Below are 43,869 nucleotides of genomic sequence, written 5' to 3'. Positions count from 1 at the left end.
AAGAAATATTTTGTAAAAGTTAAATTAATGACTAAATTTGCCACCTGCCTTTGGTGGCTTTTTTGTTTATGGCCAATAGGTATTAAAATTAAATCAGTTAAATAAATGAAAAAAATAGTATCTGTACTTCTTGTTGTTTTCTTTTTTGGCTCTTGTGGAGAATATCAAGACGCTTTAAAGAAAGAAGATGTGGCATTAAAATATGATGTCGGGACAAAGTTATATGATGCAGGTAAGTATTCTAAAGCAATTCGACTTTTTGAACAATTGACTCCTTCGTATAGAGGAAAACCACAAGGAGAAAAATTGTTTTATATGTATGCACAGTCACTTTATAAAACTAAACAGTATTATTTAGCTGGATATCAATTCGATAGTTTTAATTCCGGTTATCCTAAAAGTGAAAAGGCGGAAGAATGTGCTTTTTTAGGAGCTCAAAGTTATGCAAAAACTTCTCCTGTTTACAGTCTTGATCAAACGGATACTTATAAAGCTATTGAAAAAGTACAAGAATTTATTGATCGTTACCCAAATTCACAATACATAACTCAGGCTAACGAAATATCAAAAATGCTTAATGATAAGATTGAGCGTAAAGTTTTTGAAAACGCAATAGAATACAATAAGATTTCAAATTATAAATCGGCAATAATAGCCTTAGATAACTTTATTACTGATTATCCAGGGACTCCATTTAAAGAAAAAGCATTGTATTATAAGTTAGATTCTGCCTATCTATTGGCGATTAACAGTATTTATGTCAAGATGCAAGAAAGATTAATTGCAGCAAAAACCTGTTATAATAATTTGATTAAATTCAAGCCAGATACAGAGTATAGAAGTAAAGCTGATCAAATGTTAGCGAATATCGATATTGAATTACAAAAATTTAATAAATAAAAAAAGTCATGGATTTAAAAAAGACAAATGCTCCAGTAAATACAATAACTTATAATAAAACAGTTATTGAAGAACCTACTGGAAATGTGTATGAGGCGATAACAATTATGGCTAAAAGAGCAAATCAAATCAATTCTGAAATCAAAAAAGAATTGACTGAGAAATTAGAAGAATTTGCTACTTACAATGATAGTTTAGAAGAAGTTTTTGAAAATAAAGAACAAATCGAAGTTTCTAAATTCTACGAAAAACTTCCAAAACCACATGCTCTAGCTGTTCAAGAATGGCTTGATGGTAAAATTTACCATAGAGAAGCAAATAAATAATATATAATAAATGTCAGTTTTAAGCGGAAAAAAGATTTTGCTGGGGATTTCTGGCGGAATTGCTGCATATAAAACGGCCTCATTAGTAAGACTCTTTATAAAAGCAGGTGCACATGTCCAAGTGATAATGACACCTGCTTCTAAGGATTTTATAACTCCACTTACTTTATCTACGCTATCTAAGAATCCTGTTTTTTCAGAGTTTTATAATAAAGATGAGAAAAATGAGGAATGGAATAGTCATGTAGAACTTGGTCTTTGGGCAGATTTGATTGTCATTGCTCCAGCAACGGCTAATACTTTGTCTAAAATGGCAAACGGATTATGTGATAATCTTTTAATTGCTTGTTATTTATCTGCCAAATGTCCAGTGTATTTTGCTCCGGCTATGGATTTGGATATGTACATTCACCCTTCTACAATTGAAAGTTTTGCCACATTAAAAGCATTTGGGAATATAATGATTCCCGCTGAAAATGGCGAATTAGCTAGTGGTTTATCTGGCGAAGGACGTATGGCAGAACCAGAAAATATTGTTGCTTTTTTGGAAGCAGATCTTGAGGGCAAATTACCTTTAAAGGGAAAAAAAATACTAATCACCGCTGGTCCTACATATGAAGCAATTGATCCTGTTCGTTTTATTGGGAATCATTCTTCTGGAAAAATGGGGTTTGATATTGCACAAAGTGCGGTCAATTTAGGAGCAAATGTAATTTTGATTTCTGGCCCAACAAATTGTAAGATTAATAATCCTTTGGTTCAGGTTGTTCCTGTTGTTACTGCTCAGGAGATGTATGAAGCTTGCCATCAATATTTTCAGGATGTAGATGTTGCCATAGCGGCTGCAGCGGTTGCTGATTATCGTCCTAAAAAAGTGGCAGATCAAAAAATTAAAAAAGCAGCTAATGAATTTACTATTGAATTAGAGAAAACAAAAGATATTTTAGCTTCGCTAGGCGAGTTAAAAGAAAAGCAATTTTTAATTGGTTTTGCTTTAGAAACTGAAAATGAAATTGAAAATGCTAAAGCGAAAATTCAGAAAAAAAACTTAGATTTGATAGTTCTAAATTCATTGCAAGATGAAGGAGCTGGTTTTGGAAAACCTACAAATAAAGTAACATTTATTGATAGAGAATTTCGTATTGAAGCTTTAGAGTTAAAATCAAAAGAAGCTGTCGCTAATGATATTTTGAATAAAGTAATTGCTCATTTTTATGGTTAGATTTGTCTTGTTTTTCTTTTTTGGGTGTGGCTTTTTACAAGCGCAACAGTTGAACTGTACCGTAACGCTAAATACTCAAAAAGTAAATAATTCCAATCAACAGGTTTTTAAAACATTGGAAACTGCTTTAAATGAATTTGTAAACAAAACGGATTGGACGGGACAAATGCTTTCGCAAAAAGAACGCATAAACTGTTCAATGTACATTACAATCTCTAATGTTAATTCGGATCAATTTGTTGCGAATATTCAAGTGCAATCTTCCAGAAACATTTATAATTCCACTTATTCTTCACCAGTTCTGAATATAAATGATAAAGATTTCACCTTTAATTACACAGAATTCGAAAATTTGAGTTATATACCAACTAGTTATGATTCTAACTTAGTTTCTGTTTTAGCATTTTACTCCTATGTAATATTAGGTATGGATGCTGATACTTTTGTTCCATTCTTTGGAGATCGTTATTTTAAAGAAGCTCAAAATATTGCAAATCTTGCCCAACAAGGTGGTTACAAAGGTTGGAACCAGTCAGACGGAACATTGAGTAGATATTATTTAATCAACGATTTATTATCTCCTACTTATGCTGATATAAGACAGTCAAGTCATCAATATTATGCAGGTTTAGATACAATGACACAGGATCTGAAAAAAGCTAAAGAAATTATAAAAGGTTCTTTAATGAATTTGGCCAAATTAAACGAAACCAAGCCTAATTCCTATTTATTGCGTGTTTTTATGGATTCAAAATCTGATGAAATTGTATCTATATTTAGCGGAGGGCCTAGTGTTCAGATAAGCGATTTGGTGGATAGTTTAAATAGAACTTCTTCGGCTAATTCTGGCAAATGGCAATTATTAAAATATTAGTTTATCTTAATTACTTTTCTTTTTAACCCAAACTATATTATACATTTAATAAATGATAACTTCACTAGCTATAAAAAACTATGCGTTAATTGAAAAATTAACAATCGATTTTTCGAAAGGTTTTTCGATAATTACTGGGGAAACTGGTGCTGGGAAATCTATTATATTAGGAGCTCTAGGTTTAGCTTTAGGAAAAAGAGCCGATTTGACTTCGCTTAAAAATAAAGAAGAAAAATGTGTCATTGAAGCTCATTTTGATATTTCTAAATACAATCTGCAATCTTTTTTTGAAGAAAATGATTTGGATTATGAACCAGAGACCATTATTCGTAGAGAAATTTTGCCTTCTGGAAAAACAAGAGCTTTTATTAATGATAGTCCGGTAAATTTACAGGAATTACAAGAACTAGGACTTTTTTTAATTGATATTCATTCGCAGCAACAAACTCAGGAATTGTCTGATGAATCTGTGCAGTTTAAAATCATAGATGCTATTGGTAACAATCAAAATATCATTAACGAATATCAAACTTTACTCAAAAAGTATAAGGCCGATAAAAGCAAACTAAATTCTTTAATCAAGAGAAAATCTGAAGCTTCTAAAGAACAAGAGTATAATACTTTTCTTTTGGAAGAACTTGTAAGTGCTAAATTGAAATCAGGTGAACAAGAGGTTCTTGAAGAAAATTTTGAGCAATTGAATAATGTTGAGATTATCAAAGAATCTCTGGATAAATCTTTAGCTATCGCTAATGAAGAACAAATAGGCGTATTGCATAACTTGAACGAAATAAAAAGTTCTATTCAAAAAATAGCCACTTTTTCTGCTGACTATGCTTTATTATTCGAAAGAATTACAAGTCTTAAAATTGAGTTTGAAGATATTGCTATTGAATTAAATCGTTGTTCTGAAAAATTAATTAATGATCCTGAACAATTAAATTTGATTAATCAAAAACTACAATTGATCTATACTTTGCAAAAGAAACATCAAGTGAGTACAGTTGATGAATTAATTGCGATTCAAAATACTTTAGAAAATTCAGCATTAGAATTAGGCAATATTGATGAAGAAATAGCAAAATTGGCTGCTTTGATGGATGCGAATACAAAAGAATTAGATACAATTTGCGATACAATTCATAATAATAGACAACAAGCGATTCCTTTGTTATCACAAAAATTGATTGCTATTTTAGAAACTTTGGGAATGCCAAATGTTCGATTTAAGATGGAATTAAAAGATACCTCGACTTATTTTGAAAACGGAAAAGACGAATTACAGTTTTTAATTTCTGCTAATAAAGGAACTGATTTTGGTTTGCTTAAAAAAGTAGCTTCAGGTGGAGAAATGTCTAGAATTATGCTGGCTGTAAAAGCGATTTTGGCACAATATTCCAAACTGCCAACGTTAATTTTTGATGAAATTGACACAGGAGTTTCTGGGGAAATTGCTAATAAAATAGGTGAGATTATGAAGGATATGAGTACACAGATGCAAATTTTTGCGATCACTCATTTACCACAGATTGCAGCCAAAGGCAATGAACACTTTAAAGTTTTTAAATCGACAGTTGGCGATGATACTCAATCAGAATTGAAATTGTTAACTGGCGAAGAACGAATTATAGAGATCGCTCAAATGTTGTCTGGAACGGTCATTTCAGATTCTGCCCTAAATCATGCAAAAGCCTTGTTGAACTAAATAATTGGGCTATATTTGCCCATTCAAAATTTTAAAACACACATTAATTAAAAATTATAAAATATATAAAAGCATAAACCATTATGATTATAGAACCAAGAATGAGAGGATTTATTTGTTTGACTGCCCAACCAAAAGGAAGCGAACAAAGTGTAAAAAATCAAATTGAATATGTAAAATCAAAAGGAACTATCGAAGGAGCTAAAAAAGTATTAGTTATTGGAGCTTCAACTGGATTTGGTTTGGCATCAAGAATTACAAGTGCTTTTGGTTCTAACGCTGCTACAATTGGTGTGTTCTTTGAAAAAGAGCCTGCCGAAGGAAAAACTGCTTCTCCAGGGTGGTATAATTCAGCTGCTTTTGAAAATGAAGCTCATAAAGCTGGTTTGTATGCAAAAAGTATTAATGGGGATGCTTTTTCAAATGAAATAAAAAGACAAACATTAGACTTGATTAAAGCTGATTTAGGTCAAGTTGATTTAGTTATATATAGTCTTGCTTCACCAGTAAGATTAAATCCAAATACAGGAGTGTTACACCGTTCTGTTTTAAAACCAATCGGACAAACTTTTACAAATAAAACAGTTGATTTTCATACCGGAAAAGTTTCAGAAGTTTCTATTGAGCCTTGTTCAGATGAAGATATCGAGAATACAGTTGCGGTAATGGGAGGTGAAGACTGGGCAATGTGGATTGATGCTTTAAAAGCTGAAAATCTATTGGCTACAGGAGCTACAACAGTTGCTTATTCTTATATTGGACCATCATTAACAGAGGCTGTTTATAGAAAAGGAACAATTGGCCGTGCCAAAGATCATTTGGAAGCTACTGCCTTTACTATTGCTGATAGTTTAGCTGATATTAATGGGAAAGCTTATGTTTCTGTAAATAAAGCATTGGTCACTCAGGCTAGTTCTGCTATTCCAGTAATTCCATTATATATTTCTTTGTTGTATAAAATAATGAAAGAAAAAGGAATCCACGAAGGATGTATCGAGCAAATTCAAAGGTTATATAGCGAAAGATTATATACTGGCGAACCTATAATCACAGATGAAAAAGGCAGAATACGTATTGATGATTGGGAAATGCGTGAAGACGTACAAGCTCAAGTTGCCAAACTTTGGGAAGAAGCTACAACTGAAAACTTAGCTGAAATTGGCGACTTAGAAGGTTACAGAAGTGATTTCTATAATTTGTTTGGTTTTGGATTTGATGGTGTAGATTACAAAGCGGATACTAATGAAATAGTGAAAATCCCAAGCATTTCATAATTTAGGATAAAATATTCATATTTATAAAAAGCACCTTATTGCTTGATGTTTAGTCAGGAAATAAGGTGTTTTTTTTATAACTTTATTTTTAAAAAGACATATGTACAATTTATTGAAAGGAAAAAGAGGAATTATATTTGGTGCTTTGGATGAAAATTCCATTGCTTGGAAAACTGCTGAACGAATTCATGAAGAGGGAGGGATTTTTGTACTGACTAATGCTCCTGCTGCAATGCGCTTAGGAACAATTGAGGCATTAGCAGAGAAAATAGGTTGTCAAATCATTCCCGCTGATGCTACTTCGGTTACTGATTTGGAAATTTTAGTTGACAAAGCTGTAGAAATTCTTGGCGGCAAAATAGATTTTGTTTTGCATTCTATTGGTATGTCTGTCAATGTTCGAAAAGGAAATCATTATACCAATCAAAATTACGATTATACTGAGAGAGGTTGGAATGTTTCGGCGGTTTCTTTTCATAAATTGATGCAGGTTTTATACAAAAAGGATGCAATGAATGAGTGGGGGAGTATAATTGCGCTTTCTTATATGGCTGCACAGCGTGTTTTTCCTGATTATAATGATATGGCAGATAATAAAGCTTTTTTAGAATCTGTTGCGCGCAGTTTTGGTTATTTCTTTGGCAGAGATAAAAAAGTAAGAGTCAATACAATTTCTCAATCGCCTACAGCTACACGGGCCGGACAAGGAGTTAAAGGTTTTGGTGGTTTTATTGCTTTCGCTGATAAAATGTCCCCTCTTGGAAATGCAACAGCAGCAGAATGCGCAGACTATATTGTAGTTATGTTTTCTGATTTAACTCGAAAAGTTACTTTGCAGAATTTATTACATGATGGCGGATTTTCTAATATGGGAGTTAGTCAAGAAGTAATGGAGATGTTTGAGTAAAATAAAAATACAGCAAAACTTCATTAAAGACCATCAAAACTTATATTTGATGGTTTTTTTGTTGATAAAGAGTACATTTGCAAAAAAAAAATAAATTTTACAAATAAAAAAATAATACTCAAATACTATTATGTTGTTTTCATTGATCATTCCTGTTTATAATCGTCCTGATGAAGTTGATGAATTATTAGAAAGTTTAGCAAAGTTAACTTATGAAGAGATTTTTGAAATCGTATTGATTGAGGATGGTTCTACAATTCGATGTCAGGATATTGCTGCAAAATATGGTGACCGATTAGATATTTCGTACTACTACAAAGAAAATTCAGGTCCGGGCGCTTCCAGAAATTATGGGATGGAGAAGGCTAGAGGTGATTATTTTATAATTTTTGACTCCGATTGTATTATTCCAGAAAATTATTTAAATGAAGTCGAAAAAGCTTTGCAGGAAGATTATGTAGATTGTTTTGGTGGACCTGATAAGGCATTGGATAGTTTTTCGGATATTCAGAAAGCTATAAATTTTACAATGACTTCCTTTTTGACTACAGGTGGAATAAGAGGGGGTTCTGAAAAAATTGGAAAGTTTCAGCCGCGAAGTTTCAATATGGGTCTTTCGAATAAAGCATTCAAAGCGTCAGGTGGTTTTGGTAATATTCATCCTGGTGAAGACCCTGATTTATCTATACGTTTATGGAATATGGGTTACGAAACAAGACTTATTAGTAATGCATTTGTTTACCACAAAAGAAGGATCGATTGGGATAAATTTACTATTCAAGTAAGTAAGTTTGGTAAAGCTAGACCAATATTAAATAGCTGGTACCCAGAGTATAATAAATTAACTTTTTTCTTTCCAACCTTTTTTATAACAGGTTTTTTTGTATCTTTATTATTATTGATTTTTAATCAAGATATTCTTCTTAAATTTTATTTTTGTTATTTTTTGGCATTGTTTTTGATATCTTCTATACAGAATAAGAGTATTAAAATTGGTTATTTGTCAATAATTGCAGTTTGGAAACAGTTTTATGGTTACGGAATGGGATTTTTAAAATCATATTTTAAAGTAATCATATTAAAACAAGATCCAAAAAAAGCATTCCCCGAATTGTTTTTTAAAGTATAGTATGGTAAAAATAATTGGTTTAACAGGAGGAATTGGAAGTGGCAAAACAACCGTTGCCAATGAATTTGCCTCACGTGGAATACCAGTTTACATAACAGATCTTGAAGCAAAAAAACTAATGCAATCAGATTATGTATTAAAAGAAATTCGAAATGAATTTGGCGATACGGTTTTTGATAATGATGTATTGGTAAAAGAAAAATTGTCTGAAATTGTTTTTAATGATCCTGAAAAATTAGCTAGGCTAAATAATATTGTGCATCCAGAAGTTAAACGCCATTTTAAACAATGGCTTTCAGAACACGAAAATGAACCATTTGTTATTTATGAAAGTGCAATTTTGTTTGAAAGCGGAAGCTACAAAGACTGCGATTTCATTATAAACGTAACTGCTCCGATTGAATTGAGGATTGAGAGAGTCATAACAAGAGATAAAACCACGCGGGAAAAGGTTTTGGATAGAATGAAAAACCAATGGAATGATGCAGAAAAATCAGCAAAAAGTGATTTTGTTATTGAAAATATAAGTAGGGAGGCAATAAATATAGGAATTGTTAAAATTCTTAATTTTTTAAGAATTAAACAAATCATCTCTTAAATGTTAATCTTTGGTTAATGCTTTTTTTACTATTATGTTAAAATATTAATTTTGCTTGAATGAATAAGTTATTTTTTAGATTACTTGTAATGTTAATGAGTTTATCTCTGATTGGGATAATTCTAGTACAAGTCTATTGGTTTAATTCATCATTTAAGAATAATGATGAGCAGTTTAAGCTTCATGTTAAGCAAGTTATAGGGAATGTTGCGCAGAAATTAGAACAACAAGAGGTTTATAATTTTTATAATAAAATTAATAAAGAAATAGATAGCACTAGAACAGCTCCAAAAGAGGAAGATTTAATGCAGTTTTATTATGTTCAAAAAAATCCAAAAACAAATAAAACGATTGTTTATTCTAATAGTGTAAAATCGAAGATTTACAATATTCCTTTGCCAACTTTTGATAAAAAATTTGAAAGCAACAAATTTAAAAGTTTTAATTCAAGAAGAATAACTGAGATTTACAATAATAATTCGATTGATAATTCTTCTGTTAACCAAAATTTAGTGCCAGATTTTAAGAGTGAGAAGGTAGGGAATTTAGGTATTTTGGATAAATTAATTTTTGATATTTCAAATAAGGATGTTCTGTCAGCGACGCCTATCGAAGAGAGGGTTTCTACAGAAATGCTTAGAAAATTAATTAAAAAAGAATTAGAAGAATATGGTGTTAAAACCAAGTTTGAATTTGGAATTTACAGTAATGGAATAGAAACCAAGGTTAAATCGGAGAATTTTGTATATGACAAAGACGAGACATCCTCTATTCCGGTTTTTACAGATAATGAAGGAAATGAAAAGTATAAATTATTAGTCACTTTTCCTCATAAAAGAAAGTTCTTATTATCACAATTAGTAAGTATTACAGTGTTATCAATCATATTTACATTGATTATTGTAATAGCATATACAAGCGCTTTAAATCAGTTGATACGTCAAAGACAAATTTCTGAGATCAAAAACGATTTCATTAATAATATGACTCATGAATTTAAAACACCAATTGCGACAATAAATTTAGCACTGGATGCTATTCGAAATCCGAAGATTATTGAGGATAAAGAAAAAGTGATGAAGTACCTTAATATGATTAGGGACGAAAATAAACGAATGCACGCTCAGGTCGAGAACGTATTAAGGATTTCTAAATTAGAAAAGAAAGAATTAAATATCATTAAAGAGTCAAGTAATATTGAAGAAGTTATTAATGATGCTATTGAACACGTAAGTCTGATTTTGGAAGATAGAGGAGGTAACATCACCACACATTTTGAAGCAGAGAGAAATGTAGTGTTATTGAATGATGTACACTTTACAAATGTAATAGTCAATATTTTGGAAAATGCGATAAAATATACTCCGGATATTCCTAAAATTGAAATTTATACAGAAAATATTAAGGACGTAGTTCTTATTAAAATAAAAGATAATGGTGTGGGTATGAGTAAGGTAGCTCAGAAAAGAATTTTTGAGAAATTTTACCGTGAGCACACTGGAGATATACATAATGTAAAAGGCCATGGATTAGGTCTGGCTTATGTAAAAAGAATTGTAGATGATCATAATGGTCAGATTTTTGTAGAGAGTGAAAAGGGAAAGGGAAGTACCTTCATTATAAAATTACCTTTAATAAATTAGAGTATGGAAAGCACAAATAAAAAAATACTATTAGTAGAAGACGACCTAAACTTTGGTGCAGTTCTAAAAGACTATTTAATGCTAAATGATTTTGATGTTGTTTTGGCTAAAAATGGTATGGAAGGATTCGAAAAATTCAAAAAAGATACATATGATTTATGTATTCTTGATGTAATGATGCCTTATAAGGACGGTTATACATTGGCAAAAGAAATTAGAGAAAAAAATAATGATGTGCCAATTATTTTCCTTACTGCAAAATCAATGAAAGAAGATGTTTTGAAAGGATATAAAGCTGGGGCCGATGATTACTTAAATAAACCGTTTGATTCAGAAGTTTTATTGATGAAAATTAAGGCAATCATTCAAAGAAAAGCATCTGATGTAAAAACTGAGGTTGTTCAATTTGAATTTAATGTTGGAAAATTTCATTTAAATTCTAAACTTCGTTTCTTAACTTTCAAAGACGAAGAGCCTATCAAATTGTCTCCAAAAGAGAATGAATTATTAAAGATGCTAATTTTACATGAAAATGATTTAATGCCAAGAGAATTAGCTTTGACTAAAATTTGGAGAGATGACAACTATTTTACGTCAAGAAGTATGGATGTTTATATCGCTAAATTAAGAAAGTATTTAAAACAAGATGAAGATGTTGAGATTTTAAACATCCATGGAGAAGGATTTAGATTAGTTGTAAAAGCAAAATAATCAAATAGATTTATCCTGAATATAAAAAAGACTTGTAGAACGAATCTACAAGTCTTTTTTTATTTATATGCCTATTTTAATCTCTTGTGAACGATAATTTTTGGTTGGAACTAATAGTCATTTCAAAAGCATTTTTTGCTTCATTGAATTGTAATGTAACTCCAGCCTCCTTAGATTCAAATTTGTCTTTATCAATTTGTGCTAATGAAAATTTTGGATAATTACTGATTTCAGCAAAAAGCACACTATTTTTTTCGGTAATTTCAATTTTCAAAGGAGCTTGTTTAGTTGAGAATTTGCCCAAATAACCGTCCAGAACAACATCTTTTTCAATTACTCCATTATCAGATTTCCAAGTGTTATTACTTTCGTTGATGTCAGGAAATACATGACCCGGATCAATAACAACGCTTGCTATTTCTTCGGTAGTATCTACTTTAAAAGACCAATTGGTATTACGTTGCCAAATTTCAACAGGTAAGTTAACACGAGTCACTTTGCCGCTTTTAGTTTTTATATCTAAAATTACAGGCATAGCCATTTTTTCAAAATTTTCGATAGAAATTACGGCTCCTTTTTTTGGATCATTTTTTACATATTTAACTGAATTTATTCCTTGATCCAAGCGCCAGTTATTTACAAACCAACCTCTCCAAAACCAACTCAAATCTTCACCAGCTACATTTTCCATTGTTCTGAAAAAATCATCAGGAGCTGGATGTTTAAAAGCCCAACGCTCTGTATAAGTTCTAAAAGCCAAATCAAAACGTTCTGGTCCTAATATTTGTTCCCTTAACATAATCAATCCAGAACTAGGTTTAAAATAGCATAATAAACCAATATTTCGTTCTTTCATATTATCTGGTGAACTCATAACGGGTTCAGTTTTTGGATCTGTAAAGTAACTAGCATTTTGGTGCATATCGTTTACTTTATTTTTGTATTCACCATTATTAAAGTCCGCAGAACTTATTGAATTGATAAAAGTATTAAAACCTTCATCCATCCAGCCAAACAAACGTTCATTTGAACCCACAATCATTGGAAACCAACCGTGGCCAAATTCATGATCCGTAACACCCCATAAATCTTCACCTTTGGATTGCCATCCACAAAAAACAATTCCTGGATATTCCATTCCGCCTTCGTTTCCAGCTACATTTGTTGCAACAGGATAAGGATATTCAAACCATCTTTTAGAGTAATTTTCAATTGAAGTTTTAGTGTATTCTGTAGAACGTCCCCAAGCATCATTACCAGCACTTTCTACTGGATAAGCAGATAGTGCCAATGATTTAGCGCCACTTGGCAAATTAATTCTGGCTCCATCTAATATAAAAGCAGGTGAAGATGCCCATGAAAGATCTCTCGCGTTCTTGATTTTAAAGTGCCATGTTTTTTCAGAAATAGTTCCCGCTTTTGAAGCGTTTGCTGCAACTTCTTCGGCTGTACGAATCATTACTGTTTTTTCGCTTTGTTTTGCTTGCGCAATTCTTTTTTGCTCAGCTGGAGTATATACAGAAGTAGGATTTAATAATTCTCCTGAACAAACGACAAGATGATTTGATGGAACGGTAATATTCACATCAAAATCGCCATATTCTAAATAAAACTCAGAAGCTCCCAAATACGGATTGGTATTCCAGCCTCGTAAATCATCATAAACACACATGCGTGGATACCATTGGGCAATGGTGAAAATTTTACCATTTTTAGTTTCCAAAACACCCATTCTATCCGAACCTTCTTTTGGTGAAATAAAAGAAAAATCAATTTTGATGTTTACAACTCCGCCTTTTGGTTTCAAATCATCTGGAAGAAAAACTTGCATTCTGGTATCTGTGATGATAAATTTTGCCTCTTTCTCTACAGATTTTCCTTTGTTTGTGGAAACAATTTTAACAGATTTAATTTTATGTCCTCCGTCAAAAATTTCCCCTCGGGCTCCATTGCGACTTCCATCAAGAGGAATAATTGCATTTCCTCTAGAATCAGCTTTGAATAAATTTTGGTCTAAATTCATCCAGACAAAAGACATCTTATCTGGGCTATTGTTGGTATAAGTTACAATACCAGAACCAATTATTTCATTGTTTTTTTCGTTAAGTTTTGCTGTCAGTTTATAATCGGCTCTGTTTTGCCAATACCCAAAACCTGGCGCACCGTTTGCTGAACGAGTTGATGTTGCATCTTTTGTGTAAAAAAAAGGTCCAAAAGCATCGTGATAATCATAATTTGAAACGGGTTTGGTTGTCGAAGTAGTTGGAGTTTCTTGACTCCATGATGAACTAAATGCAATTAACAAAGCCATTTGAAGGACAGCTCCAAAACGATAGTTTTTCATATTAGATAAAATTTAATTTGTAAATCGGGGATTGACAATTTTGAATATTTCTTGTGCTTATTTCAAGTTTTTTATCTTTCCAAAACAAATTAATGGAAAAAAATCTATATTTCAAGTTAAAATTAATGAATTTGATCAATCTATGTTTTTAAATAATTTTAGTTTTTCTTCATTAAATTAGAATTATAAAATATCTTTACGATAGCATTTATTAACAACATAAAACAACTATTATTGTGATCACAACTATTTCCAATTCAAATTTAACAGCACAAATAAATCATGTCGGAGCTGAATTGTGTTCTTTAAAAGATAACTTAAATAAAGAATACATCTGGGATGGCAATCCTGAATTTTGGGGAAAACATTCACCAGTGTTGTTTCCAATTGTTGGTACTTTAAAAAACAACACTTATCAATATAATAATTCAGAATATCATTTGTCACGCCATGGTTTTGCTCGTGAAATGGAATTTGAATTAATTGATAAACAGGAAAATAGTGCTACTTTTTCGTTAGTTTCAACTAAGAAAACCAAAGAGAACTATCCTTTTGATTTTGATTTGCATTTAGTTTATACTCTTGAAAATAAAAACTTAAAAATTGAGTATAAAGTTTTTAATAAAGGAGAATCAAAGATGCCTTTTTCAATTGGTGCGCATCCAGCTTTTGATTTGCCAGGTAATTTTGAAGATTATAGCTTGGCTTTTGAAAATACAGATACTTTAAATTATTTTTTATTAGAAGATGGTTTGATTTCAAATAGTATTAAATCAATTGATTTGAAACAAAATAAACTGCAATTGAATTATAAATTATTTGAAAAGGATGCTTTGGTTTTTAAAAAAGTAGTATCTAAATCTGTTACTATTTTAAAAGATTCAAAACCATTTTTAAAAGTGAGTTATCCTAATTTTCCAGATCTGGGAATTTGGACTCCTCCAAACGCTCCTTTTATTTGTATAGAACCTTGGTATGGCTATTCAGATACCGTTACGAAATTTGACTCGCTTTTAGACAAGGAAGGGATCCAAATATTGGAAGCAAACAATACTTTTCAAACAGCTTTTAGTATTGAAATTTTATAAACTCCATTAACCATTTGCGTTATGCTACAAGTCAAGTTCTTGCCATTTCCGGTATTAAAAACCGAACGATTATTGTTGCGTCAAGTAACGGCAAATGATGCCGAAACTATTTTGGCTTTAAGGTCGAACGATGAAGTTATGAAATATATTCCGAGACCGTATCTTAAAAGCAAAGAAGATGCTTTGGAACTTATCGCTATGTTCGATGATAAAATTGAAAACGGAATAGGGATAAATTGGGGAATCACATTCTTAAATGAACCTGAAAAAATAATTGGAATCATAGGTCACTACCGAATGAAACCTGAACATTATAGAGCTGAAGTAGGTTATATGCTTTTTCCCGAATATAATGGAAAAGGAATTGTTTCGGAAGCGTTACAAAAAGTTGTGGAATATGGTTTTAACGAAATGAAACTGCACTCAATAGAAGCCATTTTGGATCCTGAAAACAAAGCTTCGGAAAAAGTTTTATTGAAAAATGGTTTTGTAAAAGAAGGACATTTTCGTGAAAATGAGTTTTATGAAGGTCGATTTCTGGACAGCATGATTTATTCTAAATTGAATAAATAATTTACTAATGCCCTAGCCCAGATGGGAACGGCATCCTGTTGTCCTGTGGTTCAGGACAACAGATATAGTGGACAGCTGGAAATAGCTCCAAATTATTTTGATTGTATTTTTGGAAGTGTTTTTAGATATAAATCCTCAACTTGTTTTCTTGCCCAATCTGTTTTTCGCAAAAAAGTAAGACTTGATTTTACACTTGGATTTACATTGAATGATTTTATTTTGATGAGTTCGCCCAATGTGTCAAAACCATAATAATCAACTAATGTCTCGACTATTTTTTGAAGTGTTATTCCGTGAAGTGGATCTTTTGATTGTCGTTTTTCCATAGTTGCAAATTTATGGTATTTTATAAAAAACAATTGGTCTTTCATTAATTAGTTCCTAAATTTGCCACACTATGCAAAAAAATGTCAACATACTCAATAAAAGAGCCCGATTCGATTATGAAATTCTGGAAACTTATACTGCTGGAATTGTTTTGGCTGGAACTGAAATAAAATCTATTCGATTAGGAAAGGCTAATATTACTGAAAGTTTCTGTGAATTCAGTAACAATGAACTTTTTGCAATCAATACTTATATTGAAGAATACAGTTTTGGAAATCAATTTAATCATAAAGCCAGAAGCGAACGCAAACTTCTTTTGAATAAAAGAGAATTAAAAGGGCTTGCCAGAAGTGTCCAAGCGAAAGGGCTTACGATTGTTCCGTTGAAATTATTTACTAATGAAAAGGGGTTAGCCAAATTACAAATTGGCCTTTGTCGTGGTAAAAAAACATACGATAAACGAGAATCGTTAAAGGAACAAGATACCAAAAGAGATTTGGATAGGATTAAAAAAGCGTATTAAAATAAAAATCGCGTTAAAGTTTTTTAATGTTTTATTGTTTTTTTCTAACTAATTTATGAGTATATTTACTTGTAACTAAAACAAAACAACATGATTATGAAAAAAATTTTAATAGCATTGATTTGTGTATTCTTTGCGAGCTGCGGGAGTAATACTACAATAGTTTCAAGCTGGAGAGATCCAAATGCCACACTCTCTAAAGAACAATTCAAAAAGGTTATGGTGGTAGCCTTAGTAAAAAACGAAAGTACTAGAAGAGCTACCGAAAATAGAATAGCATCTATCAATCCAAATGTTTTGATTTCCTCCTATAATTATTTAAATCAACAAAATTTAAATCTTAGTCAAGAAGAAAAGTTGAAAATTTTACAAAATGAAAATTTTGATGGTGTAATTACGATGCGTTTTATCAGAGCTGATAAAGAAACGGATTATGTTCCTGGAACTGCTAACTACTATGGTGGAATGGCATATCCTGGAATGGGTTACGGTTATGTAGGCGGTTATGGAATGGGTTACGGAGCTGGATTTGGTGGTTGGTATGGTGCTTATGCTCCTGCTTATTACACACCTGGATACTACCAAGAAAACACTTATTATTACATCGAAACTAATATTTTTGATTTAAAAAACAATAAATTAGTTTGGAGCGCTACAACAAAATCTCTTGATGTGTCTGATGTAAACACTACAGTAGATGAAATCATGGAAGCCTGTGTGCAACAAATGCGAGCTGATGGATATATGGCTCCAAAAGAAAAAAAATAAAGGAAAAAAAATCCTAACTTTATAAAGCAACACTGAAATTGGTGTTGCTTTTTTATTTCCAATTGATTTGTAATGCGAAACAAGTTTTATCTTCTTTAGTAATGCTAAAAACGACATCTTCTTCATTGACACATTCGTGAATTATAACTTTGTCTTTAAGAGATAATTCTTTTAAAAAGTTCATTTCGAAGCTTTTGATTTGTTGAGAAAGGATTTTTTTTACATCAACAAGGTCAAGACACCATTCTAAATATTTTACATTATTAGCATGGTTAACGATGTCTAAATCAGATAGCGAAACTGTTCTTTCAAAAAGTTCTTCTTTTTCCTGAGGTAAATTTATTTTAGAAAAGCCCATTTCAGTTGCCTTTTTATCAGGGAATAATTCAAAATGATCATGAGGAAGCGTTAAAGATTCTGGTCTACGGGCTTTGGTATTAAAAACGGCCCAAAAAGTTTCTGATCCAACAATTTTTTTTCCGTTGACATACATTTCTAAAGCTCTTACCGAACGGGAATTTTCTAAAGAATTAATCCAGGTTTTTACGGTGACGACATCTTGCCATTTTGGTAATTCTAAAATCTCTACACGCATTCTACTCAGTACCCAAGCTTGGTCAAATTCCTGCATGTCAGAAAAGCTGATGCCTCCAATTTCGGCATGTGAGCCAGCAGTTAATTGTAATAAATTGCATAAATCAGTGTATTTTAAATACCCATTTGGCATACATTGGGTAAAATTGATTTCCCAATCTTTGCTTAATACTGAGGTGAAATTTTTATCTATTGGCATAAAATAATTATGAATTATGAATTTACTTATTTATATAGCTGATAATTTTATTTTGATCGGTTAAATAATCAAACCATTTTGTGTTTTCGTTTCTTTTGAACCAAGTGAGTTGGCGTTTTGAAAATCTTCTAGTGTTTTTTTTAATTTCTTCGATGGCAAAAGGAAGTGTGAAATCACCATCAAAGTAACTGAATAATTCTCTATAACCTACTGTTTGTAGTGCGTTTAAGTCTTTATTTGGATATAAAGTTTCGGCTTCTTTTAAAAGCCCATTTTCGATCATGATATCAACGCGCTGATTAATTCTGTTATAAATAATGTTTCGATCTGCTTCGAGTCCAATGAAGATTGGTGTGAAATTGCGATTGTTTTTCTTTTGATTTAAAAACGAAGAATATGGTTTTCCTGTTCCTTGACAAACTTCTACAAAACGCATCATACGTTGTGGGTTTTGTAAAGTTTGAGGATTTTCTGCAGTTATCTTTTCAAAATAGGCAGGATCGAATATTTGTAATTGTTGTTGCAGATATTCAATTCCTAGCTCTTCGTAATTAGAATTTACGCTTTGTCTAATGGATGAATCAATTGCAGGAAATTCGTCGAAGCCTTTTAGAATAGCATCTACATACAATCCTGAACCTCCAACGAGAATTACATAATCATTGATTTGAAATAATTCTTCGATTTTTGAAAGTGCTTCTTTTTCAAAATCCCCTACGGTATAATTGTCAAAAATAGATTTGTTTTGAATGAAATGATGTGTTGCTGAAGCTAATTCTTCTTGATTTGGTACAGCTGTCCCAATGCTCATTTCTTTGAAAAACTGTCGGCTGTCACAAGAAACAATATCACAATTAAAATGATTTGCTAATGCGATGCTCAGAGCAGTTTTTCCTATGGCTGTTGGTCCGACAATTGTTATTAAATTCTTCATATTCTTTTTTTAGCCCAGATGGAAACGAAAACCCCGGAATTATTACAGTTTGTTTTTCTTGGTATAAAAGAGCGACTGAAAGAAGCTCCTTTTATGCCTTAGAAAAAACTACTGGAATAATGAGGAGTTGTAGTGTACAGCTGGATTAGCTACTAATAACACTTATTTTAATTTAAAAATTAATGATTTTTAGAACTCTGTTTTTTCTTAAATAGTCTTGGATATAATTTCGCGTGTTCTTGCTGTTTGGCATTGGTACCAAAATGTTTTTGAGAATTTCTGGATTGTTAATCTGATAATTTAGATCGTAAAAAGCATATCCTTTATAAACTCCATTTTCTATTAAAATGGCGCTGTGTTCTGCGGTTTTTCTACCTCTATCTATGATAATCATGTTTTTGTTGTCAAAAAGATTTTTGTCGATAAAAACCTGAACTCTGGAATTGTATTCTTCGTATGTGATTTTTTTGGAACATGCGCCGTCACATTGATAGTTTCCGTTTAGGGAACAAGCTGTTTTGGAATCCAAAAGCCCTGTTAGTTTTGGGCAAAGCTGATAGCTGGTTGTAATGCGATTAAGCGCTCCTTTTGCTTCTTGCTGGCTTGGAAAAGCAGTTATTTCTTTTTTGCGTCCATCAGCTTTTTGAAGTTTTAAGTTTAAATATCCGTCGCTGTCTTTTTCAGCGTATATTGCCCAATTTAAAGTTTTTTTGCGTGCCATTCTATTATAAATGGGACTGATTTTTTTTACTTCTTCCGATACTTTTAGTAAAGCAATCAATTCACTTCCAGTTTCTTCAAAAGTTACTGTGAATACTTCAGATTGGATTTTTTTGGCACTACTGGTAATTCCCGTAAAATGCTGATTGACTCTTTTTTTGATGTTTCTGCTCTGACCAATATATATAATTTTGCCATCTTCTCTGTGAATGTAATAAATCCCAGTTTTAGAAGGAAGACTTTCTATGATGTCAACTAATTTAGGAGAAACGCCTTTAATAACTTCAAACTTGATGAGTTCTTTAGTGATGGTTTTTTCTAAATCTTTGTCTAGAAGCATTTGGAACAATTTGACTGTAGCCATTGCGTCGCCACTAGCTCTATGTCTGTCTGCCATTGGGATTCCTAGTGCTCTTACTAGTTTTCCTAAACTGTGTGAAGGTTGTTCTGGTAATAAACGTTGCGATAATTCGACAGTGCAAAGTGTTTTTATATTGAAATCATATCCTAAGCGGCGAAATTCGGTACGCAGAATTCGATAATCAAAAGAGGCATTGTGAGCTACAAGTACACAGTCATTTGTAATTTCGATAATTCGTTTGGCTACTTCATAAAACTTTGGTGCAGAACGAAGCATTTCATTATTTATTCCCGTAAGTTTAACAACAAACGGTTGAATAGGAATTTCTGGATTGATTAAACTGATGAATTGGTCTACGATTTCATGCCCATCATATTTGTAGATAGCAATTTCCGTAATTCCTTCTTCGTTGAATTGTCCTCCTGTGGTTTCTATGTCGAGTATTGCGTACAAATTCAGTAATCAGTTTACAGTTTTTTTAGTTTATAGTTTTAGAATCTTTTTTATCTTCCTCCAAAGATACTACTTCCAATTCGAACCATTGTGCTTCCGCATGAAATTGCTAGTTGATAATCGCCAGACATTCCCATTGAAATAATCTGTAAATCCACATTTGTTGTAGTAGAGACGGACTGCAGTCCGTCTCTACGATGTCCGTCTCTACGATGTAATTTGTCAAAAATCGATTTCAAATGTGTAAATTCCTTTTTGATTTGGTTTTGATTTTCGGTGAATGTCGCCATTCCCATTAAACCTACAATTCTAACATTTTTCATTTCCTGAAAAATAGGAGAGGTTAGGAGTGTTGACAATTCTTCTTCGTCAAGTCCAAATTTTGATTCTTCTTCGGCTATGTATATTTGAAGCAAACAATCAATTGTACGATTGTTTTTCTTGGCTTGTTTGTTTATTTCCTCTAATAATTTGAGGCTATCCACACCATGAATCAAACTCACGAAAGGTGCCATATATTTGACTTTGTTGGTTTGTACATGACCAATCATGTGCCATTGGATATCTTTGGGCATTTGTTCCCATTTATCGACCATTTCCTGAATTTTGTTTTCGCCAAAAATGCGTTGACCAGCATTGTATGCTTCCATTAAATCTGAAACAGGTTTGGTTTTTGAAACTGCTACCAAAGTAACATGTTCAGGAAGCGATGATTTTATATTGAGCAGATTTTGTTGAATAGACATGAGTTTAAGATTAAAATTTAAACAAATTGTTTAGAAATCTTTTCAGTTTTTTTACTTTCGCTATAATCATAAAATCCTTCTCCAGATTTTACTCCTAATTTCCCCGCTCTTACCATATTTACTAATAAAGGGCAAGGAGCATATTTTGGATTTTTAAAACCGTCATACATTACATTTAAGATAGCCAGACAAACATCAAGACCAATGAAATCGGCTAGTTGCAAAGGGCCCATTGGGTGTCCCATTCCAAGTTTCATTACAGTATCAATTTCATAAACGCCAGCTACTTTATTGTATAACGTTTCTATGGCTTCGTTTATCATTGGCATCAAAATTCTATTAGCCACAAAACCAGGATAGTCATTTACTTCTACAGGAGTTTTTCCCAGTTTTTCGGATAATTTCATGATGATGTTGGTTACTTCATCACTCGTGTTGTAACCTCGAATGATTTCTACCAATTTCATAATTGGTACTGGATTCATAAAATGCATCCCAATAACACGTTCTGGATGTGCTACAACTGCTCCAATTTGAGTAATCGAAATGGAAGAAGTGTTTGTTGCTAAAATTGTATTATGAGAACAATATTCGTTTAATTGCTTGAAAATATTGAGTTTCAATTCTACATTTTCGGTAGCTGCTTCGACAACCAGATCAGCCCCTACAACACCGTCTTTGATATCGGTGTACGTGATAATATTGCTAATGGTTTTTATTTTATCTTCATTGGTTATTGTCCCTTTTGAAACCATTCTGTCCAAATTGGCAAATATGGTTGCCATTCCTTTATCTAATGATTTTTCGGAGACATCAATTAACTTTACAGTAAAACCACTTTGGGCAAAAGTATGTGCAATTCCGTTGCCCATTGTTCCTGCACCGATTACAGCGATAATTTTCATTCTTTTATTTTTGTTTAAAATTAAAAAGTTTAAGGTTTAAAGTTACACTGCTACCTTAAACCTTAAACTTTAAACTAAATTTTGAGTTATTTTTTAAAGCAATCAATAATTTGGTAAGCAACTCTCAAAGCTTCAGTGGCTTGTTCCAAAGTAACTACTGGAGTTGTATCATTATTAATCGCATCTGCAAATGTTTCTAATTCATCTAGAATCGCATTATTTTGTTGCACATCTGGATTCGAAAAATAGATTTGTCGTTTTACGCCTTCCGCATTTTGCAAAATCATATCAAAATCACCAGGAACTTCTGGAGCATCTTTCATTTTTACAACTTCACATCTTTTTTCAAGAAAATCTACAGAGATATAAGCGTCTTTCTGGAAGAATCTTGATTTGCGCATATTTTTTAATGAAATTCGGCTGGCGGTTAAATTTGCTACACAACCATTTTCAAATTCAATTCTGGCATTTGCAATATCGGGAGTGTCACTTATTACAGAAACTCCACTAGCACTGATGTGTTTTACTTTTGATTGAACCACACTCAAAATGGCATCGATATCATGTATCATTAAATCTAAAACCACGGGAACATCTGTACCACGAGGATTAAACTCAGCTAAACGGTGAGTTTCGATAAACATTGGATTTTCAATAGTGTTTTTGACAGCGATGAAAGCTGGATTGAATCTTTCGACATGACCAACTTGGCCTTTTACATTGAATTCTTTGGCTAAAGCAATGATTTCTTCAGCTTCTTCAATCGTATTCGAAATGGGTTTTTCAATAAAAACGTGTTTGCCAGATTTGATGGCTACTTTGGCACATTTATAATGAGAAAGAGTAGGTGTGACAATGTCAATAACATCCACAGCATGAATTAATGTTGCGATAGTATTAAAATGTTTATAACCAAATTCTTTGCTTATTTTTTCAGCATTTTCCAGATTTTGATCATAAAAACCAACTAATTCATATTTTTCGGATTGTTGTAGTAAACGCAAATGTATTTTTCCAAGATGCCCGGCACCTAAAACTCCAATTTTTAGCATAATAATGATGTTTCCACAAAAATAGTAATAAAATAAGAATTTCCAATTTATAAAATTCTAAATTGTCCGCTAATTTATTATTATAACGAAGACATTTTTGACTTTTATTTTGAATAAGAAATTGATTTAGTTTTCTATTTTTGCTTTATAATAAAATCATATATTTTGAAAGATACAGCCAAGCATCAAGGACTTCGTAATCAATTAGTAAATGTCTTAAAACAAAAGGGAATTACTAACAAAAACGTTCTGGAAGCTATTAAAAAAATTCCCCGACATCTGTTTTTAAATTCCAGTTTTGAAGATTATGCTTATCAGGATAAGGCTTTTCCGATAGCGGCAGGTCAGACTATTTCCCAACCTTATACAGTAGCTTTTCAATCTCAATTATTAGAAGTAGAAAAAGGGCATAAAGTATTAGAAATTGGAACAGGTTCAGGGTATCAAACCGCTGTTTTGTGTTTGATGGGAGCACAGGTTTTTTCGATTGAAAGGCAAAATGAATTATTCAAAAAAACATCTGCTTTATTGCCAAAATTAGGGATTAGACCAAAACATCTTTCGTTTGGTGATGGGTATAAAGGATTACCTAATTATGCACCTTTTGATAGTATTATTGTAACCGCCGGAGCTCCGATCATTCCTCAGCCATTAATGGCTCAATTAAAAATTGGCGGTAGACTCGTTATTCCATTGGGTGAAGATGTTCAAATTATGACGAGGCTAATTCGCATCAATGAAACACAATTTGAAAAACATGAATTTGGAGAGTTCCGTTTTGTTCCTTTATTAGAGGACAAAAATTAAAAAAAAGCTACTTAGTTATAAATGTAAAAAGGCATTAAGATTCGTGAAAATCTTAATGCCTTTTTACATTTTATATATTAAATTATTCCGGAATTTGTTGGCTCAAGCAATGTAAAGTTCCAAATCCCCATATAAAATCGGTAGCGCTAATTCCGATAATTTCTCTGTCTGGAAAACATTCTGCCAAGATATTTAAGGCTGTACGGTCGTTTGCATCATTGAATGTGGGAACTAAAACGCAGTTATTTAGAATTAAGAAATTAGCATAACTGGCTGGTAAACGCAAACCTTCAAAGTCAAGACGTTTTGGCATAGGAAGGGTTACAATTACTGGAGATTTACCGTTTTCAAGTTTTGCATTTTGTAACCTTTTTAGGTTGTCTTGCAAAGGTTTGTAATTACTGTCATTTGGATCCAATTCAATTATAGTAACGATGGTATCTTCGTTTACAAATCGGCATAAATCATCGATGTGTCCGTGGGTGTCATCACCTTCAATTCCGTCACCTAGCCAAATAACATTCGTAACTCCTAAATATTCTTTGAAAACAGCTTCGTAATCTTCTTTGGTGAAATTTTTATTTCGAACCTGAATAGTTGGATGCATTAAACATTCCTCAGAAGTTAATAAAGTTCCTCGGCCATTAACATCAATTGCACCGCCTTCAACAATAACAGGCTTCCCTTTGTATATCACCTGAGTAACTGGGATATTTAGAAATTCACCAACTTTATTAGGAACATGTTTATCTAAATTGATGTTTTTATATTTTGCCCAACCATTGAAATTGAAATTCAATGCTTCTCTTTCTGTTCCATTTTTTACAATAATTGGACCAGAATCACGCATCCAACTGCGATTGGTTTTATGGATAATGTATGAGACATTACTCAATTTTACATGAGCTGTTTCCAGCATTTCGTTTACTTTATTCTTTTGATTTTCATCAGCAACTACCAAGAAAACTTGCTCGTAAGTGGCAACTTTTTTGATGAATTCGACAAATGCCCATTGTACCGCTTCATATTTTCCAGGCCAATCTTTCCCATTATGCGGAAAACACAATAAAATTCCCTGTTGTTTTTCCCACTCGGCAGGAAATCGTCTTGTAGATGTTGTCATAAAATAAATGCTTATTGAAATGGCGGCAAAGATAAGTAAAACATGGGGATTTATGAAAAAGGAATTGTAGAGGAGTTAGAGATAAACCCTATTACAATTAAATAACGGTTTTTGATTTTTATAATAGCCAATAAAAAAATATTGTCGATTTGTGAAAATAATGCGGTTTTAGCTAATGATATATTGAAAAAATAAATTTTTTGTGGGAATTATATAAAGGAATCGGGTTTAATTAGAAAGTAGTTATACTATGTTCTATATAATTTTACAAAACTATAAAACAAAACATAAAATAATTTTAACAAAACTTTTTATAATGAAAAAACAACTTTCTATCGCATCTATTTTATTATTGTCGTTAGCGGCAAATGCGCAGGATACGACAGCATCAACACAAACTGTGGTTGATAATATTGATAACAACAATTTTAATAAATGGTCAATTGAATTTAATGGAGGTTTGAACAAACCAACCAAAACATTAACAGAAGGATATTCTACTTCGACACTTAATCCATTTCACGGAGATGTAGGGGTAAGATACATGTTTAGTCCTAAGTTTGGTTTGAAACTTGATTACGGATATGATAAGTTTCAAGAACGTGAAGATACTCCGGAATTTGAAAGCACTTATATGAGAGCAGATTTACAGGCTGTTATTAATCTTGGAAGAGCTTTAAATTTTGAGACTTGGACTAATACAATTGGTTTTTTAGTACATGGTGGATTGGGTGTTTCTCAATTAACATCTAAAAATGGTTTTGAAGGAACTGACTATATGTCTAATGGAATCTTAGGTCTTACTGGACAAGTTAAATTAAGTGATCGTGTTGCATTAACTGCGGATCTAACAGGAATCATTAATGGTCAACAACAAAACAACTTTGATGGTATGAGCCAAACCACTACAACATCATTTGATGGTTTAGTATTGAACACATCTGTCGGTTTGACTTTTTATTTGGGTAAAAACGCAAAACATGCTGACTGGGTTGGTGAAAACGATAAATATGATAACTTAGAAAAAAGAGTTAGTTTGATCGAAACCGGCCTTTTGGATAGTGACAAAGATGGTGTTGCTGATATGTATGATTTAGAGCCAAATTCTATCACTGGTGTTGCTGTAAACACAAAAGGACAATCTATTGATACCAATCAAAATGGTGTTCCAGATGAATTAGAAAGCTATTTGGAAAAAACTTATGGACAAAATGGTAAAGGAGTGTCTAATAGCACAGTCGAAGAATTGATCAATGGTGGATACGTAAATGTTTACTTTGACTTTAATTCATCAAAACCAACAACCAATTCTTTAGCTGGTGTGGATTTCTTAGTTAAATATTTGAAAAATAATCCATCTAAAAATGCTGATATAATTGGTTATGCTGATGAAGTTGGAAGTTCAAGCTATAACCAATCATTATCTCAAAAAAGAGCAGAAGCGGTTAAAAATATTGCTATCAGCGCAGGAATTGATGCTTCAAGATTGAATGTAATTGGTAACGGTGAAGATGCTTCAGTGAATAAAAATTCGAAAGAAGCTCGTCAAATTGTAAGAAGAGTTACTTTTCAGGTTAAATAAACCTTCTATATAAATGTGAAAAGCCGTTTCAAAATATTTTGAAACGGCTTTTTTTATGGATAAAATTGAATTAATCAATAGCTCTTTTGGTAATATCACCAAAAGCATCAACTCTTCGGTCTCTAAAGAAAGGCCAATTTTGACGAACATTTTCCTGTAAATCCAAGTCTACTTCAGCAATTAGTATTTCTTCTTTGTCATGGGAGGCTTGCGCCAAAATTTCTCCTTGAGGTCCTGCTATAAAAGATGATCCCCAAAATTGAATTCCAGCTGTTCCTTCAATATATTGTTCTAATCCAATTCGGTTAGCAGCGGCAACATAGACGCCATTTGCAACAGCGTGACCTTTCATAACATTCATCCAGGCTCCGTGTTGGTTTTCACCATATTGTTCTTTTTCTAATGGATGCCATCCAATTGCTGTTGGATAAAATAATACATCAGCACCTTGTAAAGCGGTTAATCTGGCAGCTTCTGGATACCATTGATCCCAACAAATTAATGTTCCGATTTTTCCTTTTTGAGTAGGGAAGGCTTTGAAACCTAAGTCTCCAGGTGTGAAATAGAATTTTTCATAGAAATGTGGATCGTCCGGAATGTGCATTTTTCTATATAAACCAGCTTCTGAGCCATCAGTATCGATGATGTAAGCGCTGTTGTGATATATTCCAGCCATTCTTTTTTCGAAGAAAGGAACAATAATTACCACTCCTAATTCTTTTGCCAATTCACTAAAAGCAATAAACGAAGTGCTATATAATGGTTCTGCTAAAGCAAAATTATCTACATCTTCACTTTGACAAAAATAATGACTGCTATATAATTCTGGTAACGAAATCACTTCGGCATCTTGACTTGCTGCATCACGAACCCAACTCAAACACTTTTTAAGGTTGTTTTCGGCAACATCGTTTAGATTTAATTGGACAACTGCTATTTTGTATTTTTTCTTTGACATGGTAAAAAAATTAGAGTGCAAAAATAGTTATTTTTTTATGAAGAGTTGCAATCTTCAGAAATGGAAATCTTGTGATTAACTCTTAAATATTATTTAGCTAACGAGTAGGGTGAAATTATTTTTTACCACATAGAGACATAGAATTTAGAAAGATTTTGATAGGCGTTTTACTTTTTACATAGTAATCTATGTTAAAAATAGGCTTATTTCTATTTATTCTTACAATGATTTGCTATTAAATCTATGTGTCTATGTGGTTAATTTTCATTTTGGAGAATTACACCAACAAGTTATTTAGCCATTATTTTTTTCCTATGTTCAAAACCCCAGTCAGCAATTACGTTAATCACATCTTTTAGTGTTGACCCATATTCGGTGATTTGATATTCTACAGTTATGGGTTGCGTATTTAAAACCGTTCTGGTAATGAGTAAGTTTGCTTCCAGTTCTTTTAAATCCCGGCTTAACATTCTGCCGGAGATCCCTTTAACTTCATTCAGAATATCAGTATAGCGCATTTTTCTGAAGCAAAGGCAGGCAATAATGGATACTTTCCATTTACCATTTAGAATATCCATTACATCGTGAATAGCCATAACAGTGTTAGTACATTCTTTTTTTACTGTACTAGTGCATTCCTCCTTAGTTGGCATAGTTAATATCATGATATGTTATTTAGTTACTGTTATGTTACTATTACTTTTGGATATAAAGTTACAAAAAGTAACTAGGATTGTTTAATTTTGAGTAAATTAAAAAAAGAAATACTATGAAATTGATAGACGCTTTGAACTGGCGATATGCCACCAAAAAAATGAATGGTCAAAAAGTACCACAGGAAAAATTGGATTATATTCTAGAGGCAATAAGACTATCGCCGTCATCGTCGGGATTGCAGCCGTATGAAATAATTGTCATCACTAATCAGGATTTATTAGAAAAAATTAAAGCTATTGGTTGGAATCAAAGTCAAATTACAGACTGTTCTCATTTATTGGTTTTTGCTGCCTGGGACGGTTATTCACTAGAAAAAATCACTAAAGTTTTTGACAGAACGCTGGCTGAAAGAGGACTTCCTGCTAATACAATGGATGATTATAAAAAAACACTTTGGGGATTGTATGAACCACTACCAGCAGAATGGCATGCAAATCATGCGGCACGTCAGGCTTATATAGCATTGGGTGTAGCATTGGTAGCAGCTGCTGAGCAACAAGTAGATGCCACTCCAATGGAAGGTTTTATTCCTGAAGAATTGGATAAAATTTTAGGTTTAAAAGAAAAAGGTTTGAAGAGCGCAGTTATTTTGCCACTTGGTTATAGAGATGAGGCTAATGACTGGTTAGTTAATATGAAAAAAGTAAGAACGCCTAAGGAAAAATTTGTTTCAGAAATTAAGTAATTAGGTTTTTTATAATACATTTTTTAAAGTCTCCATTTTCGTTGAAGATGGAGATTTTTTGAATCATTTCTACTGAAAAACTGAATTTCTAAAATAGCCCCGATGGAAGTGGAAATCCTTTTGTAGAGATGGGTTTAAAACCCGTCTCTACAAAAGATTGTAGCGGACAGCGGGACTACTGTTGATGAAATAATTAAAAGTTGTGCTCCAAATAAGCGCAATAATACTGTTGAAAGAGTCTAAAGCGAGTAATGTTAATTGCTACTTTTGTGCAAAATAAAAAGGAATATGAAAACTCCAATACCAATATCTTTATTAGAATTAGCGATAATAACCGAAGGGAGCAATGCTGCCGAAACAATGCAAAAAACCAAAGAACTGGCACAACTTGCCGATGGTTTGGGATATAAACGATTGTGGTTGGCTGAGCATCACAATATGGCGCATGTTGCGAGTACTGCAACGGTGGTTTTGATAGGATATGTTGCGAGTTTGACAAAAAATATCAGGGTAGGATCGGGGGGAATTATGCTTCCGAATCATTCGCCATTGATTATTGCTGAACAATTTGGAACTTTGGCAACTTTATATCCTGGCCGAATTGATCTTGGGTTGGGAAGAGCACCAGGAACTGATTCTCTGACGGCACAAGCAATACGAAAAGATTTTTTTGAGGAATCACAACGATTTCCGAAAAATGTGTCTGCTTTGCAAAAGTATTTTTCGGAGGAAAATGCGACATCTAGTGTTCGAGCTTTTCCGGCGGAAGGTACGAATGTGCCAATATGGATTTTGGGATCAAGTATGGATAGCGCAACATTGGCAGCTTCTTATGGTTTGCCTTATGCTTTTGCTGGACATTTTGCACCACGACAAATGTTACAGGCTTTTGAATTTTATCGTGATAATTTTCAGCCATCAAAATATTTAAGCGAGCCCAAAACTATGGCTTGCGTCAATGCAATAGCAGCTGATACAGATTCTGAAGCCGAAATTCTGTCCACGAGTTTGTATCAAATGTTTCAGAATTTGGTTCAGAATACAAGAAAACCGTTGCAGCCACCAGTAGAATCTTTGACAAATCTTATGAATGATATGAGTGAAGAAGCTCGTTTTCATGTCAATCAAATGACGGCTGGTTCATTTGTAGGCAGCAAGGAAACATTAGTAAAAGAATTAAAAGAATTTATCCAATATTCTCGCATCGATGAATTGATGATTAATAGTCCGATTTATGATCATCAGGATAAACTAAAAAGTTTACGGTTATTGAAAGAGGTTGTCGATGCTATATAATCAGCTGACTTATTTCAAATAAAAATGCCTTCAAAAAGTCAATCTTTTTGAAGGCATTTTAGATTATACATCAGTTTTTAGTTTACAACTTTAAGACTAAAAGTCCCTATTGTAGCTCCCCAAATTCTCAACCACAATAAAACAATTGCCTCTGTACCTCTGGAACCCACAATATCGCCTAGATCAAGAATCGTTTCTTCGAGCCATCCAATTTCTTTAAGCAGATTTTTTACTTTGTCTTTGGCTTCTTCATCATTACCACATATAAAATTGGTGTGATCTCCGTTTTGTAGCATTGATGGTGATATCATAAGTGTATTCCACATGGTATTTAGTGTTTTTACGACTTTGGTATCTGGAAAATTTTTCTGTATTTCTTCTCCCAAAGAATTGGTGTTGCAAAGTTCAGGAATTAAGCTTAATGGTGCTCCATTGCGAGTATTGACAGGGATGCTAATATCAATAAGGATTTTATTTCTAATTCCTTTTTCGGCTGATTTTAGTGCTTCTATTGCAAATTCACCTTTGATACAATTAAAAACTATTTCTCCAAAAAAAGCAGCTTCTTCAAAGGTTCCGTTGGTGGCTTTCGTGTCAAATTTATTTACAAATTTAATTGCTTTTTCATTTGTTTTGCTTCTGGAGCCAATCATTACTTCATGGCCAAGTTCTATCAATTTTGAAGCTATTGTTGTCCCAACTGCTCCTGTTCCTAAAACTGCTATTTTCATCTTTTTTTATTTTAGATTTAAATAATTATAAAATTAAAAATAAAGTAAATACACAAAAAAATAAATACTTGATGCTCCTAAAAAAATTTACTTTTCAATTTAGCCTCTCGATCTGAGATTAACAAATATTATTTCTTGATATTAACTATATCGTTATATTTATACATAAATTATACCATTTTTAATTTTAAATACTAAATATTGTTATAATTTTAAATATCTATAAGGTTTGAATGCTTAGTTTTTAATGTAAGTAAATGATTTTAAGTTAATTATTAATTCTTAATTTTACAAGAACTGATAATTGGAAGCAGAAAATAATCAAAAAAAATAATCCTATGCAATTTAAAAAACTATTTCGATATGTTCTGATGATCGTTGTTGTAAGCACAACTTTTGTTTCCTGTAATAATGATGATTATAAAACTGGAGCCGATGATGTTGCCGATACTGTAGAGGATGGTACTTGGAAAGTTGGATTTTTTTATGAATCTGGTTTGGCCCAAACTGAGGATTATGGAGGTTATAATTTTACTTTTACAAACAATACCGTTCTAACTGCTACAAAGGATACAAATACTAATACAGGTGCATGGTCTGTAGCCAAAAGTACTAGTGATGCTGATATCTCGGGTACTCTTTTTATGATTCTATTTGCGTCCCCAGATTTAATTAAATTGTCTGGGAATTGGAAAGTTATTGAAAATACAGGAACTTCTTTAAAACTGAAAGACAACAGTAAAGGCGATACCGATGAACGATTACTTTATTTTGAAAAAAATTAAAGGAGAAAATCGAATTTATTCCGTTTTTAATATCAAATTATTTCTTTCGAAATAGCTTCTTGAAAAGGTTTACTATTCCCAAAACTACAAAGCCTATTATTATTCCAAAACTAAATTCTTTTATTATAGCAGGCCATTCGGGAAATAAATGATGTAGAAAATCTATTTTGTGAGCAAAAATACCACCAGCTACAAGAAGAAGGGCAATCGTACCTATAACCGATAAACTTTTGATGACTTTTGGCAAGGCTTGTACCAATAAGTTTCCGATCGCTTTTAATATGCTGCGCTCTTTTGTGCTATTTTTTATCAGTAAATATCCAAATTCATCCATTCTTACAATTACCGCAACAATACCATAAACACCTACAGTAGCTACTACTGCAATTATAGATACGACGATAATTTGAGACAATAATGGTTTTTCGATTACGGTCCCCAGGGCAATAATTACAATTTCTACCGATAAAATAAAATCGGTTACAATGGCTGATTTTATTTTGCCTTTTTCGGCAGCCAGGATTTCTTCTTCTGTATATTCTGTGACTACAGTTTCGGTTACATGATGCTTGCGGTGAAATAGAAACTCATAGATTTTTTCGGCTCCCTCGTAAGCCAAATAAAGTCCGCCAAATATCAGCACGACTATTACTGCAATTGGGAAAAATGCACTTAACAAAAATGCTATCGGCAAAATTATTAATTTATTAAGAAGCGAACCTTTGCCAATAGCCCATAAAACCGGTAGTTCTCTTGATGATACAAATCCAGAAGCCTTTTCTGCATTTACAGCGAGATCATCCCCTAAAATACCTGCTGTTTTTTTTGCTGCTATTTTACTCATTACAGCAACGTCATCCATAATTGCTGCGATATCATCTAATAATACAAAAAAGCCTGATGCCATTATATTTGTTTTTATAAACTACGATAGTACCATTTATCAGAATATCTAATACGAAGTTTTTGATTGTTTACTGCTGCGAATCTACTAATTTATGATTAAATATTTATGATTTTAAATAATCGTAATCTGACTTTTATTTAAAAAAAAAACACCAGCCATCTGACTAGTGTGTTTTTTCAACCTCAATTTATATTTTTATTTATTTTTTTTGAAAAAATTATTGAAAACGGCGGTACCAACTGCTATAATATCATCTGAATGTTTGGAAACAGCATTTCCAATAGCAAATTGAAGTAAGGTTGCAAAGATTCTTTTTATTCCACCGCTTTTTTTATCTACCAAAAAACTTCTAGAAATAAATCCAGTAGCCAATCCCATAACATTACCAACAATATCCTCTTTGATTTCTGGTGAGTTAGTAACTTCGTGAACTAGTCTTTTAATGAAATTAAGAGGTTTTATACTTTCATAAGCAACATGAAATTGTTCTTTCAACAAAAGCAAATCGTTGTCATGCTGTTGTTCTAGAAATACTATTAATTCATTTAATGAATCTGTTTCGTTTGGTTTTTTCATAGGAAGCAATATTTAATTCTGATAGAATATTGTAAAATTTTGCATGATGATTTATTCTGTTATTCTGTTTGTTTTCATCATATGTTTAATTATGGAATTACTCACAGGATATTTGAGCCATTGTTCTTTAAAAATGCGAAGAAAAATCGCTATTAACATATAAAAAGCACCAATTATAAAGAATCCATAAAATGTATCTCCAAGCAGTTTACCTATCCATAAAGCAAAACCAATACTAATAATTATGATTGACAATACAACTGTCATACTAACAACAATTAACGAAAACAGTGATGAAACCATTTCAGCTGACTTGTCGATAGCTTTTAGCTTTGCCAATTTTATACTTGTTTTGGTATAATCTTCTGCACGCTCAAATAGTGTTGCTATTGGTGTTGTATCGTCAATCATAATATACTTTGTTATTATTAGTAATTTGTTGCTGGTTTGTTGATGTCGGCTTTAATATCATTTTTCGCTTCATCAAATTTTGCTTTTCCGTTTTGGGCGATGTCCTCAGCATCTTTTTTTACAGCTTGAAATTTTTCTTTCAAAGAATCTGCAATACCGCTGTATTTTGATTTTAGGTCTTCTGCATAATCAGTTCCTCTGTCAAGAATTTGTTGACGAGTTACTGAACCTTTTTCAGGTGCAAATAAAATTCCTAAAATTCCTCCTATGGCAAGTCCTGCCACTGTTCCTAAAACTACTTTACCTGTGCTCATGATATTTAATTTTGAATGTTAATGATTATTTTACATAAATTTTTTAACTGCATTGTCCTAAAAGCAACCATATAATTATAAAAACTAATATTGTACCAAAGCAGCCTCCGCCTAATTTTTTGGCTCCATAGCCAGCTAAAAGTCCTCTAAATATATTATTCATAGTTTTTTCTTTTTTATGATTATTTTTAAGTCAATTTGTTGCCTTATTGCAACGTTGTAAAGTTCTATTAGTTTGATTAAAATTCTTTTATATTACTTTTTAATAAAGTTACAAAATTTACATATCAAATAACTTGTTTTACTGCTTAAATAACTGTTTTATAATGATTTATGTTTGATTTAATGAATGTTTTGTAATTAAAAGTCATAAAATACTATTAATAATAAACAAGAATTTTAAAACAAAAAACCCCGTTTTAAATTAGCTTAAAACGAGGTCAATTATTATTTTATAAATATGTTTAAATACTTTCTATTACATTTTCTAATAATCTTCTGGATTTTGGGGCGGCTTCAAGACGGTTAAAATCGTTTTCTGAGGCATAACCAACCGCGAGTGCAAATAGTGGTTTGTATGTCGTCATATTAAGAATGCTTATGTATTTATCAATTTCAATTCCTTCCATTGGAGTTGAATCTAAACCTAATGCAGCGCTGGCCGTCAAACCGACTCCCAAGGCAATATATAGTTGTTTTGAAAACCAAACTTTCAAATCGGCAGCCGACATGCTCTCTTTAATCTGGTTGTACCAATCTACTCTGGCTTGGGGTAATTCAGTTTCGACTACTTTCTGAAAAGCATCCAGATCATCTGCTACGCTAAAAACGATCAATAGTTTTGCCTGATTTACTTTCTCTTTATTATGCATTGAAACGGCAGCTAATTGAGCTTTGACTTCAGGATTTTGTACAAATGTGAATTTCCAAGGCTGTATATTTATTGAAGAAGGAGTGAGACGTAAAATTTCTTTTAATTCTTCTATTTTTTGTTGCGGTATCTCTTTATCGGCGTTGTATTGCTTTGCTGTGTATCTGTTTTTTATCAATTCTAAAATATTCATAGTTGTGGTTTTTAGATGTTTTTAAAGGTATAATCTCTACAAAGTTATGCTAATAATAAATGTATACAATTTGATTAATCTGATAATGAACAGCATTTTTATGAATTTTATTTTAAAATAGAGAGTTAGAACTTTTAAGTTTAGTTATAAACAAAAAAAAAACACCAGTTAAACCGGTGTTTTTATCTATTATATTCTGTGATTGTAGTTATCTTATATCGAACGAATTTTGATTGCGAACTTGAATTGCTTCTTCAGCATGGGTGTTGAAATCATTAGTCTCAGGTGAATTTATATCTGTAATCCATTTTAAATATTCTATTAAAAAAAATATAGCATTATAAAATAAATCATAGATAGAGGCAAATGCTTCAATAACCAAATCGTAAATAGTAGCAAAAAAATCAATTAAGAAGTCTATTAGTGATGTTTTTTTATTATCCATGTTGTGAGATTTAGTAGGTAAGTATTTTGATTTTGAATCCAAAAGTAATATTTTAACTTCAAATTTGTAATCTAAATTTAGGTAAAATTTATTTAAATACCGACAAAAAACCTTTTTTTTATATTTATATAAGATAAATCTTATTTTTAATAAATTATAAAATAAAAAAAACACCAGTCTTTCGACCAGTGTTTAAATAAATTAAAACTTTTATAATAATTAGTTAACCAACTCACTTTGATTTCTGAAAACTAATTCTCCATCAAAAGAATCTAATAAAATAATGCTCTCAGGATGTATTTTTCCGCCTAGTATTTCTTTAGAAAGCTGGTTAAGCACCTCTCTTTGAATCACACGTTTTACAGGTCTCGCACCAAACTGAGGATCATAACCTTTTTCAGAAAGGTATTGTATAGCCTCGGGAGTAGCGTCCATAACGATACCTTGTTGCTCTAACATTTTGATGACGCTTTTCAACTGTAAACCTACAATTTGAGCTATGTTTTCACTAGTAAGCGGTGTAAACATTACGATTTCATCAATACGATTGATAAACTCAGGACGTACTGTCTGTTTCAACAATCCAAGTACTTCAACTTTGGCAAGTTCGGTAGCAGCTTCGACACTTCCTTTTAAATTCTCGAATTTATCTTGAATAATCTGGCTTCCCATATTAGAAGTCATGATGATAATCGTGTTTTTAAAATCAGCCAAACGTCCTTTGTTATCAGTTAAACGTCCTTCGTCCAATACCTGTAACAAAATGTTGAAAGTATCTGGATGTGCTTTTTCGATCTCATCTAGCAAAATCACCGAATATGGTTTTCTACGAACAGCTTCAGTTAATTGTCCACCTTCGTCATAACCAACGTATCCTGGAGGTGCTCCCACCAAACGGCTTACACTGTGACGTTCCTGATATTCACTCATATCAATTCGGGTCATTGCATTTTCATCGTCAAACAGATATTCTGCCAAAGCTTTTGCCAGCTCGGTTTTACCAACACCTGTAGTTCCTAAGAATAGAAAAGTTCCTACTGGTTTTTTCATATCTTGCAACCCTGCGCGACTACGACGTACAGCATCACTTACCGCTTCAATAGCTTCGCGCTGACCTACTACACGTTTACGTAATTCTTCTTCCAGATGCAATAACTTTTCGCGCTCGCCTTGTAGCATTTTCATTAACGGAATTCCAGTCCATTTGGCAACAACTTCAGCAATATCTTCACGGGTTACTTCTTCTTTAATCAATGATTGACCAGACTGATTTTCTTGTAATTGTCTGGTAAATTCAGCCAATCGCTCTTGTGCTTCTTTAATTTTTCCATAACGTATTTCGGCAACTTTACCATAATCACCATCACGTTCAGCTCGTTCAGCTTCATATTTGAAATCTTCAATTTCGGTTTTAACCATTTGAATATTATCAACAACTTCTTTTTCAGATTTCCATTTGGTATAAATTTCGTTTCTGTCTTCTTTCAGATTGGCTAATTCCAAACCTAATACTTTCAGTTTGCTTTCGTCTTTTTCACGTTTGATAGCTTCAATTTCGATTTCCAACTGCATTATTTTTCGATCCAAAACGTCTAATTCCTCTGGTTTGGAGTTAATTTCCATACGCAGTTTAGATGCAGCTTCGTCTATCAAGTCAATAGCTTTATCAGGAAGGAAACGATTGGTGATGTAACGTTGTGAAAGCGTTACAGCAGCAATAATAGCATCATCTTTAATTTGTACTTTATGATGTGTTTCATACTTTTCTTTGATTCCACGAAGGATAGAAATAGCGCTCTCTGTATCAGGTTCTTCGATCATAATTTTTTGAAAACGACGTTCCAGAGCTTTGTCTTTTTCGAAATATTTTTGATATTCGTCCAAAGTAGTTGCCCCAATAGCTCTCAATTCTCCACGAGCCAAAGCTGGTTTTAGGATATTAGCAGCATCCATCGCACCTTCGCCACCACCAGCACCAACCAGCGTATGAATTTCGTCTATAAATAATACGATATCACCTTCGGCAGCAGTAACTTCCTTAACAACTGATTTTAATCTTTCTTCAAACTCTCCCTTATATTTGGCACCTGCAATTAAGGCTCCCATATCGAGTGAAAAAACGATTTTATCTTTCAGGTTTTCAGGTACGTCTCCGTCTACAATTCGGTGTGCTAATCCTTCGGCAATAGCGGTTTTACCAACACCTGGTTCGCCGACCAACATCGGGTTATTTTTAGTTCTTCGAGTTAGGATTTGCAATACGCGTCGAATCTCTTCGTCACGACCAATTACAGGGTCAAGTTTGCCCGTTTTGGCCAATTCGTTGAGGTTTTTTGCGTATTTGTTCAAAGAGTTATAAGTATCTTCGGCAGATGCTGAGGTCACTCTCTCTCCTTTACGCAATTCTTCAATTGCCGCTTTTAACCCTTTTCCAGTTACTCCTTGATCTTTTAAAATTTGAGATACTTTACTTTTAGAATCAAATATTGCCAGAATCAAATGCTCAATCGAAACGTATTCATCGTTCATTTTTTTAGCAATAATTTCGGCTTCGTTCAAAGCGGTGTTTGCTGTTCTTGAAAGTTGAATTTCGCCACCAGATACTTTTGGGAAACTCTGTATAGTTGCGTCCAATATTTGTTGGAACAACGGTACATTGACGTTGAGTTTTTTCAAAAGGAACGGAGCTACATTCTCATCTACTTCAAAAATAGCTTTGAAAATATGTTCATTTTCTATTTGTTGTTGCCCCAGACTCTGAACCAATTGCTGTGAATGCTGAATAGCTTCCTGCGATTTAATAGTGAATTTATTAATGTTCATGATTTAAGGTTTTTATGTTTTTATATGGTTTAATGACTAACTTTGCATGATAAGTATCAAATCGTATTCCACTATAAATTTACAGACAATTTGACGTTTAAACAATGATTTTTATAAGTTTATAATGACAAAAAGACATAAAATAAGACAAAATGAGTATATTTTCTAATATTTTCGGAAGTTCAGAAAAGGAGGAGACATCCAATACCAAAGTAAATTGGATTCCATTAACTTTTTTAGGGCAATTAGATGAAATCGTGGCCTTTTCGAATCAAAATCCAATTGTAATTTTCAAACATAGCACGCGTTGTAGCATTAGTCGTTTTGCTTTAAAACAGTTTGAAAGAGAATTTGATTTTGGAGTAGATGCTTATTTTTTGGATTTAATAGAGTATAGAGATATCTCAAATGAAATTGCCGATCGTTTCAGTGTGCAGCATCAATCGCCACAATTATTATTGATTAAAGATGGGAAAGCAATTTACCATGTTTCTCACAGTGATATAGATGCAAAGGAATTAACCGAGAGATTATAAATTTTATTTTTCATAAGTTAACTATTAACTTACAAAGCTGCAGGAGACGCAAAGTATAAAATATATTTTACTTTGCTTCTCCTGCGGCTTTTGCGTGATATTGATTGAGTAAATCTAAAATTCTCCAGAAGAGCCACCACCACTAAATCCGCCATCTCCGAACTCCATTGGGGAATCTTCAACTTTAGCTTCAGATTTAAGTCCAAATTGTGAAGCGCTTACAAGAACCTGCAGATTAGCAAAAGCATTTGGATCAGTAAAACGGTCAGTTTTAAAAGTAAGTCCAGTTTCTTTGTACTTTAACTTTTTTATTGAAAAATAAGTAAATGCAAATACAACTAGTCCACCAATAGTTAAAGCTACTTCTGGTGGTAAAACATGATGATACATTCGAAAAGTAAAAATGCTAAAACATAGAGCCAGAAAACCAATCCAAAGCATCATTCGGTCTTTATTTTTCAGAGAATAGAAAAGATAAAATAAAGGAATTATTATAGTAAATGCCCAAAAGAGAAAAGAAAAAGGAATTTCAGGACTTAGCCCATTATAATAATATTCTGTAGAAAGAGAAAAGTTTAATTCTCGTACTACATAATAATTTCCAGCGAGATAAAATAGGATGAGACAGAAACCCTGTATCAATTTTAATCCTTTATGATAATAGGGTAGTGTTAGATTTTTTAGTCTTTTTTCAACAATGAAATAACTAATACCAGAAAGAAACATCATTACAAAAGGTAATATGGTTTTTCCAATTATAAGGTAATCAAATACAAAATAGCCAATACTTCCTGTAATTCCTACACAAGCAAATAATGCTAAATAGCGATTGAGATATCGTAAATAAGCAATACTAGATGTAATTGCCATAACAATAATAACCACCAAATAGTTGGGGCTATAGTTTTGTTCAAACGATAAGCCAACGGCAATTAATAATGATAAAATTCCACCCAAAATAAACGCATCATCTAATCCAAAACCAAAATAATTCATTTTTTGAGACATAACCTCTTTGGCTCCAAAACCTATAATGGCAAAAAAATAGATTAAATAATAATATTGATTGTTAAGCCCATCAATTGCTAAAAGAGATAAAAATCCGCAAATTGAGGAATAAAGAAAGCAGCCTAGTACAAAAAAAGCCAATCCGAATAAAGATATTATTTTGGCTTTTAAGTTTTGGCACTTGATAGCTGAATGCTTTGTATTGTTCTTGACTGATAAAACCCGATTGTTTCAATCGATTAGCTTCTTCATCAAGATAAGTATTGTCCAAAAGAGTTTTATCGTATGCTATCATCGGAAGTTTTTTTGTTAAAATGTTTGATTAGTTTTATAAAGCCAATAATGATAAGAACAAAATAGAAAGGAGTTGTAAAAATAAATACGCTGAAAATATCTTCTAAACCCAAGGAATCAATAAATCTTACAAAAAATATATTCATCCCAATAAAACCATATAATACGGTGAAAATGAACAAGGAAATAGATTTAATTTGAAAGCTTAAATTATAAAAATAATACGCTGCAATTCCTAAAACGATACCAAAAGGAAACCAATAATCATCACATAAATTAACCATGCAAGCAATACCAATTAAATGCAGTGAAAAAGTAAGATAAACCAAATTAAAGTGTTTTTTTAAATTGATTTTGCTCGCATACAAAGTCCAGAGTAATAGAGCTAAACCAAAAGCTAGACCAATATAACTTAAGGCGTGATTATAAAACATTTCATTTTCAAAATAATGTTTTGGATCTACAGAAAGTCCCAAATACGCTGCCATTCCGGTAATTCCAATGGATAAAACACTTTTGTTGTCAAAATAATAAGCACAAAAAAGACTGATAATTGTGGGAACCAAAATTGCCAACCCATACTGTGTTCCAAAAGTCTGATATTGAAATTGCAAATAACCCACAAAAGTACAGCTCAGAATTACAGCAGTAAGTACCAAATAATCATAAAGCGGATTGGGAAATGCAACTTCTTCTTTTTTAAAACCTTCATGATTTTTAAAACAAAAATAGAAACAGATTACAGTTACTACAAGCAACAATCCAAGAATTGCCACATGACCAATAGTGTCAATATTTTGATAAATTAGAATTCCAATTCCGGATGTAAACATCAAAATCGAAATATATAAAAGGAATTTTAATTCGTTATGAACTGAAAACAAATTCAGACTTTTATATGCCTGAATGGTTTGCAATTGTTCTTTCGTAATTGTATTTTGCTCAAATAACTTTTGTGTTGCTTGCTCTTCGAAATTCACCATATTTTTACATTTAAATGCTATCGTAAAATTATCAAAATTTTATTACTAATTTGTAATTAATAAAGAGTATATTAATTAGTTATAAGTCTAATTTTAGGTAATTTTTTTATAGTTCATTCGATTCGTTTAAAAAAATGCCAAACTTTTAAACCAAAATTGCATTCACCAAACCAATGCTGTAAATTGCCAAATTCTAAAATTCACAAGATGAAAGATTTAAAAAAATATTCAAATAAAACCAAAGCGGCTTTTATTCTGTTAATTGTTATGGTCATTATTTTGCTAAATAATTTCAACACTTTACAAGATTCTAAAAAGAGAAATGAAAACATCAATGCGATTTTCAATGATCGATTGGTTGTCGAGCAATATATCTTTAAGTACGCAAACGAGCTTCATTTTATAAAAGCCAACGCTATCCAAATAGACTTAAATGATTCTCAAAAAAGTGAAAATATCACAAAGGCATTAAATAAAATTAAAAGCATCAATACACTATATTTGAAAACAGTTTTAACAGCTAATGAAGAACAATTTTTTAAATCATTTTTATCGTCTTGCGCTGCAATAAACAAGCAAACGCAAAATAAAAATTGGAACCAAATTGGAAATTCCAGCAACGAGGCAATTGAAACACTCGTAAAGTTATCAAATCTTCAGATCAAAGAAGCAAAATTGAAAGTAGATCATTCCAATGCTTTACATAATGGACTCACAAGTTTGGGCGAGCTCGAAATCGCTTTGTTGGTCATTTTATCTGGAATCACGACCTATTTATTGATGGCAAAGAAAATCAAAGTCAAAATCCCCGAAGCTCCAAGTCTTAATTAATTTTTTGAAGCAGAAGCATCAGGAATTTTTAGAAACATCAGTCCTGCTCTACGCTACAATCTTGTGGGCTGAACCCCAGCCCACAAGGATTTTCACTTCGATCAGGGCTAGAGAAGAAATATAGTACTTCTTTCAAATTTTTTTTAAACAAAAAAAAAGATATTAAGATCATTCCAAATCCTAATATCTTTTTTAGTTTATATTTTATGAAGAACTTTACTTAATAAGCACTTTTCATTTTTTCCTTAATTTCTGCCAAACAAAGGTTGTTTATACTTCCTTCATGAGTGTGCTTGGTTTCTTTAGGCGATTGATAATTGCCAGCTTCTAATTGCTCAGCAACTGCTTTATATGCGTCTCTAAAAGGCATTCCGGCAACAACCATTTCGTTCAGAGTATCAACAGTAAACAAATAATCATATTTTTTATCGTTCAAAATTCCTTCTTTAACGGTAATATCTTTGATAGAGAAAATTGCAATATCCAAACAAGCTTTTAAGTTTTGAATCGCAGGAAACAAACCTTCTTTCAACAATTGAAAATCTCTATGATAACCACTTGGCAAATTATTTGTGATCAAAGTGATTTCATATGGTAAAGCCTGAATCTTGTTGCATTTTCCACGAATCAATTCAAAAACATCTGGATTTTTCTTGTGAGGCATAATGCTCGAACCTGTTGTAAGATGAGAAGGCAGACCAATAAAATCAAAATTCTGACTCATATACAAACACACATCCATTGAGAACTTAGCCAAAGTCGCTGCAACACTACTCATCGCAAAAGCAACCGTTTTTTCTGACTTTCCGCGACTCATTTGCGCTGCAACTGAATTGTATTTTAAAGTTTCAAAACCTAATTCTTGTGTTGTAAAAGTTCTGTTGATAGGGAAGGAGCTACCATAACCCGCAGCCGAACCAAGTGGATTTTGATCTACGATTTTCAATGCCGCATTCAACATTGTGACATCGTCAATCAAAGTTTCAGCATATGCAGAAAACCACATTCCGAAAGATGAAGGCATCGCTATTTGCAAATGTGTATATCCAGGTAAAAGTATATTTTGGTACTTCTCTGCTGATTCCATCATTAAATCAAAAAGCGTTTTAACTTGCTCTTTCAATTCAGTAACAGCATCTTTCAGATATAAATTGACGTCAACCAAAACTTGATCGTTACGAGAACGAGCAGTGTGGATTTTCTTTCCGGCATCGCCTAATTTTACAGTCAATAGATATTCAATTTTGGAGTGAACATCTTCAAAACTATCTTCAATTTCGAATTTACCTTTTTCTATATCGGCGATAATATCTTCTAACGCCAAAACCAAAGAATCGGTTTCATCTACAGTCAAAAGTCCAATTTGTGCCAACATTTTGGCATGAGCGATAGAACCTAAAGCATCATATTTGGCCAAAATCAAATCTAATTCACGGTCATTTCCAACAGTGAAATGTTCTATTTGTTTATCTGTTGGTATTCCTTTTTCCCAAAGTTTCATATTTTTATATTTTGTTTTGCAGAGTTTCTAAGAGATCCGCAAAGATTTTATTTTTTATAAATTGACTTATTTTATCGTAAATTTTCTTTTGTACCTTTTTTTAAGCAACGAAAGATAAAGCAAATTGTTTCGCAGCTCCGCTTTCTGTTGATTAGCTTCTAAAAAAATCGGTCAATATTTTGATGTATAATTCAATTCCTTCTTCAATTTCGTTGATAAATATAAATTCGTCAGCGGAGTGTGACCGCAGGCTTTCTCCTGGTCCTAATTTTAACGATTGACAACTCAAAACCGACTGATCCGAAAGGGTAGGAGAGCCATAAGTGGTTCTTCCCAGAGCGATTCCGGCCTGTACCAATCCGTGTGAAACGGGAATTGAGGACGAATTTAAATGCATCGATCGAGGAGTAACTTCCGCAGCAACATGCGCTCTTACGGTTTCTAAAATTTCGGTATTATTGTAGCGGTCTGTTACTCGAATATCAACAACCAAATGACATTCGGCAGGAACGACATTGTGTTGTTTTCCAGCATTAATCTGAGTTACGGTCATTTTTACAGGACCTAAAACTTCTGATATTTTTTCGAATTGATAGGTTTTGAACCAGTCAATTAC

At 32.4% G+C, this 43,869-nt stretch carries 45 protein-coding genes; 22 read left to right on the top strand and 23 right to left on the bottom strand.

All coding sequences use genetic code 11. From position 1 onward, the window contains the following. The first annotated feature begins 105 nt into the window (after positions 1-105). The 11 genes from VLC96_RS07430 (at position 106) to VLC96_RS07380 (ending at position 11,289) form a co-directional block, all read left to right on the top strand. On the top strand, positions 106-900 hold the full coding sequence (locus VLC96_RS07430; RefSeq protein ID WP_325261789.1) for an outer membrane protein assembly factor BamD: 795 nt from the start codon (positions 106-108) through the stop codon (positions 898-900). 8 nt (positions 901-908) lie between these two features. Further along, on the top strand, positions 909-1,226 hold the full coding sequence (locus VLC96_RS07425) for a DNA-directed RNA polymerase subunit omega (protein ID WP_035634966.1): 318 nt from the start codon (positions 909-911) through the stop codon (positions 1,224-1,226). 10 nt (positions 1,227-1,236) lie between these two features. Beyond that, positions 1,237-2,448, top strand: coding sequence for a bifunctional phosphopantothenoylcysteine decarboxylase/phosphopantothenate--cysteine ligase CoaBC (coaBC, locus tag VLC96_RS07420; protein WP_325261786.1), 1,212 nt, complete (start codon positions 1,237-1,239; stop codon positions 2,446-2,448). Beyond that, positions 2,441-3,322 carry a type IX secretion system protein PorD gene (gene porD, locus VLC96_RS07415; protein ID WP_325261785.1) on the top strand — a complete coding sequence of 294 codons (882 nt, stop codon included), beginning with the start codon at positions 2,441-2,443 and terminating at the stop codon, positions 3,320-3,322. Before coaBC ends, porD begins: the two co-directional genes overlap by 8 nt. Before the next feature lie 52 nt (positions 3,323-3,374). Beyond that, positions 3,375-5,027, top strand: a complete 1,653-nt coding sequence (gene recN / locus VLC96_RS07410) for a DNA repair protein RecN (protein WP_325261784.1) — start codon at positions 3,375-3,377, stop codon at positions 5,025-5,027. Positions 5,028-5,110: 83 nt separating this feature from the next. After that, on the top strand, positions 5,111-6,301 hold the full coding sequence (gene fabV / locus VLC96_RS07405; RefSeq protein WP_325261782.1) for an enoyl-ACP reductase FabV: 1,191 nt from the start codon (positions 5,111-5,113) through the stop codon (positions 6,299-6,301). Positions 6,302-6,401: 100 nt separating this feature from the next. Further along, a complete protein-coding gene (locus VLC96_RS07400) occupies positions 6,402-7,208 on the top strand; it encodes an enoyl-ACP reductase FabI (protein WP_325261780.1) in 807 nt (268 codons plus the stop codon). Positions 7,209-7,338: 130 nt separating this feature from the next. Continuing rightward, positions 7,339-8,337 (top strand): glycosyltransferase family 2 protein, encoded by a 999-nt coding sequence (locus VLC96_RS07395; RefSeq protein ID WP_325261778.1) that lies wholly within the window; start codon positions 7,339-7,341, stop codon positions 8,335-8,337. Between the two features lies 1 nt (position 8,338). Further along, positions 8,339-8,935, top strand: coding sequence for a dephospho-CoA kinase (gene coaE / locus VLC96_RS07390; protein ID WP_325261776.1), 597 nt, complete (start codon positions 8,339-8,341; stop codon positions 8,933-8,935). A gap of 59 nt (positions 8,936-8,994) precedes the next feature. Next, complete coding sequence (locus VLC96_RS07385; RefSeq protein ID WP_325261774.1) at positions 8,995-10,578, top strand: sensor histidine kinase; 1,584 nt, start codon at positions 8,995-8,997, stop codon at positions 10,576-10,578. 3 nt (positions 10,579-10,581) lie between these two features. Then, positions 10,582-11,289 (top strand): response regulator transcription factor, encoded by a 708-nt coding sequence (locus tag VLC96_RS07380; protein ID WP_325261772.1) that lies wholly within the window; start codon positions 10,582-10,584, stop codon positions 11,287-11,289. Between the two features lie 76 nt (positions 11,290-11,365). Here the strand turns inward: VLC96_RS07380 and VLC96_RS07375 are convergent, their stop codons facing one another. Continuing rightward, positions 11,366-13,633 carry a M1 family metallopeptidase gene (locus VLC96_RS07375; RefSeq protein WP_325261770.1) on the bottom strand — a complete coding sequence of 756 codons (2,268 nt, stop codon included), beginning with the start codon at positions 13,631-13,633 and terminating at the stop codon, positions 11,366-11,368. A gap of 236 nt (positions 13,634-13,869) precedes the next feature. On the opposite strand from VLC96_RS07375, the gene VLC96_RS07370 reads away from it, so the two are divergent. Then, positions 13,870-14,721 carry an aldose 1-epimerase family protein gene (locus VLC96_RS07370; protein WP_325261769.1) on the top strand — a complete coding sequence of 284 codons (852 nt, stop codon included), beginning with the start codon at positions 13,870-13,872 and terminating at the stop codon, positions 14,719-14,721. A 21-nt stretch (positions 14,722-14,742) separates the two neighbouring features. Next, positions 14,743-15,294, top strand: a complete 552-nt coding sequence (locus VLC96_RS07365; protein WP_325261768.1) for a GNAT family N-acetyltransferase — start codon at positions 14,743-14,745, stop codon at positions 15,292-15,294. 92 nt (positions 15,295-15,386) lie between these two features. On the opposite strand, the gene VLC96_RS07360 is transcribed toward VLC96_RS07365, so the two are convergent. Then, on the bottom strand, positions 15,387-15,620 hold the full coding sequence (locus tag VLC96_RS07360; protein WP_325261767.1) for a VF530 family protein: 234 nt from the start codon (positions 15,618-15,620) through the stop codon (positions 15,387-15,389). 71 nt (positions 15,621-15,691) lie between these two features. Between VLC96_RS07360 and smpB the strand changes: the two genes are divergently transcribed. Then, entirely contained in the window at positions 15,692-16,144 is a 453-nt protein-coding gene (gene smpB, locus VLC96_RS07355) for an SsrA-binding protein SmpB (protein ID WP_325261766.1), read from the top strand. A 96-nt stretch (positions 16,145-16,240) separates the two neighbouring features. Beyond that, a complete protein-coding gene (locus VLC96_RS07350; protein ID WP_325261764.1) occupies positions 16,241-16,912 on the top strand; it encodes a DUF4136 domain-containing protein in 672 nt (223 codons plus the stop codon). A 52-nt stretch (positions 16,913-16,964) separates the two neighbouring features. On the opposite strand, the gene VLC96_RS07345 is transcribed toward VLC96_RS07350, so the two are convergent. The 6 genes from VLC96_RS07345 to VLC96_RS07320 form a co-directional block, all read right to left on the bottom strand. Next, a complete protein-coding gene (locus tag VLC96_RS07345) occupies positions 16,965-17,705 on the bottom strand; it encodes an acyl-[acyl-carrier-protein] thioesterase (protein WP_325261762.1) in 741 nt (246 codons plus the stop codon). A gap of 22 nt (positions 17,706-17,727) precedes the next feature. Then, a complete protein-coding gene (miaA, locus tag VLC96_RS07340) occupies positions 17,728-18,639 on the bottom strand; it encodes a tRNA (adenosine(37)-N6)-dimethylallyltransferase MiaA (RefSeq protein ID WP_325261760.1) in 912 nt (303 codons plus the stop codon). Between the two features lie 172 nt (positions 18,640-18,811). Next, positions 18,812-20,173, bottom strand: a complete 1,362-nt coding sequence (locus VLC96_RS07335) for an exonuclease domain-containing protein (protein ID WP_325261758.1) — start codon at positions 20,171-20,173, stop codon at positions 18,812-18,814. Between the two features lie 50 nt (positions 20,174-20,223). Then, positions 20,224-20,919 carry a YggS family pyridoxal phosphate-dependent enzyme gene (locus VLC96_RS07330; protein ID WP_325261757.1) on the bottom strand — a complete coding sequence of 232 codons (696 nt, stop codon included), beginning with the start codon at positions 20,917-20,919 and terminating at the stop codon, positions 20,224-20,226. Between the two features lie 17 nt (positions 20,920-20,936). Beyond that, the gene (locus tag VLC96_RS07325; protein WP_325261755.1) at positions 20,937-21,824 is read right to left on the bottom strand and encodes a 3-hydroxyacyl-CoA dehydrogenase family protein; all 888 of its coding nucleotides are present in this window, start codon (positions 21,822-21,824) and stop codon (positions 20,937-20,939) included. An 86-nt stretch (positions 21,825-21,910) separates the two neighbouring features. Then, positions 21,911-22,876, bottom strand: a complete 966-nt coding sequence (locus tag VLC96_RS07320; RefSeq protein WP_325261753.1) for a Gfo/Idh/MocA family protein — start codon at positions 22,874-22,876, stop codon at positions 21,911-21,913. A 165-nt stretch (positions 22,877-23,041) separates the two neighbouring features. Between VLC96_RS07320 and VLC96_RS07315 the strand changes: the two genes are divergently transcribed. After that, positions 23,042-23,683 (top strand): protein-L-isoaspartate(D-aspartate) O-methyltransferase, encoded by a 642-nt coding sequence (locus VLC96_RS07315; protein WP_325261752.1) that lies wholly within the window; start codon positions 23,042-23,044, stop codon positions 23,681-23,683. 82 nt (positions 23,684-23,765) lie between these two features. Here the strand turns inward: VLC96_RS07315 and VLC96_RS07310 are convergent, their stop codons facing one another. Further along, positions 23,766-24,806 carry an agmatine deiminase family protein gene (locus VLC96_RS07310; RefSeq protein WP_325261751.1) on the bottom strand — a complete coding sequence of 347 codons (1,041 nt, stop codon included), beginning with the start codon at positions 24,804-24,806 and terminating at the stop codon, positions 23,766-23,768. Between the two features lie 316 nt (positions 24,807-25,122). Here VLC96_RS07310 and VLC96_RS07305 point away from each other — a divergent pair, with 316 nt between their 5' ends. Further along, the gene (locus tag VLC96_RS07305) at positions 25,123-26,388 is read left to right on the top strand and encodes an OmpA family protein (RefSeq protein ID WP_325261750.1); all 1,266 of its coding nucleotides are present in this window, start codon (positions 25,123-25,125) and stop codon (positions 26,386-26,388) included. 70 nt (positions 26,389-26,458) lie between these two features. On the opposite strand, the gene VLC96_RS07300 is transcribed toward VLC96_RS07305, so the two are convergent. Both VLC96_RS07300 and VLC96_RS07295 read right to left on the bottom strand, forming a co-directional pair. Continuing rightward, on the bottom strand, positions 26,459-27,346 hold the full coding sequence (locus tag VLC96_RS07300) for a carbon-nitrogen hydrolase (protein WP_325261748.1): 888 nt from the start codon (positions 27,344-27,346) through the stop codon (positions 26,459-26,461). 290 nt (positions 27,347-27,636) lie between these two features. Beyond that, on the bottom strand, positions 27,637-28,011 hold the full coding sequence (locus tag VLC96_RS07295; RefSeq protein ID WP_414655565.1) for a winged helix-turn-helix transcriptional regulator: 375 nt from the start codon (positions 28,009-28,011) through the stop codon (positions 27,637-27,639). A gap of 104 nt (positions 28,012-28,115) precedes the next feature. Here VLC96_RS07295 and VLC96_RS07290 point away from each other — a divergent pair, with 104 nt between their 5' ends. Both VLC96_RS07290 and VLC96_RS07285 read left to right on the top strand, forming a co-directional pair. Continuing rightward, positions 28,116-28,748 carry an NAD(P)H-dependent oxidoreductase gene (locus tag VLC96_RS07290; RefSeq protein WP_325261746.1) on the top strand — a complete coding sequence of 211 codons (633 nt, stop codon included), beginning with the start codon at positions 28,116-28,118 and terminating at the stop codon, positions 28,746-28,748. Positions 28,749-29,036: 288 nt separating this feature from the next. Then, on the top strand, positions 29,037-30,044 hold the full coding sequence (locus VLC96_RS07285; RefSeq protein ID WP_325261744.1) for an LLM class flavin-dependent oxidoreductase: 1,008 nt from the start codon (positions 29,037-29,039) through the stop codon (positions 30,042-30,044). A 77-nt stretch (positions 30,045-30,121) separates the two neighbouring features. Here the strand turns inward: VLC96_RS07285 and VLC96_RS07280 are convergent, their stop codons facing one another. Further along, positions 30,122-30,775: an NADPH-dependent F420 reductase gene (locus tag VLC96_RS07280; RefSeq protein WP_325261743.1), complete on the bottom strand. Its 654-nt coding sequence runs from the start codon at positions 30,773-30,775 to the stop codon at positions 30,122-30,124. A 338-nt stretch (positions 30,776-31,113) separates the two neighbouring features. Here VLC96_RS07280 and VLC96_RS07275 point away from each other — a divergent pair, with 338 nt between their 5' ends. Further along, complete coding sequence (locus VLC96_RS07275; protein ID WP_325261741.1) at positions 31,114-31,560, top strand: hypothetical protein; 447 nt, start codon at positions 31,114-31,116, stop codon at positions 31,558-31,560. A gap of 37 nt (positions 31,561-31,597) precedes the next feature. On the opposite strand, the gene VLC96_RS07270 is transcribed toward VLC96_RS07275, so the two are convergent. The 7 genes from VLC96_RS07270 to clpB all read right to left on the bottom strand — a co-directional run bounded on the left by VLC96_RS07270 (position 31,598) and on the right by clpB (position 38,100). Then, a complete protein-coding gene (locus VLC96_RS07270) occupies positions 31,598-32,467 on the bottom strand; it encodes a DUF808 domain-containing protein (RefSeq protein WP_325261740.1) in 870 nt (289 codons plus the stop codon). 195 nt (positions 32,468-32,662) lie between these two features. Beyond that, the gene (locus VLC96_RS07265) at positions 32,663-33,043 is read right to left on the bottom strand and encodes a hypothetical protein (protein WP_325261738.1); all 381 of its coding nucleotides are present in this window, start codon (positions 33,041-33,043) and stop codon (positions 32,663-32,665) included. Between the two features lie 51 nt (positions 33,044-33,094). Then, a complete protein-coding gene (locus VLC96_RS07260; RefSeq protein WP_325261737.1) occupies positions 33,095-33,454 on the bottom strand; it encodes a hypothetical protein in 360 nt (119 codons plus the stop codon). Between the two features lie 17 nt (positions 33,455-33,471). Next, positions 33,472-33,768 (bottom strand): YtxH domain-containing protein, encoded by a 297-nt coding sequence (locus VLC96_RS07255; RefSeq protein WP_325261736.1) that lies wholly within the window; start codon positions 33,766-33,768, stop codon positions 33,472-33,474. A gap of 464 nt (positions 33,769-34,232) precedes the next feature. Further along, the gene (locus VLC96_RS07250) at positions 34,233-34,832 is read right to left on the bottom strand and encodes a nitroreductase family protein (protein WP_325261734.1); all 600 of its coding nucleotides are present in this window, start codon (positions 34,830-34,832) and stop codon (positions 34,233-34,235) included. A 208-nt stretch (positions 34,833-35,040) separates the two neighbouring features. Then, positions 35,041-35,277, bottom strand: coding sequence for a hypothetical protein (locus tag VLC96_RS07245; RefSeq protein ID WP_325261733.1), 237 nt, complete (start codon positions 35,275-35,277; stop codon positions 35,041-35,043). Positions 35,278-35,496: 219 nt separating this feature from the next. Then, a complete protein-coding gene (gene clpB / locus VLC96_RS07240) occupies positions 35,497-38,100 on the bottom strand; it encodes an ATP-dependent chaperone ClpB (RefSeq protein ID WP_325261732.1) in 2,604 nt (867 codons plus the stop codon). Between the two features lie 152 nt (positions 38,101-38,252). Between clpB and ytxJ the strand changes: the two genes are divergently transcribed. Continuing rightward, positions 38,253-38,636: a bacillithiol system redox-active protein YtxJ gene (ytxJ, locus tag VLC96_RS07235; RefSeq protein WP_325261730.1), complete on the top strand. Its 384-nt coding sequence runs from the start codon at positions 38,253-38,255 to the stop codon at positions 38,634-38,636. A 114-nt stretch (positions 38,637-38,750) separates the two neighbouring features. Here ytxJ and VLC96_RS07230 read toward each other — a convergent pair whose 3' ends face one another. Both VLC96_RS07230 and VLC96_RS07225 read right to left on the bottom strand, forming a co-directional pair. Next, complete coding sequence (locus VLC96_RS07230) at positions 38,751-39,785, bottom strand: hypothetical protein (protein ID WP_325261728.1); 1,035 nt, start codon at positions 39,783-39,785, stop codon at positions 38,751-38,753. Positions 39,786-39,922: 137 nt separating this feature from the next. Further along, a complete protein-coding gene (locus VLC96_RS07225; protein ID WP_325261726.1) occupies positions 39,923-40,921 on the bottom strand; it encodes a DUF2157 domain-containing protein in 999 nt (332 codons plus the stop codon). A 207-nt stretch (positions 40,922-41,128) separates the two neighbouring features. On the opposite strand from VLC96_RS07225, the gene VLC96_RS07220 reads away from it, so the two are divergent. Continuing rightward, positions 41,129-41,752: an MCP four helix bundle domain-containing protein gene (locus VLC96_RS07220; RefSeq protein WP_325261724.1), complete on the top strand. Its 624-nt coding sequence runs from the start codon at positions 41,129-41,131 to the stop codon at positions 41,750-41,752. 220 nt (positions 41,753-41,972) lie between these two features. Here the strand turns inward: VLC96_RS07220 and argH are convergent, their stop codons facing one another. Continuing rightward, a complete protein-coding gene (argH, locus tag VLC96_RS07215) occupies positions 41,973-43,253 on the bottom strand; it encodes an argininosuccinate lyase (protein ID WP_325261722.1) in 1,281 nt (426 codons plus the stop codon). Positions 43,254-43,404: 151 nt separating this feature from the next. After that, a partial coding sequence (locus tag VLC96_RS07210; protein ID WP_325261720.1) for a peptidase dimerization domain-containing protein occupies positions 43,405-43,869 on the bottom strand: 465 nt, incomplete at its 5' end.

This window comes from Flavobacterium sp., from assembly GCF_035456085.1.
Taxonomy (GTDB): Bacteria; Bacteroidota; Bacteroidia; order Flavobacteriales; family Flavobacteriaceae; genus Flavobacterium.
This window is presented reverse-complemented; position numbering and strand designations above follow the sequence as displayed.

Excerpts from the sequence above, each read along its gene's own strand:
- VLC96_RS07430 (WP_325261789.1), top strand. The coding sequence starts at position 106 with ATGAAAAAAATAGTATCTGTACTTCTTGTTGTTTTCTTTTTTGGCTCT.
- VLC96_RS07385 (WP_325261774.1), top strand. The coding sequence starts at position 8,995 with ATGAATAAGTTATTTTTTAGATTACTTGTAATGTTAATGAGTTTATCT.
- VLC96_RS07365 (WP_325261768.1), top strand. The coding sequence starts at position 14,743 with ATGCTACAAGTCAAGTTCTTGCCATTTCCGGTATTAAAAACCGAACGA.
- VLC96_RS07320 (WP_325261753.1), bottom strand. The coding sequence starts at position 22,876 with ATGCTAAAAATTGGAGTTTTAGGTGCCGGGCATCTTGGAAAAATACAT.
- VLC96_RS07270 (WP_325261740.1), bottom strand. The coding sequence starts at position 32,467 with ATGGCATCAGGCTTTTTTGTATTATTAGATGATATCGCAGCAATTATG.
- VLC96_RS07375 (WP_325261770.1), bottom strand. The coding sequence starts at position 13,633 with ATGAAAAACTATCGTTTTGGAGCTGTCCTTCAAATGGCTTTGTTAATT.
- VLC96_RS07280 (WP_325261743.1), bottom strand. The coding sequence starts at position 30,775 with ATGAAAATAGCAGTTTTAGGAACAGGAGCAGTTGGGACAACAATAGCT.
- miaA (WP_325261760.1), bottom strand. The coding sequence starts at position 18,639 with ATGAAGAATTTAATAACAATTGTCGGACCAACAGCCATAGGAAAAACT.
- VLC96_RS07300 (WP_325261748.1), bottom strand. The coding sequence starts at position 27,346 with ATGTCAAAGAAAAAATACAAAATAGCAGTTGTCCAATTAAATCTAAAC.
- VLC96_RS07345 (WP_325261762.1), bottom strand. The coding sequence starts at position 17,705 with ATGCCAATAGATAAAAATTTCACCTCAGTATTAAGCAAAGATTGGGAA.
- VLC96_RS07275 (WP_325261741.1), top strand. The coding sequence starts at position 31,114 with ATGCAATTTAAAAAACTATTTCGATATGTTCTGATGATCGTTGTTGTA.
- VLC96_RS07325 (WP_325261755.1), bottom strand. The coding sequence starts at position 21,824 with ATGAAAATTATCGCTGTAATCGGTGCAGGAACAATGGGCAACGGAATT.
- fabV (WP_325261782.1), top strand. The coding sequence starts at position 5,111 with ATGATTATAGAACCAAGAATGAGAGGATTTATTTGTTTGACTGCCCAA.
- VLC96_RS07350 (WP_325261764.1), top strand. The coding sequence starts at position 16,241 with ATGAAAAAAATTTTAATAGCATTGATTTGTGTATTCTTTGCGAGCTGC.
- coaE (WP_325261776.1), top strand. The coding sequence starts at position 8,339 with ATGGTAAAAATAATTGGTTTAACAGGAGGAATTGGAAGTGGCAAAACA.
- VLC96_RS07310 (WP_325261751.1), bottom strand. The coding sequence starts at position 24,806 with ATGACAACATCTACAAGACGATTTCCTGCCGAGTGGGAAAAACAACAG.
- VLC96_RS07290 (WP_325261746.1), top strand. The coding sequence starts at position 28,116 with ATGAAATTGATAGACGCTTTGAACTGGCGATATGCCACCAAAAAAATG.
- clpB (WP_325261732.1), bottom strand. The coding sequence starts at position 38,100 with ATGAACATTAATAAATTCACTATTAAATCGCAGGAAGCTATTCAGCAT.
- VLC96_RS07305 (WP_325261750.1), top strand. The coding sequence starts at position 25,123 with ATGAAAAAACAACTTTCTATCGCATCTATTTTATTATTGTCGTTAGCG.
- VLC96_RS07425 (WP_035634966.1), top strand. The coding sequence starts at position 909 with ATGGATTTAAAAAAGACAAATGCTCCAGTAAATACAATAACTTATAAT.
- VLC96_RS07250 (WP_325261734.1), bottom strand. The coding sequence starts at position 34,832 with ATGAATATTTTAGAATTGATAAAAAACAGATACACAGCAAAGCAATAC.
- VLC96_RS07225 (WP_325261726.1), bottom strand. The coding sequence starts at position 40,921 with ATGGTGAATTTCGAAGAGCAAGCAACACAAAAGTTATTTGAGCAAAAT.
- VLC96_RS07295 (WP_414655565.1), bottom strand. The coding sequence starts at position 28,011 with ATGATATTAACTATGCCAACTAAGGAGGAATGCACTAGTACAGTAAAA.
- VLC96_RS07395 (WP_325261778.1), top strand. The coding sequence starts at position 7,339 with ATGTTGTTTTCATTGATCATTCCTGTTTATAATCGTCCTGATGAAGTT.
- VLC96_RS07285 (WP_325261744.1), top strand. The coding sequence starts at position 29,037 with ATGAAAACTCCAATACCAATATCTTTATTAGAATTAGCGATAATAACC.
- ytxJ (WP_325261730.1), top strand. The coding sequence starts at position 38,253 with ATGAGTATATTTTCTAATATTTTCGGAAGTTCAGAAAAGGAGGAGACA.
- VLC96_RS07265 (WP_325261738.1), bottom strand. The coding sequence starts at position 33,043 with ATGAAAAAACCAAACGAAACAGATTCATTAAATGAATTAATAGTATTT.
- recN (WP_325261784.1), top strand. The coding sequence starts at position 3,375 with ATGATAACTTCACTAGCTATAAAAAACTATGCGTTAATTGAAAAATTA.
- VLC96_RS07400 (WP_325261780.1), top strand. The coding sequence starts at position 6,402 with ATGTACAATTTATTGAAAGGAAAAAGAGGAATTATATTTGGTGCTTTG.
- VLC96_RS07255 (WP_325261736.1), bottom strand. The coding sequence starts at position 33,768 with ATGAGCACAGGTAAAGTAGTTTTAGGAACAGTGGCAGGACTTGCCATA.
- coaBC (WP_325261786.1), top strand. The coding sequence starts at position 1,237 with ATGTCAGTTTTAAGCGGAAAAAAGATTTTGCTGGGGATTTCTGGCGGA.
- VLC96_RS07360 (WP_325261767.1), bottom strand. The coding sequence starts at position 15,620 with ATGGAAAAACGACAATCAAAAGATCCACTTCACGGAATAACACTTCAA.
- VLC96_RS07220 (WP_325261724.1), top strand. The coding sequence starts at position 41,129 with ATGAAAGATTTAAAAAAATATTCAAATAAAACCAAAGCGGCTTTTATT.
- argH (WP_325261722.1), bottom strand. The coding sequence starts at position 43,253 with ATGAAACTTTGGGAAAAAGGAATACCAACAGATAAACAAATAGAACAT.
- smpB (WP_325261766.1), top strand. The coding sequence starts at position 15,692 with ATGCAAAAAAATGTCAACATACTCAATAAAAGAGCCCGATTCGATTAT.
- VLC96_RS07330 (WP_325261757.1), bottom strand. The coding sequence starts at position 20,919 with ATGTCTATTCAACAAAATCTGCTCAATATAAAATCATCGCTTCCTGAA.
- porD (WP_325261785.1), top strand. The coding sequence starts at position 2,441 with ATGGTTAGATTTGTCTTGTTTTTCTTTTTTGGGTGTGGCTTTTTACAA.
- VLC96_RS07245 (WP_325261733.1), bottom strand. The coding sequence starts at position 35,277 with ATGGATAATAAAAAAACATCACTAATAGACTTCTTAATTGATTTTTTT.
- VLC96_RS07380 (WP_325261772.1), top strand. The coding sequence starts at position 10,582 with ATGGAAAGCACAAATAAAAAAATACTATTAGTAGAAGACGACCTAAAC.
- VLC96_RS07260 (WP_325261737.1), bottom strand. The coding sequence starts at position 33,454 with ATGATTGACGATACAACACCAATAGCAACACTATTTGAGCGTGCAGAA.